Genomic DNA, 42,161 nt, shown 5'->3' with positions numbered 1-42,161 from the left:
TAACAATTATAAAAATTCGGAGCATTATAAGTGAGCGTAAATAAAATATCTGCAACTTTGATGTTTGGCAGCATTGCCATGAGTAGCCAGGTGTTTGCTGACTTCCTAAGTGATAGCAAAGCTACGTTAGGAATGAGGAACTTCTACTTCAATAACGACAACCGTGATGGCACCGCTGTCCCTTCGAAAACCGAAGAGTGGGCGCAGGGTTTCATGCTGGACGTTAAGTCGGGATATACCGATGGTACCGTTGGTTTTGGTGTCGATGCCTTGGGGTTGCTGGGTGTTACCCTGGACACAGGCAAGGGACGCCACGTCGGCAGCTCTATGATTCCCTCTGACAGTGATAACCGCGCCGTCGATGAGTGGAGTCGGTTGGGGTTGACCGGAAAAGTCAAAATATCGAAGACCGACCTGCGCTACGGCACCTTGATTCCGAAACTTCCGATTCTGGTCGCCAACGATGGACGGGTGCTTCCACAAACCTTCGACGGCAGCCAAATCACCTCGAGCGAGTTCAAGGATCTGACTCTGACCGGTGGGCGAATTGAACATGCAACAGGTCGCGGTTCAACTGATCAGACGGGGCTGGCCGCTCTGGGAGGTACGCGTGAAAGCAACCAGTTCGACTTCGCCGGGGGCGACTGGAAAGTCACCAAGGATCTAACGGCTCAGTACTACTATGCCCATCTCGAAAACTACTACACTCAGCAGTTTTTCGGGCTGATTCACACGCTTGCGTTCTCGGACAACCAATCCCTGAAAACCGACCTGCGCTATTTCAACACTGACTCGTCAGGTGAAAACAACTCCGGTACATCAGGTTACAGAATCAGTGGCTACACCAAAAACGGTGATGGCGTGATCGACAACCGTACCTGGAGTGCTGCATTGATTTACAGCCTTGGCGGCCATGCGATAACTGCGGGCTACCAAAGCGTTTCGGACGGTAGCAGCTTCACCCAGCTCAACCAGGGTGGTTTGGTAGATAAAGGCGCCGGAGGCAGCAGCGTGTACCTGTATACAGACCGTCTGATCCAGAGTTTCACCCGCGCAGGGGAGCGTACGTCATTCGGTCAGTACGCCTATGACTTTGCTGCCCTGGGTGTCCCTGGACTGAAAGCCTCGGTCATATACCTCTCCGGGGACAATATCAAGACGAGATCCGGTGACAATCAGAAAGAATGGGAAAGGGATATTTTTCTCGACTACGTCCTTCAGTCAGGGGCGCTCAAAGGTGTTGGATTCGGTTGGCGTAACGGTAAATCCAATAGTGAAGCCGCCCGTGATCAAGATCAGAATCGGGTTTTTGTAAGCTACAGCATTCCGCTTCTCTAAGGGCGCAGCATATGCGCTTGCTGAATCGCACCACTCGCACCACTCGCACCACTCGCACCACTCGCACCACTCGCGGCGTCGCGCCCACCGAAGCAGGGCAACTGCTCTTGTAGACCCTCGCACTTGCGCTCGACGAACAGGATGCAAGCAGCCGCCCTGAGTGAGCTGGGCGGTAAGCCCGCTGGAACAATACGAATAACCTCAGTGGAACACGCAGCCAAAACCATCCTGTGGCCGGTGCTGCGGGAGTTGATGATCACTTACCCCGCCTCCCAGGCCGATATCACTTTGGACTATGGGTTGACGGACATCGTTGCCGAACGCATTGATGCCCGCGTCCGCCTTCGTGAGTACGTCGATAAAGACAATGATTGCGCTGCGCATTTCGCCAGATATTCCGATGATAATCATCGGTGCATCGTCCTACTTCGATAGGAGGATGTGCAAAGCGTCGGTAGCGAGTGACCGCTTTTGGCCGATTTAGGCCTGTTGCTAGAGGCACAAATCGATCCTAAGCGGTCGGTAAGCCGAGCCAAGGTAAGCGAGCAAGGGACTGCGTATAACGGCGCTTATGGTACGGGTCAAGATCATACCGCGCGCCAGTGCGGGGCTCGCGCTGGCACGCGTCCGGCCGTTAATGTCGGACTAGACACACAAACATCAGCCAAAGTAGTCCGTAAGATTTGCCTACCAAGTCGGGGCTATTCAGCGCTTAGAGCGCTAACGCGGAAGCGACCACTCAAACGGCTCAAACGATCGGCTAACTGGCTGAGTTGCTGGCCATCGTTATTAAGCTTGTTCGCATCGCCGAACGTTTGCTCAGCCACTTTTTGCACAATGTGCAGATGCTGACTGACTTCTGCACTGGTGGCAGCTTGCTCGTGGGTGGCAGCGGCAATCAGCTCGTTCATTTGAGTAATGGCGCTGATGTCTTGCGCTACGGCGCCGAGCAGTTCGGCAGTTGCCTGACTGTCTCGTAGGCAGCTGCGCGCACTGTCTCGGCTTTCCTGCATGGCAGTCGCTGCTTGACGGCTGCCTTGTTGCAGGCCGCTGATGATTTCTTGGATCTCAGCGGTGGACAACGCTGTTTTCTGCGCAAGATTACGCACCTCGTCAGCCACGACGGCAAAACCACGACCATGCTCGCCAGCACGTGCGGCTTCAATCGCAGCGTTTAGGGCCAGCAGGTTGGTTTGATCCGCAATCGAACGGATCACTTCCAGAACCTTGCCGATTTTCTCGGACTGTTCTGCCAGCGCCTGAACCTCGGTTTCAGTAACATCGATTTGCGTGGCTAGTTTGCCAATCTCGCTACGCACATGGTTGACCGAGCGGCTACCCTCGGCAGCCTGTTGATTGGCGGTTTGAGCTGCCGTTGCGGCGCCATCTGCATGTCCAGCTACTTCGTCAATAGCGGTGCTCATCTGCAGCATGGCTGAGCTCATGTAGATGATTTCGCCTTGCTGCTGCTCCGCGCCGGAGCTTACGTGGCCGGTGGTTTGCAGCAGACCGTCACCCATTTTTTTCAGGCTTTGGGTGTCTTTAATCACTTCACCGACCAACTCATCTAAGGTGCCGAGAAAGTGATTAAAGCCTAGGCTAACTTTGCCCTGGGCACTGCTGCGGTAAACGAGGTTTATTTCGTCATCTTTCTCAGTGATCTTTTCGGCCGCTTGCATCAGCGCCGCGCTTTCAACGGCTTCCGCGTGGGTCTGTATCGCCAAGTAAATCAGGATTGCGCTTTCTGCTACGACGTACATTGCATGCAGGAAAATTATCGGCCAACTGCCGCTCGGCAGTACAACCACGTCAACACCTTGTCCTTGCAATGCAAAGAAACTCAGGTGGTGCACCGCAATCACCAATGCTGCGACCGCGATCGGCAGCCAGTCGCGGTAATATACTAAGAAGGCCAGTAACACAAAGATGCTGAAGTGCATTTCCATCATGCCGCCGGCCTGGTTGATGTGCAGGGCCGCCATCACCATATACGCCGCGCCCATCACGCAACGCAACAGGCGTTGGCTGCTGATGAGCTGGTTAAGTACGCTCATTACTACAGCCGTACCACCACCGACCAGGAGCGCTTGACCCCAAGTGCCATTCCAGAATGCGAGGCCGAGCGAGTACACAAACATCAGCCACAGCACCCCCAGCATGATTCGGTCTGCTTTTTGGTAGTGCTGTTGAAGGGTGGGGGAGAGGTTGGCTGACATGGTGAGAGGCTCGAGAGGTTGTGCTGCAGTCGTGGTGAGTGCGGCAATCAATATACTTCTAAATAGCGTTAGCTTGATTTAGGCGAGCGGCAACTGCTCACAATTGCTGTATCGGCAAGTTGAGTCTAGGGATGAGCGTGAGTTTGCGCATAATGCCGTAGCGCGCTGCCGGTTTGTGATCGTCAATTGCTCGGCCAGTCGCAGAAGCAGCCTACGGCCATTGTGTTGTTTACGTTTACGGGTCTGCCAGCAATCAGGGCGTCTAAAATGGGCTCGATAATGCTGTTACTAGAAGAGGTGCAGGTTGCGCCTTCGCTGTAGGGGCCGAAGTATGCCAGTTGGCCTGTCCGGTCCCAGATTGCCACAGCCGGGCTGGCGGGAATTTTGTAGCTGCCGCTCAAGGCCGGTAAGGTTTTCAGGGCGTTCAGGACATCAGGTAATTGGCCGTGGCTACCTGGTGTTTGTACTGCGTAGAAACTTACACCTTGTGGGCCGAAGCGCTTGATCAGCTCGGTCAGGTGTTGCTGGTTGCCGATATTGCACGGGCAGGACGGATCCCAGAAATGTATCAGGCGGATCGGGCCTGGACCAGCAAGCTCATCAGGCAGGCGCAGCTGTTTACCGTAGAATAACGCGGTCTGCTCACCGAAGCTGCGCAGGTAGCGCGCTTCGTACCACCAGTAGGCGACTAGCATGGAGAGGCCCCAGAGCATAATCAGCAGGCTTGCTATAAGGGTTTTGCGATTCGGGCGGGTCATGGGCAGTCTTTAATTTTCAGATGCGCAACTTACCATAGCTAGGGCATACCAAGCAGGCCGCCATCAAATCACGCCTCACAGCTCACTCCTTGGGCTATCAGCACTCCATTGCCAGGATGGGTGGCAATTTACAACTATGGTGCTGTCATCGGAACTACGACCATGGCTACTCAGCCCAAGCCACAGCCGTCGCTTTACTCCTAAGTTATGCGACGACTCACTCAGGCTTGGCGGTAAGGGCATTGCGGTGTCGCGTGAGCCTGTCGCAGGTGCGCAATGATCATGCAACATGAAATGCGAAAGATGCGGCATTGAGAAGAGGGATGTTAATTCGTTGCGCTCGGCCCCCCACTAAGGGCAAAGATCTGGAGCCACAGCGAGGCGCTCGGGCGATTTTTTACCTGTTACGACTGACCGGAATGGCCGAGGCTGTGTAAAAACGTTTTAGCGCAGGGGTTGAGGTACAGAACCAGAACAAAAATCGCGTGCCTACACAAATTTCAGGTCTGCTGATTAACCAAAGACTGGCCGATTTTACGTAGCAACGCAGACTTTAAAACGGTGCCTACGTGTTTACACAGCCTGGGCCGGTAGCAGTCATTTGGGGCATGAGGACGTTCGAGTCGCTTTAGGGGGGGCAATATGAAAGAGATGTTAGCGATTGACAGGGCGCCAGAGAAAGGGGGGCATGTACCCATTTTTGTACCAATGACCATGTAAAGAAGGAAAACACCGGGTACTTCTGAGTTGGTAAGTGCCCGGATTCATTGGCTATTAGTACTTTGCCTTACCCCTTACGAATCGCGGTGTAATTCTGCGCGGAATTACGCCAGCACTGCTTATCGTGAAGGGCAGAAATCGACCCAAAGCTGCCCTTCGTGAAGGATGGCTTCTGGTCAATAGGAACTCTCCAGAATCGTCAGCTATCGACGGAGGAATCCGAGCTCATTCAGTTTCCGTTTAAGCCGCTGTCGCGGGTTAGAAGGGGGCGTTTCCAATGGATTACCTTCTGCATCATTTCGTCCTTCCCTGTGTCTTTGTCCGCGATTCCGAGGATGCTGAACGCGAAATTTTGTCCGAAGTCTTTGTGATAATCGGTGTGCAGAGCTCGTATACGGAAGCTCCCAAGGAGATGGTTCATAAATATATGTTCCTCCAAAAAGTCTCAGATATCTCTCAGGCTACGCCAATATAGCAAATTATTATTTCAAGCTTGTGGTAGTAGCTTCGCTGGTTGTTAACTTATAACGCTGGGTAATCCGTATATCCTTCGGCCCCACCACAATAAAATGTAGAACTGTCTGGTTCATTCAATGGAGCATTCAGTCGAAAGCGCTCGGGGAGATCTGGATTCGCGAGGAAAAGCCTTCCAAAAGCAACAGCGTCTGCAATATCTTCACACAACAGTTTATCTGCCCTTTCGGCAGTGTAGTGGCTGCAAAAAAACAGGCTTCCTGTGAAGTTTTTCCTGATGTCCTGTCGGAATGTATCAGTCAGCGGTTCTCCTCCTGCCCAATCTGGTTCAGCAATATGCAGATAGGCCAACCCGCGCTGGCTAAACGCACGGGCCAAATATTCAGTCATTTCTTCAGCATCAGTATCTTGAATTTCATTGAAGATGCCGTTAGGGGTTAAGCGCACGCCTATACGTCCAGCACCATATATGGAAGTCGCTGCATCAATGACGTCGAGCAAGATTCGCGCCCTATTCTCCAGACTGCCTCCGTAGATGTCATCACGATGGTTAGTATTGGTTGATAAAAATTGGTTTAGTAAATAGCCGTTGCCCGAGTGAATTTCAATAGCATCAAACCCCGCGCGCTTGGCTCGAATTGCAGCATTGGTGTAATCATTCACAATGCCCGGAATTTCGTCGAGCGTTAAAGCTCTTGGGCCATCGCACAATACCCGTTCAAATCCTCCATCTTTCGGTATTCTCGAAGTTGACTCTGTGACTGGAATGGCGGAGGGCGCAACGGGTAGTGTTTCTCCCGGCTGCAGCTTGCTGTGAGAAATGCGACCGACATGCCAGAGTTGCAGCGCAATCTTACCGTCGTTGGCATGTACGCCATCAACTACTCGTTTCCAGGCGGCTTCATGTTGATCGGTATAAATGCCAGGCGTATTCAAATAGCCTTGCCCTTGCTGTGAGATTTGCGTTGCCTCGGTAATAATAAGGCCCGCCGTAGCACGTTGTGCGTAATATTCAGCATTTAGCTCAGTCGGAGAAAAATCTTCTCCTGCCCGCATTCGAGTTAGCGGCGCCATAATAATGCGATTTTTAAGGGTAAGATCACCACTTTGTAACGGGCTGAACAGTTTTTTATATTTCATGGGAATTCTCATTTTCTTGAAGGTGAAAAAAGTTTATTGAAGTTGATTGTGCGTATCAGAGAAAAAGGTGCGTTATCTCAGCGCGCTATAAAGTACAGCTCGCACTAATCTTTAATTTTGATTCTATCAAGAACTTCTTCATATGTGAGGTCCAGGCACAGACGCGCCTTCGCTATCAGCTCGTCGATTTCGGATTTGCTGATCACGAGCGGTGGTGCGATGACCATGGTCTCCCCGACTGCGCGCATGATCAGGCCATTGTTGAAACAATGGTTGCGGCAAATCATGCCCACCCCATTGGACTCGAAGCGTTCGCGTGTGTGCTTGTTCTTCACCAACTCGATCGCGCCGAGCATTCCCAACCCTCGTATTTCACCCACGAGTGGATGGTCCTCCAGTTCGCGCAAACGCTTTTGCAGATAGGGAGCCGTTTCTTCCCGAACGCGCTCAAGAATCTTTTCTTCGCGGATGATCCGTATGTTTTCCAGTGCCACTGCCGCCGATACAGGGTGCCCGGAGTAGGTGAAACCATGATAGAAATCACCTCCCTCGTTAAGCACCTCGGCCACTTTGTCGCTGACGATCAAGCCGCCCATGGGGATGTAACCAGAGGTCAGCCCCTTTGCAATTGTCATAAAATCAGGGCTGATGCCGTAATAGTCGCTACCGAACCATTCGCCGGTACGACCAAATCCACAGACCACCTCATCGGCGGTGAACAGGATGTCGTATTTGGCGAGAATCTCGCGAATCCTTGGCCAGTAAGTGTCAGGCGCAATGATCACGCCACCCGCCCCCTGGATAGGCTCGGCAACAAAGGCCGCGACGTTATCAATACCAATCTTGAGTATTTTTTTTTCCAACTGGTCCGCGGCCCAAGTGCCGAATTCGTCGGGGCTCATATCGCCACCTTCGCCGAACCAGTACGGCTGTGCGATGTGCACGATGTCCGGAATCATCCCGCCTTGGTCATGCATGGCTTTCATGCCACCCAAGCTCGCGCCGGCCACGGTGGAGCCGTGGTAGCCATTCAAACGACCGATGATGACCTTCTTCTCTGGTTGGCCTTTGACCGCCCAGTAGTGACGAACCATGCGCACCATGGTGTCGTTCGCTTCCGAGCCGGAGCCAGTAAAGAACACATGGTTCATATGCGCAGGAGCCAACTCTGCGATGACCTTGGCCAATTCCAGCACCGGCGGGTGTGCCGTCATGAAGAAGGTGTTGTAGTAAGGGAGTACGTTCATCTGATGACTGGCAGCTTTGGCAAGCTCATCTCGACCATAACCGATGGCTACGCACCAAAGCCCGGCCATGGCATCAAGGATCTTGTTGCCCTCGCTGTCCCATAGATACACGCCGTCGGCCCTGGTGATTATCCGCGGGCCGGTTTGCTTCAACTGTTTATAGTCGCTGAACGGTGCCAAGTGATGCTTGTCGCTTAGCACCTGCCATTCCAGAGTTTTGGGGTTATGCACGGTTTTGTTCATGGCTGTCTCCTTGAAAGTGTTCTATTGGTCCGGGTTGCTGAAGCAAAGCAGTAACCACTCGAAATCAGAGAAACCAGCGGTATTCACGGGCGTTGATTTCCTCCTGGAGCGCTAAATGATCCTGGCGTTTGTTTTCGCAATACACGTCGACAAACTCGGCCCCTAACCCTTCGCGAACTTGACGTTGTTGCTGCATGGCGCGAACGCCATGGAGAACGTCAAGAGGAAAATCAATGCCACTGCTTCGGTCTTCATTTAGCGGTGCTATAGGGTCGAGACGATTCTCCAATCCCTGCTCCATACCGACCAGAATCGCGGCCAGCACAAGGTACGGATTGGCGTCGGCACCGGCGATTCGGTGTTCGATGCGCAAGTTCTTCGCGTCCGATTCGGGAATACGCACGCAGGCATCACGATCCTCGTAACCCCAACTGGCACGCGCTGCGGAATTTACTGAGCCACCCAGGCGGCGGTAGGCATTTTGATTAGGAGCAAAAATCGGCATGCAAAACGGCAGCAGCTCCAGGCATCCAGCTACCGAGTGGCGCAATGCTTGTTGCTCGGTGGCCGCCAACAAGTTGTTGCCATCAGCGTCGTACAGGCTGACGTGTACGTGCATGCCGCTGCCTGGATGTTCCAGATAGGGCTTGGCCATAAAGCTGGCACGGTAACCATGTTTCAGCGCTACTCCACGGGTGCTACGGCAAAACAAGGCAGCCCAGTCCGCGGCGCGCAGACCGTCGTCTAGATGACCGAAATTGATTTCGAACTGTCCAGGGCCGAGCTCAGCGGTAATCACGGTAGTGTCGATACCTTGTGCGCGTGCGGTTTCGACCATGTCATCGAGTACCGGTGCAAAGCGCGATAGGCGTTCGATGTGCATGTTGGGCTGATCGTCGCCATCGTCCGAGCATTCATCACGGGGAAATTGAGGCAGCCCATCGCGCAATTTTTTATCGAACAGATAGAACTCCAGTTCGAACGCCACCACCGGATGAATGCCTTTGGTGCGCAGGCGTTGCAGCACCTGAACGAGTACTTCCCGCGGCTCGAACTCGATAGGCGTCGCCGTGCCATCAGACGTAATCAGCATCTGACCTACCGGCTGCGCTTCCCAACTTACGAGCTTCAGCGTACCCGGTACCAGACGGCGCATAGCATCCGGGTCACCGTCATTGAAGCAGTAGTCGCCGATTTTGAACAAACCACCCTGTACACCTAGCAGCACACAGTTTTGGGGCAGCTTCAGAGCGCTGCCGGCGGCAACCTTTTCCAACATGTCTACCGGGTAACGTTTCCCGTAAAAGTGCCCCGGAATATCCAAGGCAATCAGGTCGACGTAGCGGACTTGCGGGTAGCGCAGGCGGAAGGCACGCACTTCAACCAGCAGGTCTGCACTGTCAGCATTCATAGTTGTTTTTCCTTCGTTTTTTATAGGTGACATCAGTTGTAAACCCAAAGGACCCGGGTCGTTTGTTCAGTGAGGTTGCCGTAGCGACAAAGGGTGTGGCGAGCCAACTGAAAGCTGTCTCCAGGGAACAAGGTGATTGGCTCGTCGTCATCGCCGAGCCATAACTTCAACTCTCCCTCCAGGATGTAACCGCCTTGCTCGGAGCCGTCATTCATATAACGCTCACCACTGTTGGCTCCAGGCACCAGCTGGCTTTCAAGCATGGAGAAGGGCGCTGACAGCTTCGGCGATACTAAAATGTCAGTAATACCATTGGCGAAATACAGCGCCCGTCGCTCATCCGGTCGAGTGACCCAAGGCAATTTCTTGGGTTTTGGCAAACTGTAGAAATACGTGGTTGCCACCCCGAGGGCTTCACTGATCGCCGTCAAATCCGCCACAGTTGGACGTGATAGGCCGCTTTCGATCAGGGAAAGAAAATCGACCGTACAGCCAACCTTCTCCGCCAGTTCCATCAGCGTGCACTTCCTGTGCTCGCGCAGGTCGTGAATAAGGATCGCCAACGCCGCTATTTCTTCTTGCTTGTTCATGCCTAGAGCTCCAGAGGTTGGCTCATCGTGCAGATTTAACTGACGGGTAATTTGTGCCGCGCGGCATATAGGCAAACCATCTCCATAGCGATGGTCGCCCCGGCCAGCGCCGTCACTTCCGCATGGTCGTAAGGCGGCGAGACTTCCACCACATCCATTCCGACCAGGTTGATACCGCGCAACGCACGCAGGATTTCCAGCGCCTGATGCGTACTCAATCCACCGCAGACCGGAGTACCCGTACCGGGTGCGAAGGCCGGGTCGAGACAGTCGATATCGAAGGTCAGGTACACAGGGTTATCCCCGACCCGCGCAAGAATCAGCTCGGCGATAGCCTTCGGTGAGGTGCTGAGAACTTGGCGGGCATCGAGTACCTGGAAGCCCATCGTGTCGTCATTGGTAGTGCGAAGACCGATCTGCACTGAACGGCCCGGATCGACCAGGCCTTGTCGGGCGGCGTGATAGAACATAGTGCCGTGATGAATGCCTTGCTCGCTGTCGTCGGCATCCGGCCAGGTATCACTGTGAGCGTCAAAGTGCACGAGCGACAAAGCGCCGTGCCTCTTCGCATGGGCCTTGAGCAATGGGTAGCTAATGAAGTGATCACCCCCCAGCGTAAGCATCCCGCAGCCCGCACCCAGAATGTAATCGGCATGCGCTTCTATGGCGGCGGGCGTCCTCTGCGGCTGTCCATGGTCGAAGTTGCAATCGCCGTAGTCGATCACAGCCAAATGATCGAATGGATCAAACTCCCATGGGAAAGGGCGCTCCCACGCCGACTGGATTGAGGCAGCACGGATTGCCCTTGGTCCGAAGCGAGTACCCGGGCGATTGCTGGTAGCGGTGTCGAACGGTATGCCACTGACGACCAGATCGACCCCGTTCAAGTCACGCGTATAGCGCCGGCGCATGAAACTGGTGATGCCGCCGTAGGTCGGTTCAGATTGCGTCCCGTACAGACTTTCACGGGTGATGGCCAGGTCGTTACCTTGAAATACTTCCATGGTGGAATCCTTAAATTTTGGTGCGGAACGTGGTCCACAGACGAGTGCGATCGCGCTGGGCGCGTAGCGGCAGTAGCTGCTCGCTGAACAGGCGGTCGCGAACTTCTTGTGACGGATAGATATCTGGGTCAGTCGTTACGGCCTTATCGATCAACGGCGTGGCCGCCTTGTTGGCGTTGGCAAAGAACAAGGAATTGGTCAGCGCGGCAATGGACTCCGGGCGCAGCATGAAGTCGATGAAGGCACGAGCGGCTTGTGGGTGCGGCGCATCTACAGGAATGGCCATGGAATCGAACCAGAGCAGGGTGCCTTCGCGCGGAATCCGATAGATCACCTCGAACGGCTGCTTGGACTCACTGGCTCGGGCAGCGGCTATCGCAGCGTCGCCGTTGTAGACCAGGGTCAGACAAACGTCCCCCTTGGCCAGGTCGTCAATCTGCCGACTGCTGTTGATATATCGCAGATTCGGCTGAAGTTGGGTCAGCAGTTGCTGTGCCTGCTTCAGCTCGTTCGCATCCGTGCTGTAGGGGGGATGGCCGAGATAGTTGAGGACGATACTGATCACTTCCTGTGGTGAATCCAGCACGGCGATACCGCAGTCCTTGAGCTTGCTTGCGTATTCAGGCTTGAACAATAGATCGAGGCTGTTCAAGGGGGCATCTGGAATCCGCTTGGCCACTGCCTGCTTGTTGATGCCCAAGCCAACCGTACCCCAAGCGTAAGGCACCCCATATTGATTGCCAGGGTCGCTGGAAGTCAGCTTGAGTAGCAGATCCGGGTCAAGGTTGGCGTAATGCGTAAGCTGGGCGTGCTCGATCGGTTGCACCGCCCCGGCTTTGATCGCCACCGCCAACGAGTTAGTGGAGGGGAACACCACATCGTAACCACTGTGTCCAGTGAGCAACTTGCTGTCTTGCTCCTCGGCGCTGGAGAACACGTCGAGTTTGACTTCGATTCCAGTCTCATTTTTGAAGCGCTGAAGCACCTCATCGGGGATGTACTCGGTCCAGGTATAAATACTCAACTGCGTATCGGTGGCCTGAGCCCCAAAACATAAGCACAAGCAGAACAAACCTATCAAGGCGCGCATGACATAACTCCTCGGTTAGCATCGATGCGCGAATCCTATGCCCTGCCATATCTTGAATAAATATGAAGTGTGCTACCTTGGCATTCACCGCCATCAATGTTTGGAGCGACATGTTCAATCAAGTGCACGATGTTGATCTGCAACTACTGCGCTTGTTCGTCTGCGTGGTGGAATGCGGCGGTTTCAGCGCCGCCCAGGGTGAGTTGAGGATCGGCCAGTCGACCATCAGTACGCAGATGGCCAAACTCGAAACCCGCCTCGGCTATCGTCTCTGCGAACGCGGCAAGGCGGGCTTTCGCCTGACACCAAAGGGCGAGCTGGTCCTGCAAGCCACGCGCAACCTGTTCTCTTCCATCGAAGTATTCAAGAGCGAGGCCCAGGGCATGGCCGACAAACTGCTCGGCGAACTGTCTATCGGCCTGTCCGAAGCCCTCGACTCGCAGGTGATCGAGCGTATCTCGCACGCCATCGGGTGTTTTCGCAAGCGTAACCAGGATGTGCAGATCAAGTTACTCAGTGCCATGCCGGCAGAGTTGGAACGGCGCCTGTTGCAGAACCAGTTGCACCTCGCCATCAGCTACTTCTCCGGCCAGCAAAGTGCTCTGAATTACCATCCTCTGTTCGAAGAACAGCAACGACTCTACTGCGGTAAGGGTCACCCGTTATTCGGTGTTCCACACCCCGGCCAGATGCAGTTGAGTGCCTGTGACGGAGTGCTCCACCCCTACCGCTTCACAAGCTCAGTCGAAGCATTCAAGCCCAACTACAGTAGTGTGAGCACCGAGCAGGTCGAAGGCAGTCTGGCCTTTATCCTGTCTGGCGCGCACATCGGCTACCTGCCCCGCCACGTCGCTGCGCCTTGGCAAGCCCGAGGCCTGTTGCAGGTACTAGGCCCCGCGACTTTTGAATTCAGTGTGCAATTCCATTTGGCCAACCATAGTGCCCGCCAACCAAGTGAGGCACAGCAAGCTTTGGTTGAAGATTTGCTGATGGCGTTCGCCGAACCGGAGGACGTTTGACTGGGAACCAGCGACGCGCCTACCTCAATCGTTATCCGACCCATAGCATCCGGTCATGCAGGGGGACTATCCACTGATGGCCGGCATAAAATCCTTCTCAGAGAGCGCGGTTGTTCAGTACCTCGCTACCCCTTTAATGCAGCGCCTCTTCTTCCAGGTAGTTACCAAGACATTCAATAAAAGCCAGGAGTTTGCGTGTGTGGCGTCTGTGTGCCGGATAGATTACATGGACTGTAGAACCGAATTGCTCCGGGTCAGGGTCTGTATCGGGGAGCAGCTGCACAAGTTCGCCACGCCGCAAATAGGGAGCAGCACTCCACTGTGGACAAAATTGCAATCCCTGCCCATCCAGCAGCGCATTAAACAGAAGATCATAGTTATCGCTAGACAGGCGAGGCACAGGCTGCAAAATGCGCCGGCGCTCGCCTTCATGGGTCAACCACCAGTAATGCGGGTTCAGTGCAGGGTGTCGATAGATCAACCAGTCATGTTGATCGAACGTTTGCGGTAGGACTTCTAGAGGATTGCGCTGTAGATAGCGTGGGCTAGCGCAAAGTCGGATACGGTTGACGGTCAGTGGTCGGGCAATCAGATCCGGCCCCACAGGTCCGTCACGCACAGCAAGATCGTAGCTGCCCTCAAGCAGGTCCACGAACTCTTCGGTGAGAATTACCTCAAGACGCATCTGGGGGTATCTATCGAGAAAGCGGCAGCACACCGCATTCAGAAACGCTGGACCGTAGGACGGTGGCGCCGCTACTCGCAACGAGCCACACATCTCCTGCTGGAGTTGGTCAAGATCTTCCCGAGCTTGCTGCAGCTGAATCAGCACCTGTCGAGCGCTTGCCAAATAGATCTGCCCGGCCTCGGTCAGGGCAATTCGGCGGGTAGAACGCTCAAAAAGACGTGTGCCCAATTCCGTCTCAAGGTGGGTTACCGCCCGGGTCAGAGCCGACGTGGTTTTGCCCAGATGGGAAGCTGCGCGCGTAAAACTGCCTTGATCTGCCGTGGCGACGAACATAGTGATAGCGCCGAGCTGGTCCATTCGCTTTTACCTTTCTGGAAAGTATGTCTTTCGGGGTTTAGGTATTCTTAACATCGCCTCCTTTGGATAGTCTCCCGAACACTCTAATAAAAAAAGGTTTTCAGGCGATGAAGAAGGTTCTCGGGACGACGTTGGCAATTGCTGTCGCTTTTGCATCAATGGAAAGCATGGCGGCTGTCGATTTGCTCTTGTACAACGCAAAGGTGTTCACGGCCGAGCCGGGTCAGCCGCTGCAACAAGCCGTCGCGGTAGCCGATGGCCGTATCCTCAAGGTCGGGAGTGATGTCGAGATTCTTTCGCTCAAAGATGCCATGACCCAAGTGGTGGATTTGAAGGGTAAGGTCGTCATGCCAGGCTTCATTGACAGCCACAGCCACGCGATCTTTGGCGGCGTGAAGCTAAAGGCGGCAGATCTCGAGGGCCAGATGTTGGCCTTCGACGAACTGGAGCAGCGTTTGCGCGCGTGGCGAGACGACGGCAAGGCGCGGCACGGAGACAGTCTGGCGGTCGGTGGTTTCCCCTCCACTTACTGGAGTGAAGTGGCTGAATTTGAAAAGCGCTTCAATCATGGCGAATGGGCCGATACACCGATTGCTTTCATCGGCTGGGATTATCACACCGGCTGGGCCAACGCGGCGATGCTCAAGCGAGCAGGCATCGATGCCGAGCGCGTCAAGTCGCTTAAAGGCGAAGCGGTGGCGACCATCGGCCATCATGAGGACAGTACCCCCAATGGCTTCGTGGCTGACGCGGGTCTGTCTGCGGTGATGTCGCAATTGCCTGCGCCGACCTTTGATCAACTTATGGCCGCTGGCCGCGCGGCGCGTGACCTGAACCACAGCCTGGGCATCACCGCCCTTATGGACCCGGCGGCCAATGCCATGCCAGCCGATGGGCTGTTCGACTTCAAGCCCACAGCGCACACGCTTGGGGTGTTGCCCGTCTATAAAGCGCTATCGGAAAAAGGTGAGCTTCAGTTGCGGGTAGCCGCGCTGATGGTTGCCAATCCGAAAAGCGCGCCGGCGGATCTGGATGTGCTGGATCAGGTAAGGAAGCAGTTCCTTGGCGTCGAAAATCTCAGCCTGCCGGGCATCAAGATCTTTGCCGATGGCGTCGCCGAATTTCCGGCACAAACCGCGTCGTTGCTCACCCCCTACAAGAATTCAAAGAAAGGCGGGGAGTTGTTGATCGATCCCGCTCACTTCGGTGAACTGGTCAGCGCCGCGGACGCCCGTGGCTGGCTGGTGCATGTGCATGCCATCGGCGACCGGGCGGTACGCGAAGCGCTCAATGGGATCGAGCAGGCCAGGCATGACAGACAGAGTGGCGTGACGCATTCGATCACCCATTTGCAGATGGTCAATCCCAAGGAATTCGCTCGTTTCAAGCCCCTGAATGTGATCGCTTCCATGCAGCTGTACTGGGCGTCAGCGGATGAGTTGAGCGTTGATTTGCTGAAGCCTTACATCAGTGCAATGCAGTTTCAATTCATGTACCCGGCGCGTTCATTATTGAAAAATGGCGCGACCATCGCAGGTGCCAGCGACTGGCCGGTCAGTACGCCCAACCCGTGGAAAGCTATTGGGCAGGCCATCAGTCGCAAAGGCCCCAAGGGCGTGCTCAACAAGGATGAGGATATCGATCGGGAAACGATGTTCTATGCCTATACCCGCAACGCCGCCCGCGCGATCGGTTTAGATAAAGAGATTGGCTCTGTCACCGCGGGTAAACAGGCTGACCTGATTGTTCTTGATCGCGATGTATTCAACGTGCCTGAAGAGCAACTCGCCGACACCCAAGTACTCAAGACCTATTTTTCCGGGCGCGAAGTTTACAGCCACCCGTAATCCTCCAACGTCAGCCTGACCGTTGCTCTTCGGGGCATGGGAGGGCGAAGCCTAGCCTGCCAATAATAATAAACAGGATTCAACCTATGCATCGTCTTGCTATCACGACCCTTGTCGGCTGCGCGCTTTTCCCCTTTGGCGCGGGTGCCGTGACACTTACTGACAACCTGCAACTGGAGCTCAAACCACAGGTGGTCAGCGATTACCGCAGTCGCGGATTGTCCATGACACTCGGCGATCCCGCTGCGCAATTGGAGGCCACATTGATACACAGTAGCGGTGCCTATGCGGGCGTCTGGACATCAAATGTCGACTTTGGGATGAACCTGAAAACGCGCCTGGAACAAGATTTCTACGCAGGCTTTTTCATTCCATTCAATGACGATGTCAGCCTTGATGTGGGGTATCTCAAGTACACCTATGCCAAGGAAGCACAATTCAACATGAGTGAGGTCTACGCCATTCTCAAAGCCTATGGCTTCAAGTTCGGTAGTTATTACTCCAACGACTTGAAGAACTTCGTCGGGAAAGACCAAGACACGCTCTACACCTACTTGGGGTACAGCCATGAAATTGTGGATCAGGTCGGGTTGGAGGTCCGCTATGGTCGTTTCGACTTCAAGGATGATGTGTTTTTGTCAAACAGTGGCAAGGCTCGTGGTGATTATCGCGAATGGGAAGCCAAGCTGACCCGCAGCGCACTTGGAATCAACTGGGGCCTTAGTTACGTCGACACGGACCTTTCCAAGAGCGAGTGCGCGAGTTACTACGGTTACACCGATGTGTGCACCTCGACTGTAGTGGTCAGTGCCAGCAAGACGTTCTGATCAAATCTTCAGTTAAGAAACCTGTAACTCTTTAAAAAACAAGGCAGGAGATTTAGATGTACTTGACCCAAGGGTTGCATCGCCATATGCAACAGCGTCCCGACACGCCGGCCATTCGTTACCAAGGTCGTAGTCTGAGCTTTGCCCAGTTGGGCGAACGAGTCGCCCGTCTGGCCGGCGCCTTAAAAGGCCTGGGTGTGACCAGCGGCGAGCGGGTGGCGATGCTTTCGCTAAACTCGCAGCGGTACATCGAATACTGTCTGGCGGTCCCTTGGGCCGATGCCGTGCTCAACCCGGTCAACATTCGTTGGAGCGCTGCGGAGATTGTCTATTCATTGGACGATTCTGAAACCTGTGTACTGATCGTCGACGATAATTTCCTGGATCTGGCAGGAAAAATCAGCGTTGCTGCGAAAACCCTGCGCCTGATGATTTATGCCGGGGAGGGCGAAACTCCACCTGGCATGCTCAACTACGAAATGCTGATCACCCAGTATGAGCCAGTCGAAGATGCCCTTCGTGGTGGCGATTCTCTGCTGGGCATCTTTTATACCGGTGGAACCACGGGCTTCCCCAAAGGGGTAATGCTCAGTCATAACAACCTCGTTTTATCAGCCCTGGCTACTTTCAACCAGACCGGGATCGGACCTCAGACTATCTTCCTGCATGCCATGCCGATGTTCCATATAGCTGATCTGTCGGCAATGATCTCACTGTTCATTAGCGGCGGTACGCATGTGGTGCTATCGACCTTCAAACCGCAGGAAGTACTCGAATGCATCGGCTTGGAACGAATCAGCAATACAAGGCTGGCGCCGACCATGCTGCAGATGCTCCTCGATTGGCGCGAAGGCAATCCTGCAGCGGCCCAACTTGATCTGAGCGCGCTGAGAAAAATCACTTATGGCGCTTCGGCAATCTCCCCGGCACTGCTCGACCAAGCCCGCCAGTCCTTTTCGCAAGCCGATTTCATTCAAGGCTACGGCATGACCGAACTGTCTCCCTTCGCGTGCATCCTCGATGCCGAGTATCACTGCGAGGCGCATCAGCGCAGCGGCAAAATGTACTCGGCGGGGGTTGCGGTCAACTGCGTTGAAATCCGTATCGTGGATGACGAAGACAGGGAGGTGCCGCGAGGCATCGTGGGGGAGATCGTCGCACGCGGACCGAATGTCATGCTTGGTTACTGGAACAACGTGCAAGCCACTGCCGAAGCGCTGCGTAACGGCTGGATGCACACCGGCGATGGTGGCTACATGGACGAAGATGGCTTCGTCTATATCTGTGACCGGCTGAAGGACATGATTGTGAGCGGCGGGGAGAACATCTATACCGCCGAGGTCGAAAACGCCATCGTCAGACTTGCGGCCGTTACCCAAGTTGCAGTGATAGGCATTCCCAGCGATAGATGGGGCGAGACGGTTCACGCAGTGATCGTTTGCAACCCTGGCGCACGTATCTCCGAGCAAGAAGTTATCGCCCACTGCCGCGAATCCATTGCCGGTTACAAAGTTCCGCGTAGTGTCGAGTTCCGGGACTCGTTGCCATTATCCAGTGTCGGGAAAGTGTTGAAGACCGAACTGCGCAAGCCGTTCTGGGAGAACCGAGCTCGTCAAATTGCCTAGACCGCCGATGCGCAATGCAGCAATTGGCTACTTGAACCGCGATAAATCGCATTGGCAGTAATACTGACAAACCGTCACGAGAGGCAGAAAACGACCCAAAGCGCACCTTCAGGAAAAGTTGCAACAGGCGAACTCGATCCGATGGTTACAAAGGAGGCTGCCGCAGGTAAGTCGCGGATCATCTCGTGCGAGTTGACCCGCGTGCTTTTGCCTAGTCTTTGCTGCCAACCTTGTTCTGAACTGCCTCCTTGCCCTCGACATTCAACTGCGTTGGTTCAAGCTTGACGGAAAGTTTGTGCAGTGAACCGGTGAATGCAAACGGTACCTGGTAATCCTTGTCATCGACGGGGGTGCCGGTGTCGGAACCGATATCGAAACTTTCATCCACGCCGAAGACGAATGGAACGCTGTGTGGGATTGTTTGACTAGCCAGTTGCTTTCCATCCATCGACAGCACGCCGGTGCCGCCCTTACCAAATCCCGGCCCGGCATATTTGAAATCAAAGCTGATGCTGTGTTTTCCGGAAGTGAGCGCCTCGGTTCCTTCCCAGCGGAATCGCGCAACGCCTTCAAGGTTATAGTTGAAAACCGGCTTACCCTTCAGGAGGTAGAGCGCGTAACCCCCGAAGCGGCCGCCGTCGGTCACCAATACACCGTCGCCGCCGTTTTCAGGAACAGTGATGTCCGCCGTAATGACGTAGGACTTGTTCAACACGTTGGGTTCGTTGCCTGGAAGTATGCCGGTAATCGGAGACAGATATTCGAACTCGGTGCGTCCGGCCACGATGCTCGGCCTCTGTGCAACGACGCGCGTAAATGCGGAAGCGTCGAGCGGCAACACTTGATATTTGTTCGCTTCCACCCAGAACAAATCCTGTAGTTCCTTGAGTTTCGCAGGGTTGGCGGCGGCGATATCGTCATTCTGCGTCCAGTCCTTTGTGAGGTCATAGAGCTCCCATTTGACGCCATTGACGATGTCCTTGGGTGGCTGAGAAGTAATGTCCCAAGGTGCGCGGTAGGGCGTCGTCGATGCCATCCAGCCCTCATGATAAAGCGCGCGCATTCCAAACATCTCGAAATACTGCGTGGTGCGTGTAGAGGGCTTTTCGGCATTCTGCTTGTCGAAGAGGTAAGCCATGCTCGAACCTTCGATGGGCTTTTGCGCAATGCCGTCTACCTGAAGCGGTGCGTCAATGCCGGTGGCTTCAAGAATCGTCGGCTCTATGTCAATGACATGGTGGAACTGGTTACGGATGCCGCCAGCATCCTTGATCCGGTTCGGCCAGGAGATGGCCATGCCTTGGCGGGTGCCACCAAAATGCGATGCGATTTGCTTGGTCCACTTGAAGGGAGTGTCCATGGCCCAGGTCCAGCCCACGGCCATGTGCGGATAGGTTTGGTCCGATCCCCAAGCATCCAGATACTTCATTTGCTCGGCGACCGGCACATCGATTCCGTTGAACGTGGTCATCTCGTTTGGTGTGCCGTTCGGGGTGCCTTCGGCGCTGCCGCCGTTGTCACCGCTGATATAGAAAATCAGCGTGTTGTCGAGTTTGCCCATGTCATCAATCGCTTGGATCACACGACCGATTTCATGATCGGTGTACGCCAGATAGGCCGCATAGACTTCCATCTGGTGGGCATACAGTTTTTTCTCGTCCGCCGAAAGTTCATCCCATTTTTTCAGTGAATCCGGCCAAGGTGTGAGCTTGGCTTCCGGCGGGATGACGCCGAGACGCTTCTGATTGGCGAAGATCTGGTCGCGCGCGGCGTTCCAGCCCATGTCGAACTTGCCCTTGAACTTGTCGACCCATTCGGGCGTCGGGTGATGTGGCGCGTGGGTGCCGCCGGGCGCGTAGTAAAGAAAGAACGGCTTCTTAGGATCGAGGGCATTCAATTCAGAGACATAGCCAACGGCGTCATCCGCCATCGCGGTGATCAGGTTCCATCCCGGCTTGCCAACGTAGGGATGAATTGGCGTGGTATTGCGCATCAGATTACCCGGTTGCCACTGGCTGGTTTCGCCGCCCATGAACCCGAAGAAATAATCAAAGCCCATACCGATGGGCCATTGATCAAACGGGCCGGCCTGGCTGATCTGGAAGGATGGGGTGTTGTGGTTTTTGCCGAACCACGAGGTGGCATAGCCGTTGTCCTTGAGGATTTTGCCAATGGTCACCTTGTCCTTGGTGATGACACTGTTGTAACCGGGATACCCCGTCGAAATTTCCGTGATGACGCCGAAACCGACGGAATGGTGGTTGCGCCCGGTAATCAAGGCGGCACGTGTGGGAGAGCACAGTGCCGTCGAATTGAATTGTGTGAAGCGCAATCCGGCTGCCGCAACGCGATCCATGCTCGGCGTCGGGATGAGACCGCCGAACGTACTGGGCGCACCGAAGCCGACGTCGTCAGTGATGATCAGCAAGACATTCGGCGCGTCTTTTGGAGGTACGATGGTCGGGGACCAGTAGGGCGTCGAGGTCGTAGCGTCGAGGTTGATGACGCCACCAAACGCCGGAGGAGGGTTGGGTAGATATCTGCCGTCGATGGTCGTGGTCGCACTGGGTGAACCGGGCGTGCCGTTGACTTCCTGTGGCGCTGCATAGGCACAAGAGAGCGTAAGCATGGCAAAGGCCAGTCCAGCACCAAGCCTGTTATGCAGCCGATTTGATTGAGTCCAGTATGCAATGGCCATGGCCAGCTCCTGTAACCCCCCGAAACCCCAAGTTCCGAGTGTAGAACCGTTTTCGTCGCTTGCCAGTCCATCTCATCAGCAGCGAAGGTGGCCGTTGACTTTGGAGGTGTGGTGTCTATACCTGATCTTGATACTCAGCAGGTTCAGTAGGGGCTGCAGACTGGTATGAGGAGGAGCGCACATGCTTATCAGGAAACGGCGTGTTGGTATCGCCATCGTCTGCGCCGGGATCGTGTTGGCTTGCGTGGCGTTTGTGCCGTATCAGCACATTCGTGGCCCCGTGCCGTTAGCGCTGGGTGATGGAAAGAATGGCCCCCTGGATATGGTCTGGCTTCCTGGTGGCGAGTTTTTGATGGGGAGCGATCACAAGCAGGCACGTCCAAACGAGCGCCCGGCGCACAAGGTGCGACTGGACGGGTATTGGATTGACCGCAATGACGTCACCAATGCCGATTTCGCCCGTTTCATTGCTGAAACACATTACGTCACCACCGCCGAACGCAAACCCAGATGGGAAGATTTGGAGGTACAACTACCGCCAGGTACTCCCGAGCCAGATGACAGCGACCTGGTGCCTGGCGCAATGGTTTTTGTCGGCTCAGACAGACCCATCCCGCTCAATGATTTCAGCCAGTGGTGGGCATTCGTACCGGGGGCTGACTGGCGTCACCCGTTGGGACCAGACAGTACAATCGAGGGCAAGGAAACCCATCCTGTTGTTCAGGTATCAAGTGAAGATGTACAGGCGTACGCAGCATGGGCGCACAAGCGCCTACTCACCGAGGCTGAATGGGAATACGCCGCGAGAGGCGGGCTGGAACAAGCGAATTATGCGTGGGGGAATGACTTCTCGCCCGGAGGAGAAAAGATGGCGAATACCTGGGATGAGATACAGCCGTTTCCAGTGACCGGGGCCAGTAACAAATTCAAAATTGGCACCAAGCCGGTGGGCAGTTACCGACCTAACGCCTACGGGCTCTACGATATGTCCGGGAATGTTTGGCAATGGGTCGCCGATTGGTATCGAGCCGACGCGTTTGGAGTTGGTCTCAAACATCAACCGGCGAGCGAAGCAGCGGTAAACCCGGCGGGTCCTCCCGACAGCTATGACCCCGAACTCGGGGTGACGGCCCATGCGCCGCAGCGTGTCATTCGAGGCGGATCTTTTCTTTGTAGCGACAGCTATTGCACGAGTTTTCGAACCAGTGCCAGGCAGGGCGCCGATCCTATGAACTCCATGTCGCATCTCGGCTTTCGCTTGGCGATGAGTAATGACCAATGGGAAAAGAGCCGTTGAATACAAAGCTCACGCTGGCCATGCGTGAAAACACGAATGACCGCTATTGGCCGATTGTGTTGAAAAAGTCGATTTTTCAAGAAGCGTGACGCTGAGCTCGGCCTCATCAAAGAACCTATTCACCACTGTTAAGTGACTTTTCGATGCTTCGTTGCGCCCTTGACCAGACCGGCGTCCATACAGCGACGCAGCACTTCATTAAACAACCAGCGAAACAGATCGCTATCCCGAAAACGGCCATGTCGATTTTTGGAAAACGTTTAGTGACTGGGTACTTCATCTTCAAGGCTCAACCGGCAGAACCAGCGATACGCCAGGTTCAGATGGGCCTCTTCGCACAGCCGTCGCTCAGAGCGAATGCCGTAGCAATAACCCAGGATCAGCATGCGGATCATCAGTTCAGGATCAATCGACGGACGCCCAATCGGGCTGTAGAAATCGGCGAGATAATGGCGCAGGTCGCTCAGATCGAGACATTGATCAATGCTGCGCAGAAGGTGATTGGCTGGAATGTGATCTTCAAGGTTGAACGAGTAAAACAGCCGCTCCTGCCCACTCGATAACTGTCCCATCATGCTGCGTATTCTCCCGCTGGCCGACGGGTATATTTTGCCGCAAGCCAGACAGGAGAGATACGAGCTAATCAAGAATGACCCGAATGGACTCTAATTTTCGCAGGTGGCGTTTCGTAGATCGTGCCACATATGCACTTTCGAAATGAATTGGTCCCCTACTGCTACCGCCAAAGGTTCTATTCCAAATGGCTTGAATCCCATTCGCTCATAGAGCCCTTGAGCACCTCGATTGCCCTCGGTGACGGTCAGTTGAACAAGCAAAAGCTGAGGCCGGGATTTCGCATAGGCCAGGATGCTGTGCAGCAGATTATATCCGATGCCTTTCTCTCGATGAGCGAGTGGAACGTACATTCCGAAGAGCGTGGATTTGTGGCTGGCCTTCTTTCTTCTTTCAACAGAAAGTCCAGCGACACCAAGCAAATCCTCACCCTCAAACGCAGCGAACACCGCATCGGCAGCATCAGATCCACTATTAAGCCTTTTCTCCCACCAGTCGATGGGTAAGGCTTCGCGCTCGCCGACATCGGAAGTAAAAGCATCGGGATGAAGGCGATAAGCCTCAAGCATTAGAGCTCGATACGACGAGGTATGATCCGGGGTCAGTCGTTTAATTATCGTGGGCATCGAAATCACATTTCATGGTCGTGCACTGATTATGTCCTTTCTAGGCTCAAGGCGACACAGTCGGAGATGCTTGCGTTTTTCAACAGAATCAGCCGAATTCCGCCCGTCGCGAGAGGCAGAAAACGACCCAGGCTGTGTGAAACCGTTTTGAAGCAGGCTTTTCAGTCAGGACTGGAACGAACATCGCGCTCTTGCGCAAATTTTCGGGCTGCTGATTAACAAAACACCCGCAGATTTTACGTAGCAACGAGACTTCAATACGGCACATGCGTTTTCACACAGCCTGGACCCTAAGCGGATACTCACCTGAAGTTCCCTTTCGGTTTTGCTCCAAATGTGGCTCCCATTAGGCCAACTCCCTCGACTATTACCTCAACACCGAAGACATCAAAACCCGCAGCCGGGCCCCGAGCACGATGTAAGCGATTAACCCGGATTTCGACACGGAAGACTTGCTGGTTCACGCCTGTGAATGCTTGGCGTCGTCCAATGTAATGGCCTGCGACTTGGCGGAGACGTTTCAGTGGCAGAGTCGTAATGCGTTGTTGGGGCTTGAACAGATCATCATGCTCGGTGAGCTGGCGGTGAATCGGGCGCTGGATTGGTTGGACCGCCGGCGTAATCCTGACACCTGGCGGCGAGGGCGTTGGTACCATTGCCACTCGGCTCATGAGATATCGATTTGGTACCTGAACCCCTCGGCCGCCGCGCGGGAAATTCGGTATTCGAGCGGGGAGCGGTCGTAGCCGAGGGCGGTGCGCTCGATGGTGACGACCGGGGCGCCTTCTTTGATCGAAAGGATTTTGGCGATGGCCCGGTCGGCTTGCTCCACGGTGAGGATCTCGGTCGCCGAGCCGATACATTGGCCGCACTGGGTTTCATAAAACGGGTAGAGCAGTTTGCCGAAGCTTTCGGAATTAATGTCCAGCAATACGCCGAACCGTGTGACGGAAAGCCAGATATCCTCGTGAAAAAGTGTGCGGCTTTCAATCATCCGCAGCCGCTCCAGGTGCACGACGTCTTCGTCGTCCTGCAACTTCAGTGCTGTTGCCACCCGCTGTGAGGGTTTTTGCCGGTTTTTTGCCAGGATGCGGCTGGTCGGTGTTTCGCGCCCACCTGCGGTATTCACTTGCCTGAAGAATCGCGCCAGTGAGGCATCGAAGTTGGGGCGGCGCACGTAGGTGCCACGACCCTGGCTGCGCAGGAGCAGGCCTTCATTGACCAGCGTATCCACGGCCTTCCGCACTGTACCGATCGCCACACCATAGTGTTTGGTGAGCTCGGCCTCCGTGGGGATGGGCGAGCCTGGCATCCATTCGCCGGTGCCGATCTTGGCGAGCATTTCTTCTCGCAGGCGCTGATAGAGCGGCAAGCGCTCGTCGTATCCGAGGGTAGTAGGGGCGTTCATTTTTCTTTGATTCCTTTTCGGCATGCGGAGCCACTTTATCACCTGCGTGAGGTTTGACAGATATCTATCCCTGAATATATGGTGATCTAGTCATCTATATGAATTTGTGACATCTATACACATGCTGACGATGGAAGATTGGGCCAAAGGGCCTGGTTTTTCATGGGCGGCAGGTGATTTGCCATAACAACAAACGATCGGGGTTATCTGTTTATGACCAGCCTTCACCCGCCTGCCTTCACCGGTGTGGACACGCACGCCCATGTCTTCCGCCAAGATCTGCCGATGGTTGCCAACCGTCGCTACAGCCCGCGTTACAACGCTTTGGTGGAGCAATACCTGGATCACCTGGATCACCACGGTTTTTCACACGGCGTGTTGATTCAGCCGAGCTTTCTAGGCACCGACAATCACTTCATGCTCGACGCTTTGCGCCGTTATCCGCAGCGTTTGCGTGGGGTGGCGGTGGTGGATGTCGGCGTAAGCGAAACCCAGTTGGACGAATTGGCCGAAGCCGGTGTGGTCGGCATCCGTTTGAATCTCATTGGTAAGGCGCTGGCGGATTACAGCAGCCCAGCCTGGACCGCTCTGTTCCGGCGGTTGGCGCTGCGGGGATGGCAAGTGGAAATTCAGCGCGGCATCGATGACCTGGCGCTGATCGTATCGGCCATCAGGGCCTGCGGTGTGACCGTGGTCGTTGATCATTTCGGCCTGCCGACGGGGGGCATCGATGCCGGGAACCCCAACCATCAGGCGTTTCTTGAGTTGCTGAACGATGACGGGGTGTGGCTCAAGCTGTCCGCCGCGTACCGCAGTCAATCCGATCTTGCCCAGGCATCGCATGGGCTGTCGCTGTTGCGCGACGCGAGTGGCGGTCTCCAGCGACTCGTCTGGGGCAGCGATTGGCCCAACACTCAGTATGAACAGCAGACAAACTATACCCGGCAAGTGGCTTTCCTCGAAGGCTTGCTGCCGGACGCGGCCGAGCGGGCACATGTGCTCAAGGACAACCCAGCGAAGCTGTTTGGCTTCGACATGTGCTGCTAAACGATCAATAACAACAATAGGACTTCCATCATGATGAGCCTGCTCGTCGTCGCGGCAATCGTTGTCGCCGTCGCCCTGGGTTACAAGACCAAGATCAACATAGGTCTGTTCGCCATCGCTTTTGCTTACCTGATCGGCTGTTACGGCATGGGGTTGAGCCCGTCCGAAGTCATCAGCCTGTGGCCGCTGAAGATTTTCTTCATCATCTTCTCGGTTTGTCTGTTCTATAGTTTTGCCACCGTCAATGGAACGCTTGAAAAGCTGGCGGAGCATCTGATTTATCGATGCCGGTCGATGCCTCAACTGTTGCCGTTCGCGGTCTTCTTCACGGCAACCGCCATCTCGGCGATGGGGGCGGGCTACTACACAGTGCTGGCGTTCATGGCGCCCATCACGCTGCTGCTGTGTGAGCGCACCGGGATGAGCCTGATCACGGGTGGCATGGCGGTCAACTATGGCGCCTTGAGCGGAGCCAACTTCGTCTCCAGCCAGAGTGGTATCATTTTTCGTGGCTTGATGGCCAATGCCGGCATCCCGGAAAACGAGGCCTTCATCAACGCCGCAGCGATTTTCGCCAGTACCCTGGTGATACCGCTGGCGGTGATTTCGGTATTGGTGTTTCTCACCGGCCATGGCAAGGCGATGAAGGCGTCCGCTTATGCGGTCGTGGTGCCGACGCCGCTGAACCGCGAGCAGACAATCACCCTGTGGCTGACGTTGGCGATGATGGTGATCGTGCTGGCGGCGCCCATCGCGCAAATTGTCTTCCCTGACAACTCCACGGTGAGCTTCATCAATTCGAAGATGGACATCGGTTTGATTGCCAGCCTGTTCTCGGTGATCGCGCTCTTGTTGAAACTGGGCGACGAACGCAAGGCCATGGCGTCCGTGCCCTGGGGCACGTTGATCATGATTTGCGGTGTGGGCATGCTGATTTCGGTCGCGATCAAGGCCGGGACCATCGGTTTGCTGGCATCGTGGATGGGCAATAGCATTGCGCCGATCATGGTGCCGATTGTCTTCGGTGTGGTGGCGGCGTTCATGTCACTGTTCTCCAGCACACTGGGGGTGGTGACGCCGGCGCTGTTCCCGTTGGTGCCACCGCTTGCCACGGCACTGGGGCTCGATCCGATGATCCTGTTCGTGGCCATCGTCGTGGGCGCTCAAGCCACCTCGATCTCGCCGTTCTCCTCTGGAGGCAGCTTGATATTAGGCTCATGTACCACGGAGCAGAGCCGCAGCTCACTGTTCCAGCAGCTCCTGTTTCGCGCAGCGCCTCTTGGCTTTGTCGCGGCACTGGTGTTCAACGCTGTCCTGACATTCGTCTAAGCACGGCTCTTCACGGCCCGGCGCCTTTGCCGAGCCGTTGCGTTTGGCACGTCGATCAACCAATAGGGAAAAATGACCCTCATTGATGATCTGGAAAGTGTGCAGGCCATCCGGCATCGGTTAATTCGAATGGGATTGCTTGCCGTTGCCCATCACGTTAAGGCTTTGATCGCGCTAGCTGAACCGGACACTGAAGCCCAGCCGTCGCTCAGAGCGAATGCCGTAGCAATAGCCCACGATCAGCATGCGAATCATCAGTTCAGGATCAATCGACGGACGCCCAATCGGGCTGTAGAAATCGGCGAGGTAATGGCGCGGGTCGCTCAGATCGAGACATTGATCAATGCTGCGCAGAAGGTCATTGGCTGGAATGTGATCTTCAAGGTTGAACGAGTAAAACAGCCTCTCCTGCCCACTCGATAACTGTCCCATCATGCTGCGTGCTTCCCTGCTGGCCAATGCAGAGATTTTGCCGCAGGCCAGACAGGAGAGCTACTTTTTCAACAGAGTCGACCCATAGCGGTCATCCAGAACAAGTGACTATCCTTGTGATTTCTTCAGCCCTTTCAAGCGCACATTCGCCCTTTGCACTGCGGCCATTTTTTCAGGCCGCTTCATGCGTTTCCACTTTCTGATGTCTTCCTTGCTTCGCCCGCAGCTCACACACAGATCACCACTGAGCTGGCAAACTGAGATGCAGGGATTCTCGATTTCTTTAGCCATTGTCAGCCACCTTTGGGCACACGTGATTGATCGCATGCTTCGGTAGGCGTGGTTATCAACCGACGTTCGATTCGTGCCAGTTCACGTTTCCCTAGAGGCATTGCGGGTTCCTTTGGAGACAATGGTGGGGAGGCGCTTAATAGACAGGTCGAAACTCGACCGTCAGATGGCTGACTTCGTGAACCGGCTTGAGACGTTCACGAATGCTATCGGCGTTCGCAGTGGCCTCACCAAGGACGCTGACGATGGCCGCATGGGCTTGCGGTCCAACCCGCCAGACGTGCAAATCCGTGATAGTGGCATCCCCCGGTTTCTCAACCAGTTCGCGGATTTCCTCGGCAACGTGTGCATCTGTCTGATCCAGCAGTACTCCTGCGGTGGCTCCCATCAAGGTCCATGCCCAGCGCGCAATAACAACTGCGCCGACAATGCCCATGACCGGGTCCAGCCACACCCAGCCGAGATACCGGCCGGCGAGCAATGCAGCAATGGCCAGAACGGAAGTCAGCGCGTCTGCAATGACGTGGACGTAGGCCGATTTCAGGTTGTTGTCGTTCCCGTGATGGGCGTGGGCATGGCCGTGATCGTTATCGTGATCGTGCCCATGACTGTGCCCGTGGCCCAGCAGCAGGGCACTGACAATGTTGACGATCAAACCGGCAATCGCGATGAGCGTAGCGGTGCCGAACTGAACTTCCGTTGGCTGCAAGAGGCGCATGACAGACTCAACGCCAATTCCCAGGGAGACCATACCGAGAATCAGCGCCGAGGCGAATCCGCCCAAGTCTCCAACCTTACCGGTACCGAAACTGTAGAGCTGGCTGGAAGCGTGGCGTTTTGCGTATCCATAAGCGGCCGCCGCGATGCCCAATGCGCCGGCATGAGTTGCCATGTGAAAGCCATCAGCCAGTAACGCCATCGAGCCCGAGATATAGCCAGCGGTGATCTCGCCAACCATCATCACAACGGTCAGCGCCACAACCCAAAGCGTACGCTTGGCATTTTCGTCGTGTGCTGAGCCAAGGAACACATGGTCGTGTGTGTAGTTGATGTTCGTGCTGTTCATGAGCGTGTTCCTGGATGCGTTCACTTGGAGTAACGGCGAATGGCTTCAAGAAGCTCTTCGACGCCTTTGTTACGCTCTTCTTCGCTGAGAGCAGGGTTTGCGACATGCTCCCGCGCGTGTTCCTCGATGATTTCCTCCATCAAGCCATTGATGGCTCCGCGAGTAGCGGCAACAAGGTGCAGTGTTTTGGCGCAATCGAGGTCCGACTCCAATGCCCGCTCAACGGCTTGGATTTGTCCGGCGATGCGTTTTACGCGTTTGAGAAGATCGTCTTTGTTTACCGCAATATGACCCATGGGATACCCCCCCTACCTATGCATTGTGCATGATAGGCATACCCCCTATACCTATGCAAGGTTCGGCGGACGGAGGGGTTATCTGCGCGCCCTTGCGGGAAGGAGAGACTTCAATTTCGAGGGGAGAACGAGGGGTTTGGAGGGTGCGCTTCTGGCCGATAACTGCCTGTGATCGAGGCATGTAATCGACTCATGGCTTACGGTTAAAACAGACAGAAATCGGCCAATAGACGAGGGTGGCGACAGGCAAAACTGGCCTGTATTCCCGGGCTTTAGCAATAAATGGCTCAAGCGGATGTTTCGGCGCTGCTCGCCCATCAGCGTCTTGATGATATTTTTCAGTAGCGGCTTTGGGACGCTCAGTCTGTACATCTGCGCTTGACGATTTTCCGTTTGCCGACTGTCATCCGGTTTTCAGTCGAGCGTTACGGTTCCTGACTGCCATGCTCATAGCGCATTAGCAGGCTCTTCCAGCCTGCGCACATCGCCCAAAGAATCACGCTGCATCGACTGCAGGTTTTTCTCGATGGTTTCGCAGAGGTCTTCCATCTGTATCTGGTGTTCGCTGTGGCGGAACGGGCTTTGCAAGTCGGTGCCAATGCGTTCGATGGCCAATAGCATGAAGCCCACGACGGTCGAAGCCAGTGGCGTGAACCAGCCGAGGGATTCCACCAGCCCCACCGGCACGATCAGGCAAAACAGCGAAATAAACAGCCGCGGAAAATACACGTAAGGGTAGGGCAGCGGGGTATTGGCGATCCGCTCCATGCCTCCCTGGCTGTTGGACAGGTCCACCAGGGTTGACTCAAGCCTGGCCAGGCGAATGCTGTCCAGCCGCCCGGCCTTGTACTCCCGGGCCAGCAACGCCGCTGAGCCGGTGAGGATGTCGTTGGCAAAGTTGTTGGTGGTGCCACTGCGAGCAAATTCCTCAGCGGGAATAAACGCGCGGACTTCCTCCGGACAAGCATGGCCCTGTAAATGCGCCGCCAGGCAATTCACATACGCCACGTGGCGGCGCAGCAGGGTCGACTTGACCGGATTGAACTCAGGGCCAGCGTCATCCAGCAACGTCAGCACCTGACGGGCGAAGCTGCGAGAGTTATTTATCATCGACCCCCACAACGTCCGCGCTTCCCACCAACGGTTATAGGCACTGCTGTTGCGAAAGCTGATCAGCACCACCAATGCCGAACCGAGCAATGTCAGGGGCATCAGCGGCAGGTTGATCTTGGCGTTGAGAAACAGCATGAAGTCCACGGTGACCGCGATGTCCCAGAGCAACAGCCAGAACAACGCCCAGCCCACGTAACCCATGGTCTTGATGATCAGTCGGTATTTTTTGATGACGGCAGCTTTCAAACGGAAACCTCGTGGTGAGCGGTAAGCATTAACGCCTTACCTCGGACGGTGTTTTCGGGGGAAAGGTTCGGTCTGCGACGCCGATTCATGTTGAGCCTTACCAAGGCTGGGGTGGCGTTGCTTCTTCATCAAATCGAACGCTGATTGACACGCGCCATCAGTTGCTCGGCACTTTCCTTGCGCTCCGAGTAGCGATCGACGAGAAAATCCTGGCGGTCGCGCAGTAGGAGGGTGAATTTCACCAGCTCCTCCATGACATCGACAACCCGATCATAGAACGGCGATGGTTTCATTCGCCCGGCGTCGTCGAATTCCATGTAAGCCTTCGGCACTGACGACTGATTGGGGATGGTGAACATGCGCATCCACCGTCCCAGCACACGCAGTTGATTGACCACGTTAAACGACTGGGAGCCGCCGCATACCTGCATCACTGCCAGGGTCTTGCCCTGGGTCGGACGAACTGCACCGAGCTCGAGCGGGATCCAGTCGATCTGTGCCTTGAATACCGCCGACATCGCGCCATGGCGCTCCGGCGAACACCACACCTGACCTTCCGACCACACCACCAGATCGCGCAGTTCCTGCACCTTGGGGTGTTCGACCGGAGCATCGTCAGGCAACGGCAAGCCGGACGGGTTGAAGATGCGCACCTCTGCGCCGAAGTGCTCAAGCAGGCGGGCGGCTTCTTCTACCAGCAGCCGGCTGAAAGAGCGTTCGCGGGTCGATCCGTACAGCAGCAGGATGCGCGGTTTGGGGGCGCCCAGGGTCGATGTTTGCAGACCTTCGAACAGGGTGGCGTCGAGGTTGGGCAGGTGTTCTGACATGAACAGTTCTCCTCAGAGAGTGCCGATGCGATCGAGCTCGTGTTTGAGTTCATCGCGGCTTAGACGGTTGAAGGGCAGTTCGAGGAAGGCCTGGCAGCGTTGTTCGATGCGCGCGAGCGTGGCACGGAAAGCGGCGTCGATCAGCGCTTCGTCACCGCTGACATCGGATGGATCTTCCAGCCCCCAGTGGGCTTTCAGCGCAGGGCCGAAGTAAACGGGGCAAGCTTCACCTGCGGCCTTGTCGCAGACGCTGATGACGATGTCCGGCGGGTTGCCTGCGAAGGCATCGTTGCCTTTACTGTACAAACCATCGGTGGAGATACCGGCCTGCTGCAAGGTAGACAGGCTGCGCGGCAACACCTGGCCCTTGGGAAAGCTGCCAGAACTCACCGCTGCGAACCCGGCGGGCGCCAGATGATTGAACATGGCTTCAGACAGAATGCTGCGGCAGCTGTTGGCCGTGCACATGAAGAGGACTTGCATGGAGTACTCCAGCCGCTATGGGCGAACATCAAAGGACGGATCGAAGGGGTTTGAGCAGCAGGCGCTTTCGCGCACAGGCCGTGCATTCATGTTCTGCAGGCGTGAGGAGTTGTCCATGAGCCAATCGGCATTAGCCTTTGCCGTCACTCGCAGGATTTCGTGAACCCACTCCGGCAGCTGCGGGTTAAGACGGTAATACACCCACTGGCCCTGACGCCGATCCAGCAGCAGGCCGTTGCTACGCAATTGTGCGAGGTGACGGCTGATTTTCGGTTGACTATCGTCGAGCGCGCACATCAGTTCGCAGACGCATAACTCGCCCTGCTCGGCAATCAGCAGGGTGGCGCGCAGGCGGGTCTCGTCAGCCAGGCTCTTGAAGATTTCAAGGGGGGTGATCATCGCAAGCGCTCTTTACATATGGATGATCGAATATACGGATAACCATATGTATTAAGCAAGTCAGAAATTCTAGCGGCTTACCCGAGGTGCCGTGGCGGGTCTGCTCGTAGCGCGTGCTCCAGGAAATCGATGAACGCGCGCACCTTGGAGTTCAGCGCCGACCGTTCGGTGACGCACGCAAAGATATCCATAGGCTCAGGTTGCGCAGTGGCTGCGTCTGGATGATGCGGTTCGAACAACGGCACCAATCGTCCGAGTTCGATCAGCGGCTGAGCCACGAAGTCTGCGAGTCGCGCGATACCGCCGCCATTCACCGCAATTTGCGCAAGCATGTCGATGTCATCGCAGACAAACTCAGGGTTGGTTTTCACCTCGAACGAGTGGCCGTGCCGAATGAAATTCCACGGCAGGTAACGTCCATCAGTGGGATAGCGAAACACCAGGCATGCATGTTTGTGCAAGTCTTCGGGTGTCGCGGGTACGCCGGCACGCTGCAGATAGGCAGGGGAGGCGCAGAATATGAAAGGGCGCGAGGCAATCTGGCGGGCAACCAGGCTTTCGCTCAACTGCGCCTTGATCCGGATGCTGACGTCGATGCCCTCCAGGCGGTGATCGACGCGCCGGTCAGTGCTGATCAACTCGATGTCGATGCGCGGGTAGGCTGCCTTGAAAGCAGGCATCAAGGGGGCGAGCACATGACGACCGAATGCCGCCGTGGTCGCCGCGCGCAGTGCGCCCTGCGGCTCGCTGGTCATGGTCGCCGACTGCGCGGCCAGATCGATATCCCGTGGAATGTGCCGGACTTTCTCGAAGTAGCGCGCACCGCTTTCAGTCAGCACCATGCTGCGAGTGGTCCGCGACAGCAGGCGCACACCGAGGTGTGCCTCCAGCCGCGAGAGGCTCTGGCTGACGGCTGCCGCACTCTGGCCCTGGGCGCGGGCCGCAGCGGCAATGCTGCCGGTTTCCACCACCCGGATGTAGGTGTTGATCAAACCCAGAGTATCCATGAACTGACTGTCTGCTCGATTCGTTGATAATTTTTAGTATTGATTCAATGGAGAGGCGGGTACTGGTTGACCAAGGGGATTGTTAACGTTGTCGCTCACTGACTACCCGAGAGCCACCGATGACCGCCGACTCCACGACCTATTCTTCCAGGCTGCGCTTGCCGAGCCGCGCTACGCCCTACGTATTCGCGCTCTACATGGCAACAATAATGGCGTTCCTGATGTGCCTGGTGATCACCATAGCCGAATTCGGTCTGGATGAGCATTACCTGGAGAATGTGATGAATGCTTATCGGGTAGCAATGCCATCTGCTTTTGTGTGCGTACTGGTTGTAAGGCCAATGGTTGCCAGGCTTGTGGCCTGGACTGTGCACGCGCGGTAGGCATGGGATGAAGTGTCTGCACTTCTCAGCTTTCAGCAGCAGTGCTTGGCTCCTGACCCGCCTCAGCTGCCATTTTCAATCGGTCAGCCTTGCTGATGTATTTCGCCTTGGCCGGTGCCAATTTGGCACTGGCCTTTTTCGCGTGAGCCTTCAACAACTGCTTTATTTTTTTCTGCCGGTTCATTTTTCTCTGTCCAACTTGTAAGTTCATCAATGATATCAGCTTACAAATTGAGCCAGATCCACATATGGACAAAACCTCCAGCGATCTTCCACGTTGCTCATCCGCCTGCCCATCCCCTCCGACGCTCGCGCTATCACCTTCAGCTCAACGCTGGGTTGTGATCAATGGCTGCGCCAGGAACTCATCGATCAGCCCTATGACCTGCTGCTGGATTGCCACTCGAGAGCGTCCGCCTTCGCCATCCTGGCAGATGATCCCGTCGCCTGGCACGTCCTCTTCAAGCATCGCCACCGCACCCGGTTTGCACAACGACAGGAAGCTGAAGTGGCTGGCATCGCTGATCTCGACGTAACGACTGGATGCCGGGGGCAGGCGTCTGGCCAGGTTGGCAGATTCCAGCTCAGCGGGAAGGTCGGCAGATGGAGCGCCTGCAGCGATTACCAGCGTCGGCACCGGCAGCGCCGCAAGGCTGGCGTCGGTCATTCCACGTGACTGGCCCAGGTCCAGGCTGACGATGGAGGTGACACGTTTATCGCGCAAATCCGCAGCCAGTCGGGTTCTCGCGTCCGGGGTGCTGGCGGGGTTGATCTGTTGGTACACGGAGCAACTGGCCAACGTCGTGTGGACTTTGCAGTCCAGGTCGAAGCGCTCGGGATCGAAACGTGCGCCGCCGATTTCCAACGCGGTCCAGCCGCCGAGTGAATGGCCCACTACGGCCACCCGTCCTGTCGCGATCTCGCCAAATCGTTGCGGCTGAGCCAGCACCGCATCGATGGCCCGGCTCAAGTCGGCAGGGCGTTGCCATAACTGTGCTGCGGCCTGGGGGCTACGGTCATGAGTGGTGGTGCCGGGGTGGTTAACAGCGGCGACGATATAGCCCTTATGGGCCAAGGCAGTGGCGAGCCACGCCTGATTGCTCCAGTTACCGCGATAACCATGAGAGATCACCACCAGAGGATGCGCGCCGGCTGCCGCGGGCGCATTGCGCACTGCAAGTACTCCGACGAATGCCGGGTTGTCAGCGATCAACTCGGGGGCTGCGGTAGATGCTGTGGGGTACCAGACGGCCAGCTCCAGCGGGCGGTGGTCTTGGGTGTCAGGTAATGTGGAGCTCTGAAAGCCGACATGGTTGGTGTCAGCGACTGCACGGGTGGCCAGGCAGATGAGCAGAAGAGTGCCTATAGCGCTTTTCATTGTTTTTATCTTCCTTGAATGGATTCAGCACGCGCATTAAAGCGTAAATCATGCCGTCGTCAAGGCGGCTGGCCTTGATGGTGGGGTGATTCGATTGATTTGATCTAAGATTAAAGGAACCCTGCGGGAGGAAAACGCCATGCCACTCGCTTTAGCAAATGCACTCACCCTGGCCTTGGGTGTCCTGATCTGCGCAGCAGCATCCGCTCAAGGCGAAGCAGACCCCCATCACCCGCCGGCAATACTTCCACTGGAATCCGAGACGGTTCCGGCCCTGATCGCCTATCCGCCGCTCGTCGAGCCACTCGCCCGTGGGGTTGTGATCATCCAGTATCGAGCGGAGCACGCCAGGATCATGCCGGTATTTGGCAAAGCGGCCGTTGAGGTATCACCTCGTCTCGCTCACCTTCACGTGACCGTCGACGACTGGCAGGGCACGTGGGCGCACACCAGCGAAGACCCGATCATCCTGGTTGGCCTGATCCCGGGTGCCCACAAGGTGCTGCTTGAGGTGGCGGACCCGACCCACAAGATACTCACCCGTACGACCGTGAACTTTGTGGTTCCGGAAACCAAGCCGATCGCCGCCGCTCACTAAAAGCATCCGGCATTCGCGGACGATGGTCTGAAGGCGATACTGCAAAAGCTAACCCTGGTGCCCGGACAGGCGCCGACGCCAATCCCCGCCATGCTGGACTTGGCATTCCTCTTCGGAGTCGAATCGCACGCAACGCTCCAGTTGTACTGAATCGACAGCCGCTTCGCCCAGCGCAATGGCCGTGAGTGCTCGCATGCGTGTGTCCTGCCCACAGGAAAGCGCTTGCTCCTTGCTCGCACGGGTCTCAAACACCCAGATCACCCTGAGGCTTTGTGGAAAAGCATCGTAGTCGACCGTGTGAGTCAGCCAGTCAAACCCGGTGATTTCAGCTTTCGCCATTTCGCAGGCTTCGGTGAGCGTAGCGACCAGGCGGCGTTCGATACGGGCGCTGTCGCGCTTATTGGCAGGCATGTTGACTCCTAAAAAGATAGTTGACGGATAGCGTGTGCGATCGCGGCATTCAGCGCGGCAACCGGTGGATCCGCTCGTTGATCCACTCCCGACTGTACGCCAGCACCCTGTCTGCCAGCGCCGTCGGAAAATGGATGAACCCATGGGCACACTCCGGCAGCTGGTGCACTTCAACCTGCGCAACTTCGCCCCAGCGCTCAGCGATATCCCGGGTGTCGTCCCGAAGAGGGTCCAGTTCGCCCACGAACATCAGCGCTGGTGGAAGACCGCTAAAGTCGCCGTAGAGTGGAGACAGGGGCGGCTGGCGGCGTTGTGCATCGCTCAAGCCCGGGGTGAGCCTGCGCAGCGCTTCGACCATGCCCGGACCGTCCAGCAACAGGGTTTCCGGGCCCGCCGTGCGCACGCTTGGCGTTCCCGTCAGGTCGTAGACTCCGTAATAAAGCACCGCGCCGCTCACTCGCCGGAGCATTGTCGGCCAGGCCTTGAGCGCCAACAAGGTCGCCGCAGCGAGATGCGCGCCTGCGGATTCGCCGACCACGATCACGGGCAGCCCGGCAAATTCCTCGCACTCGTTGCCAAGCAACCAGCGAGCGGCGCCCAGGCAATCATTCATCAGCGCTGCAATCGGTGTTGACACTGCCAGGCGGTAATCGACCGAGACGGTGGCGACATTGCACGCCTTGACCATCGCCAGGTTAAAGGCGTCATCCATCTGCGCATTGCCGATGACCCAACCGCCGCCATGGAAGTCCAGCACGATGCCCTGAATCTTTCCCTGGGGTCGAATGATCCGGAGGGGCACAGCTACGCCATCCACCTTGATCACGCGTGTTTCGGCCGTAAGCCCATGCCTGGCCAATTGCTTGTCGCCGCCGAGCTGGCTCATGCGCAACAGTGCTTGAATCACTCGCGGCGTGACGCGATTGCGTATTTTGAAGCGTGGCATCCAGGCGAGCTTCTTGTTGAACTGGCGCATCTGCACCACTTCAGCGGGGGCAATTTTGGCAAAAGGCATGTTTCACTCCGCACGATGTGATGGAGTAGCCGCTGCAGCTCCCAGCGCGCTGCCCACCGAGTAAAAACACATGTAGGCGCCGACCATGCGGCTTTGTGCGTCGGGTCGTGCGGCGAAGGCAATAGCGATAGATCAACCAGAAGCGGCGCTTTGATATCCCGCCGACATCGGCGGGATTCCCTCAGGCAATCAGCCGCTCAACCCAGATCTTCAGCCTGATGCCGTTCGGCAACCTGGCTCGCCTCATCGCCCCAGGTCCGGTTGACCCGCTGGCCACGGATGACCGCAGGCCGGTTGGCGATTTCCTCTGCCCAGCGCTGCAGATGGGTGTACTGGTCGGCCGACAGGAATTCGGCGGCCGAGTACACGTTGTTTCGCACCAGTTGGCCATACCAGGGCCACACCGCGATATCCGCGATGGAGTAGCGGTCGCCAGCAAGGTACGGGCTTTCGGCGAGGCGGCGATCCAGCACATCCAGCTGACGCTTGGCTTCCATGGTAAAGCGATTGATCGGGTACTCGAGCTTCTCCGGCGCATACGCATAAAAGTGTCCGAAGCCGCCGCCCAGGTAGGGCGCTGCGCCCATCTGCCAGAACAGCCAGTTCAGGGTTTCGGTACGTCCGGCTAAATCGGTCGGCAGAAACTCGTCGAACTTCTCGGCCAGGTACAGCAGGATCGCGCCGGACTCGAATACACGAACCGGTGGTTGCACACTGCGATCCAGCAGCGCGGGAATCTTCGAGTTTGGATTGATCTCGACAAAACCACTGGAGAACTGGTCACCCTCACCGATACGGATCAACCAGGCATCGTACTCGGCATCCTCGTGTCCCAGCGCCAGCAATTCCTCGAGCAGGATCGTGACTTTCACGCCATTGGGCGTTGCCAGCGAATAGAGCTGCAGCGGGTGCTTGCCCACCGGCAAGGTTTTCTCGTGAGTCGGGCCAGCGATGGGACGGTTGATGCTGGCGAACTGGCCGCCGGACGGGGCGTTGTTCACCCAGACTTGCGGCGGGACGTAGGGGGCTTTACTCATCGGATAAACCTCAAGATTTGTCGATAACTGAGAGGAGTGCGCCGGTCGTGGCTGCGAGGCGATCATTTGATCAAAGGCATCGACCGCATAACGTCGATCAGCCGTGAGATTACAGGTATCTGCCGGGAGCGAACACTGTGCATGTTGAGGGCAAAGAGGCGCTGAAATTCACCGTTGGATGCACTTTTATAAAGCGGGTTGCAGGGTGGCGCGCACCAGTTGTAAGCGAAAAACGAGTGCTCCTGTTTGTTCGCTGGCGGTGCGGCAGATGCCCTCGTCATTTAGCAAATGCCGCATCGCTCAAGCCCCCTGGGCCCGCAGCAGGTCTCTTCGCACGTCTACCTGGCAGCCCAACGATCCTTGCTCCAGATGAAATTGCGGCACTCAAGGAGTGTATGGCACAAAGACTGCAAGTCCCCCATTAGCTCTACCGGGAACCATCCGGGTAGGCTGCCCCCTCGATCAACGACGATCGATCGGCCAGACAGGTCATGGGCAACAGCGGAGGATCAGGCGAAGTCGCCCGGTTGATTCCGCATAAGAACAGGCAAAGACGCCTGGAACCGTAAGGTTTCAGGCGTTTTTTTTTGCTTTTTTAAACCGTGATGAGCTTTGTCGGGTGCTTGATATGAATGCCAATGTTGCCGCGTTGAACAAGTTGAAAACACTGATCGTGGTCGGTAATGGCATGGTCGGACATCATTGTGTCGAGCAACTGATCGAACGCGGTGCCCTGGAGCACTATCGGCTGCATGTGTTCAGCGAGGAGCCGATGCGTGCCTACGATCGTGTGCACCTCTCCGAATACTTCACCGGCCGCGATGCTGAATCCCTGGCGCTGTCCGATGCTTCGCTGTACCAGACGCCAGGTGTCACGCTGCACCTCGGGGTGCCGGTATTGGAAATCGACCGCGCCCGTCGTGAGGTGGTCACCGCGCAAGGTTGCATCGCCTACGACAATTTGGTGTTGGCCACCGGGTCTTACCCGTTTGTGCCGCCTATCGAGGGCGCTGAAGGCGACTCGCGTCTGGTGTATCGCACCCTTGAAGACCTCGACGCCATCCGGGCTGCTGCCGTCAACGCCCGCCGGGGCGTGGTGGTGGGCGGGGGCCTGCTGGGGCTTGAAGCCGCCAACGCGCTGAAGAGCCTGGGCCTTGAAGCTCACGTGGTGGAATTTGCCCCGCGTTTGATGCCGGTGCAACTGGACGACCTGGGTGGCCTGGCGCTCAAGACGCAAATCGAACGGCTGGGGGTTGGCGTGCACTTGTCCCGTGCCACTCAATCGATCAGCGCCGGCGAGGACTACCGTTATCGGATGAATTTTGCCAATGACGAATTCCTCGAGACCGACCTGATCGTGTTCTCCGCCGGTATCCGCGCCCAGGACGCATTGGCCCGCCAGTCCGGCCTGGAGATTGGCCCACGTGGGGGCGTGGTGATCAACGACGAGTGCCTGAGCATCGACCCGAACATCTACGCGATCGGCGAGTGCGCGTCCTGGAACGGCAGCCTGTTCGGCCTGGTTGCGCCGGGTTACCAAATGGCCCGTAGCGTTGCCGCCCTGTTGTGCGAGCAGGCCGCCGAGCCGTTCATGGGGGCTGACATGTCGACCAAGCTGAAACTGCTCGGCGTGGACGTTGGTTCTATCGGCGACGTCCATGCCCACACGCCGGGTTCGCGCAGCTATCAGTTCATCGACGAGGCGACGGCCCGCTACCGGCGCCTGGTGGTGGACGCGACCGGCAAGCACGTGTTGGGCGCCGTGCTGGTGGGCGACAACAGCTACTACGACACCCTGCTGCAATACATGCAGAACAGCATCGTGCTGCCGAAGGAACCTGCCAGCCTGATCTTGCCGTCGTCTGCAGGCGCTCCGGTGCTCGGCCCCGTCGCGTTGCCTGCGGCTGCCACTGTTTGCTCGTGCCACAACGTCACCAAGGGCTCCATCTGCTCGGCGATCGAAGGCGGCTGCACCGACCTCGGGCTGCTGAAATCGCAGACCAAGGCGGGCACGGGTTGCGGTGGCTGTGCAGGTTTGCTCAAGCAGGTATTCGAGCACGAGTTGATCGCCCGTGGCGTCAGCGTCGACACCCGCCTGTGCGAACACTTCGCCTACACCCGCCAGGAACTGTATGCCCTGGTGCGGGTGGAAGGCGTGACTACTTTTGAAGAGCTGCTGGCCAAACATGGCCGTGGGCACACGGGGTGCGGTATCTGCAAACCGACCGTGGGATCGATCCTCGCGTCGTGCTGGAACCAGCCGATCATGGACGCCTCCCTGGTGCCGTTGCAGGACACCAATGACACGTTCATGGCCAACATGCAGAAGAACGGTACCTACTCGGTGGTGCCGCGCATTCCGGGCGGCGAAATCACCGCCGACAAACTGATCGCGATCGGCGTGGTGGCGAAGAAATACGATCTCTACACCAAGATCACTGGCGGTCAGCGCATCGACCTGTTCGGCGCACAGTTGCACGAATTGCCGGACATCTGGGCCGAGTTGATCGAGGCCGGTTTTGAAACCGGGCATGCCTACGGCAAATCGACGCGCACCGTGAAGTCGTGCGTAGGCAGCACCTGGTGCCGTTATGGCGTGCAGGACAGCGTGAAAATGGCCCTGGCGATCGAGGACCGCTACAAGGGCCTGCGTTCGCCGCACAAGCTCAAGTTCGCTGTGTCCGGATGCACCCGGGAGTGTGCCGAGGCGCAAAGCAAAGACGTGGGCGTGATCGCTACCGAGAACGGCTGGAACCTGTTCATCGCCGGTAACGGCGGTATGCGGCCGCGCCACGCTGAACTCTTCGCCACGGACCTGGACGATGAAACCCTGATCCGCTACATAGACCGCTTCCTGATGTTCTACATCCGCACCGCCGACAAGTTGCAGCGCACCTCGGTCTGGCGCGAAAGCCTGGAGGGCGGGCTGGATTACCTCAAGGATGTGATCATCCACGACAGCCTGGGCCTGGGCGCCGAACTCGAATCGCAGATGCAGCTGGTGGTCGATCGCTACGAGTGCGAGTGGGCCAACGTCCTCAAGGACCCGGAAAAGCTCAAGCGCTTCCGCACCTTCGTCAACGACAAGCGCCCGGATCCGGATATCCATTTCGTCCAGGAGCGCGGTCAGCGCCGTCCGATCATCGTCACCGAACTCAACCTCATTCCTGTCATCGAGGAGATTGCCTGATGAGCCAGTCCAACACTCAGCGAAACCTTGCAGCCTGGAAAGCGGTTTGCAGTGAACAAGACCTGGTCAGCAACTCCGGGGTCGTCGTCTGGTTCGAGGGCGCGCAAGTGGCGTTGTTCTACCTGCCTGAGGCCCAGGGCCGGTCGCTTTACGCGATCGACAATCACGACCCGCAATCCGGGGCGAACGTGATCGGTCGCGGTTTGATCGGCAACATCAAGGGGGACATGGTGGTTGCGTCGCCTATCTACAAGCAGCATTTTCGCCTGGAAGATGGCCACTGCCTGGAGTCGGCGCAGCAGCGGTTGCGGGTTTGGCCTGTGCGCTTGAACAGTGGCATGGTTGAACTGGGTGTGGACTGACTGACGCCGGGGCCGTCCCCCGGACCTTTGACTTCATTCGCAAAACGGTTAATAT

Annotated in this window: 38 protein-coding genes and 3 pseudogenes; 13 read left to right on the top strand and 28 right to left on the bottom strand. The window is 56.4% G+C overall.

What is annotated here, in order from left to right; translation table 11 throughout:
* Window positions 1-60 precede the first annotated feature (60 nt).
* Window positions 61-1,338 (top strand): OprD family porin, encoded by a 1,278-nt coding sequence (locus tag UB23_RS11620; RefSeq protein ID WP_442963624.1) that lies wholly within the window; start codon window positions 61-63, stop codon window positions 1,336-1,338.
* Window positions 1,339-1,539: 201 nt separating this feature from the next.
* On the opposite strand, the gene UB23_RS11615 is transcribed toward UB23_RS11620, so the two are convergent.
* The 9 genes from UB23_RS11615 to UB23_RS11570 all read right to left on the bottom strand — a co-directional run bounded on the left by UB23_RS11615 (window position 1,540) and on the right by UB23_RS11570 (window position 12,231).
* Window positions 1,540-1,749, bottom strand: a complete 210-nt coding sequence (locus UB23_RS11615; RefSeq protein WP_045059457.1) for a hypothetical protein — start codon at window positions 1,747-1,749, stop codon at window positions 1,540-1,542.
* Between the two features lie 290 nt (window positions 1,750-2,039).
* Window positions 2,040-3,554, bottom strand: a complete 1,515-nt coding sequence (locus UB23_RS11610) for a methyl-accepting chemotaxis protein (protein ID WP_045059456.1) — start codon at window positions 3,552-3,554, stop codon at window positions 2,040-2,042.
* A 182-nt stretch (window positions 3,555-3,736) separates the two neighbouring features.
* The gene (locus UB23_RS11605; protein WP_045059455.1) at window positions 3,737-4,312 is read right to left on the bottom strand and encodes a DUF6436 domain-containing protein; all 576 of its coding nucleotides are present in this window, start codon (window positions 4,310-4,312) and stop codon (window positions 3,737-3,739) included.
* 1,242 nt (window positions 4,313-5,554) lie between these two features.
* Window positions 5,555-6,646: an alkene reductase gene (locus tag UB23_RS11595; RefSeq protein ID WP_045059453.1), complete on the bottom strand. Its 1,092-nt coding sequence runs from the start codon at window positions 6,644-6,646 to the stop codon at window positions 5,555-5,557.
* A gap of 104 nt (window positions 6,647-6,750) precedes the next feature.
* Window positions 6,751-8,136: an aspartate aminotransferase family protein gene (locus tag UB23_RS11590; protein ID WP_045059452.1), complete on the bottom strand. Its 1,386-nt coding sequence runs from the start codon at window positions 8,134-8,136 to the stop codon at window positions 6,751-6,753.
* 64 nt (window positions 8,137-8,200) lie between these two features.
* Window positions 8,201-9,547, bottom strand: coding sequence for a glutamine synthetase family protein (locus tag UB23_RS11585; RefSeq protein ID WP_045059451.1), 1,347 nt, complete (start codon window positions 9,545-9,547; stop codon window positions 8,201-8,203).
* Between the two features lie 32 nt (window positions 9,548-9,579).
* A complete protein-coding gene (locus UB23_RS11580; protein ID WP_045059450.1) occupies window positions 9,580-10,137 on the bottom strand; it encodes a helix-turn-helix domain-containing protein in 558 nt (185 codons plus the stop codon).
* 35 nt (window positions 10,138-10,172) lie between these two features.
* Window positions 10,173-11,141: an agmatinase gene (speB, locus tag UB23_RS11575; protein WP_045059449.1), complete on the bottom strand. Its 969-nt coding sequence runs from the start codon at window positions 11,139-11,141 to the stop codon at window positions 10,173-10,175.
* Between the two features lie 10 nt (window positions 11,142-11,151).
* On the bottom strand, window positions 11,152-12,231 hold the full coding sequence (locus UB23_RS11570; protein ID WP_045059448.1) for an extracellular solute-binding protein: 1,080 nt from the start codon (window positions 12,229-12,231) through the stop codon (window positions 11,152-11,154).
* 110 nt (window positions 12,232-12,341) lie between these two features.
* Here UB23_RS11570 and UB23_RS11565 point away from each other — a divergent pair, with 110 nt between their 5' ends.
* Complete coding sequence (locus tag UB23_RS11565) at window positions 12,342-13,250, top strand: LysR family transcriptional regulator (protein WP_045059460.1); 909 nt, start codon at window positions 12,342-12,344, stop codon at window positions 13,248-13,250.
* A 133-nt stretch (window positions 13,251-13,383) separates the two neighbouring features.
* Here UB23_RS11565 and UB23_RS11560 read toward each other — a convergent pair whose 3' ends face one another.
* The gene (locus UB23_RS11560; protein WP_045059447.1) at window positions 13,384-14,295 is read right to left on the bottom strand and encodes a LysR family transcriptional regulator; all 912 of its coding nucleotides are present in this window, start codon (window positions 14,293-14,295) and stop codon (window positions 13,384-13,386) included.
* Window positions 14,296-14,402: 107 nt separating this feature from the next.
* Here UB23_RS11560 and UB23_RS11555 point away from each other — a divergent pair, with 107 nt between their 5' ends.
* From UB23_RS11555 to UB23_RS11545, 3 genes are all read left to right on the top strand, one after another.
* The gene (locus UB23_RS11555) at window positions 14,403-16,142 is read left to right on the top strand and encodes an amidohydrolase (protein WP_045059446.1); all 1,740 of its coding nucleotides are present in this window, start codon (window positions 14,403-14,405) and stop codon (window positions 16,140-16,142) included.
* 86 nt (window positions 16,143-16,228) lie between these two features.
* Complete coding sequence (locus UB23_RS11550; protein WP_045059445.1) at window positions 16,229-16,969, top strand: TorF family putative porin; 741 nt, start codon at window positions 16,229-16,231, stop codon at window positions 16,967-16,969.
* Between the two features lie 56 nt (window positions 16,970-17,025).
* Window positions 17,026-18,594 carry a long-chain-fatty-acid--CoA ligase gene (locus tag UB23_RS11545; protein ID WP_045059444.1) on the top strand — a complete coding sequence of 523 codons (1,569 nt, stop codon included), beginning with the start codon at window positions 17,026-17,028 and terminating at the stop codon, window positions 18,592-18,594.
* Between the two features lie 211 nt (window positions 18,595-18,805).
* Here the strand turns inward: UB23_RS11545 and UB23_RS11540 are convergent, their stop codons facing one another.
* Complete coding sequence (locus UB23_RS11540; RefSeq protein WP_082069166.1) at window positions 18,806-21,292, bottom strand: arylsulfatase; 2,487 nt, start codon at window positions 21,290-21,292, stop codon at window positions 18,806-18,808.
* 181 nt (window positions 21,293-21,473) lie between these two features.
* Here UB23_RS11540 and UB23_RS11535 point away from each other — a divergent pair, with 181 nt between their 5' ends.
* Window positions 21,474-22,589 carry a formylglycine-generating enzyme family protein gene (locus tag UB23_RS11535; RefSeq protein WP_045059443.1) on the top strand — a complete coding sequence of 372 codons (1,116 nt, stop codon included), beginning with the start codon at window positions 21,474-21,476 and terminating at the stop codon, window positions 22,587-22,589.
* A gap of 155 nt (window positions 22,590-22,744) precedes the next feature.
* Here the strand turns inward: UB23_RS11535 and UB23_RS11530 are convergent.
* Together UB23_RS11530 and UB23_RS11525 are read right to left on the bottom strand one after the other, a co-directional pair.
* Window positions 22,745-23,164, bottom strand: a pseudogene (locus tag UB23_RS11530) (transposase); the annotation flags it as partial.
* A 90-nt stretch (window positions 23,165-23,254) separates the two neighbouring features.
* Window positions 23,255-23,788: a GNAT family N-acetyltransferase gene (locus UB23_RS11525; RefSeq protein ID WP_045059441.1), complete on the bottom strand. Its 534-nt coding sequence runs from the start codon at window positions 23,786-23,788 to the stop codon at window positions 23,255-23,257.
* 386 nt (window positions 23,789-24,174) lie between these two features.
* Here UB23_RS11525 and UB23_RS30245 point away from each other — a divergent pair.
* Window positions 24,175-24,399 (top strand): annotated as a pseudogene (locus UB23_RS30245) (DUF6124 family protein); the annotation flags it as partial.
* 56 nt (window positions 24,400-24,455) lie between these two features.
* On the opposite strand, the gene UB23_RS11520 reads toward UB23_RS30245, so the two are convergent.
* The gene (locus UB23_RS11520) at window positions 24,456-25,196 is read right to left on the bottom strand and encodes a GntR family transcriptional regulator (RefSeq protein ID WP_045059440.1); all 741 of its coding nucleotides are present in this window, start codon (window positions 25,194-25,196) and stop codon (window positions 24,456-24,458) included.
* Between the two features lie 213 nt (window positions 25,197-25,409).
* Between UB23_RS11520 and UB23_RS11515 the strand changes: the two genes are divergently transcribed.
* Window positions 25,410-26,243 carry an amidohydrolase family protein gene (locus UB23_RS11515; RefSeq protein WP_045059439.1) on the top strand — a complete coding sequence of 278 codons (834 nt, stop codon included), beginning with the start codon at window positions 25,410-25,412 and terminating at the stop codon, window positions 26,241-26,243.
* A gap of 30 nt (window positions 26,244-26,273) precedes the next feature.
* On the top strand, window positions 26,274-27,572 hold the full coding sequence (locus UB23_RS11510) for an SLC13 family permease (protein WP_045059438.1): 1,299 nt from the start codon (window positions 26,274-26,276) through the stop codon (window positions 27,570-27,572).
* 198 nt (window positions 27,573-27,770) lie between these two features.
* On the opposite strand, the pseudogene UB23_RS11505 reads toward UB23_RS11510, so the two are convergent.
* From UB23_RS11505 to UB23_RS11470, 9 genes and pseudogenes are all read right to left on the bottom strand, one after another.
* A pseudogene (locus UB23_RS11505) lies at window positions 27,771-28,007 on the bottom strand (transposase); the annotation flags it as partial.
* A gap of 105 nt (window positions 28,008-28,112) precedes the next feature.
* A complete protein-coding gene (locus UB23_RS28465; protein ID WP_082069165.1) occupies window positions 28,113-28,295 on the bottom strand; it encodes a DUF1289 domain-containing protein in 183 nt (60 codons plus the stop codon).
* 136 nt (window positions 28,296-28,431) lie between these two features.
* A complete protein-coding gene (gene dmeF / locus UB23_RS11500) occupies window positions 28,432-29,361 on the bottom strand; it encodes a CDF family Co(II)/Ni(II) efflux transporter DmeF (protein WP_045059436.1) in 930 nt (309 codons plus the stop codon).
* A gap of 20 nt (window positions 29,362-29,381) precedes the next feature.
* On the bottom strand, window positions 29,382-29,657 hold the full coding sequence (locus UB23_RS28460) for a metal/formaldehyde-sensitive transcriptional repressor (protein ID WP_082069164.1): 276 nt from the start codon (window positions 29,655-29,657) through the stop codon (window positions 29,382-29,384).
* Window positions 29,658-30,104: 447 nt separating this feature from the next.
* On the bottom strand, window positions 30,105-31,016 hold the full coding sequence (locus UB23_RS11490; RefSeq protein ID WP_045059434.1) for a bestrophin family protein: 912 nt from the start codon (window positions 31,014-31,016) through the stop codon (window positions 30,105-30,107).
* A gap of 128 nt (window positions 31,017-31,144) precedes the next feature.
* Window positions 31,145-31,843, bottom strand: a complete 699-nt coding sequence (gene arsH / locus UB23_RS11485; RefSeq protein WP_045059433.1) for an arsenical resistance protein ArsH — start codon at window positions 31,841-31,843, stop codon at window positions 31,145-31,147.
* 12 nt (window positions 31,844-31,855) lie between these two features.
* Window positions 31,856-32,326: an arsenate reductase ArsC gene (locus UB23_RS11480; RefSeq protein WP_045059432.1), complete on the bottom strand. Its 471-nt coding sequence runs from the start codon at window positions 32,324-32,326 to the stop codon at window positions 31,856-31,858.
* Window positions 32,327-32,341: 15 nt separating this feature from the next.
* Window positions 32,342-32,725 carry a metalloregulator ArsR/SmtB family transcription factor gene (locus UB23_RS11475; RefSeq protein ID WP_045059431.1) on the bottom strand — a complete coding sequence of 128 codons (384 nt, stop codon included), beginning with the start codon at window positions 32,723-32,725 and terminating at the stop codon, window positions 32,342-32,344.
* A gap of 77 nt (window positions 32,726-32,802) precedes the next feature.
* A complete protein-coding gene (locus tag UB23_RS11470) occupies window positions 32,803-33,732 on the bottom strand; it encodes a LysR family transcriptional regulator (RefSeq protein ID WP_045059430.1) in 930 nt (309 codons plus the stop codon).
* Between the two features lie 119 nt (window positions 33,733-33,851).
* Between UB23_RS11470 and UB23_RS11465 the strand changes: the two genes are divergently transcribed.
* Complete coding sequence (locus UB23_RS11465; RefSeq protein WP_045059429.1) at window positions 33,852-34,115, top strand: DUF2798 domain-containing protein; 264 nt, start codon at window positions 33,852-33,854, stop codon at window positions 34,113-34,115.
* Window positions 34,116-34,140: 25 nt separating this feature from the next.
* On the opposite strand, the gene UB23_RS28455 is transcribed toward UB23_RS11465, so the two are convergent.
* Together UB23_RS28455 and UB23_RS11460 are read right to left on the bottom strand one after the other, a co-directional pair.
* A complete protein-coding gene (locus UB23_RS28455) occupies window positions 34,141-34,299 on the bottom strand; it encodes a DUF2986 domain-containing protein (RefSeq protein WP_082069163.1) in 159 nt (52 codons plus the stop codon).
* A 144-nt stretch (window positions 34,300-34,443) separates the two neighbouring features.
* Window positions 34,444-35,493 (bottom strand): alpha/beta hydrolase family protein, encoded by a 1,050-nt coding sequence (locus UB23_RS11460; RefSeq protein ID WP_045059428.1) that lies wholly within the window; start codon window positions 35,491-35,493, stop codon window positions 34,444-34,446.
* A gap of 139 nt (window positions 35,494-35,632) precedes the next feature.
* On the opposite strand from UB23_RS11460, the gene UB23_RS11455 reads away from it, so the two are divergent.
* On the top strand, window positions 35,633-36,091 hold the full coding sequence (locus UB23_RS11455; RefSeq protein ID WP_045059427.1) for a DUF6130 family protein: 459 nt from the start codon (window positions 35,633-35,635) through the stop codon (window positions 36,089-36,091).
* 48 nt (window positions 36,092-36,139) lie between these two features.
* Here UB23_RS11455 and UB23_RS11450 read toward each other — a convergent pair whose 3' ends face one another.
* The 3 genes from UB23_RS11450 to yghU form a co-directional block, all read right to left on the bottom strand.
* Entirely contained in the window at window positions 36,140-36,502 is a 363-nt protein-coding gene (locus tag UB23_RS11450) for a hypothetical protein (RefSeq protein ID WP_045059426.1), read from the bottom strand.
* Window positions 36,503-36,551: 49 nt separating this feature from the next.
* Window positions 36,552-37,517 carry an alpha/beta hydrolase fold domain-containing protein gene (locus UB23_RS11445; RefSeq protein ID WP_045059425.1) on the bottom strand — a complete coding sequence of 322 codons (966 nt, stop codon included), beginning with the start codon at window positions 37,515-37,517 and terminating at the stop codon, window positions 36,552-36,554.
* Window positions 37,518-37,714: 197 nt separating this feature from the next.
* The gene (yghU, locus tag UB23_RS11440) at window positions 37,715-38,554 is read right to left on the bottom strand and encodes a glutathione-dependent disulfide-bond oxidoreductase (RefSeq protein ID WP_045059424.1); all 840 of its coding nucleotides are present in this window, start codon (window positions 38,552-38,554) and stop codon (window positions 37,715-37,717) included.
* A gap of 628 nt (window positions 38,555-39,182) precedes the next feature.
* On the opposite strand from yghU, the gene nirB reads away from it, so the two are divergent.
* Window positions 39,183-41,744: a nitrite reductase large subunit NirB gene (gene nirB, locus UB23_RS11435; protein ID WP_045059423.1), complete on the top strand. Its 2,562-nt coding sequence runs from the start codon at window positions 39,183-39,185 to the stop codon at window positions 41,742-41,744.
* Window positions 41,744-42,106, top strand: a complete 363-nt coding sequence (gene nirD, locus UB23_RS11430; protein ID WP_045059422.1) for a nitrite reductase small subunit NirD — start codon at window positions 41,744-41,746, stop codon at window positions 42,104-42,106. The genes nirB and nirD overlap by 1 nt, the downstream gene beginning before the upstream one ends.
* The last annotated feature ends 55 nt before the right edge of the window (window positions 42,107-42,161 follow it).

Origin of the sequence: Pseudomonas sp. ES3-33 (genome assembly GCF_000952175.1) — a bacterium.
In the GTDB taxonomy this organism is placed as follows: domain Bacteria; phylum Pseudomonadota; class Gammaproteobacteria; order Pseudomonadales; family Pseudomonadaceae; genus Aquipseudomonas; species Aquipseudomonas gregormendelii.
This window is presented reverse-complemented; position numbering and strand designations above follow the sequence as displayed.

Excerpts from the sequence above, each read along its gene's own strand:
- UB23_RS11620 (WP_442963624.1), top strand. The coding sequence starts at position 61 with ATGTTTGGCAGCATTGCCATGAGTAGCCAGGTGTTTGCTGACTTCCTA.
- UB23_RS11615 (WP_045059457.1), bottom strand. The coding sequence starts at position 1,749 with ATGATTATCATCGGAATATCTGGCGAAATGCGCAGCGCAATCATTGTC.
- UB23_RS11610 (WP_045059456.1), bottom strand. The coding sequence starts at position 3,554 with ATGTCAGCCAACCTCTCCCCCACCCTTCAACAGCACTACCAAAAAGCA.
- UB23_RS11605 (WP_045059455.1), bottom strand. The coding sequence starts at position 4,312 with ATGACCCGCCCGAATCGCAAAACCCTTATAGCAAGCCTGCTGATTATG.
- UB23_RS11595 (WP_045059453.1), bottom strand. The coding sequence starts at position 6,646 with ATGAAATATAAAAAACTGTTCAGCCCGTTACAAAGTGGTGATCTTACC.
- UB23_RS11590 (WP_045059452.1), bottom strand. The coding sequence starts at position 8,136 with ATGAACAAAACCGTGCATAACCCCAAAACTCTGGAATGGCAGGTGCTA.
- UB23_RS11585 (WP_045059451.1), bottom strand. The coding sequence starts at position 9,547 with ATGAATGCTGACAGTGCAGACCTGCTGGTTGAAGTGCGTGCCTTCCGC.
- UB23_RS11580 (WP_045059450.1), bottom strand. The coding sequence starts at position 10,137 with ATGAACAAGCAAGAAGAAATAGCGGCGTTGGCGATCCTTATTCACGAC.
- speB (WP_045059449.1), bottom strand. The coding sequence starts at position 11,141 with ATGGAAGTATTTCAAGGTAACGACCTGGCCATCACCCGTGAAAGTCTG.
- UB23_RS11570 (WP_045059448.1), bottom strand. The coding sequence starts at position 12,231 with ATGCGCGCCTTGATAGGTTTGTTCTGCTTGTGCTTATGTTTTGGGGCT.
- UB23_RS11565 (WP_045059460.1), top strand. The coding sequence starts at position 12,342 with ATGTTCAATCAAGTGCACGATGTTGATCTGCAACTACTGCGCTTGTTC.
- UB23_RS11560 (WP_045059447.1), bottom strand. The coding sequence starts at position 14,295 with ATGGACCAGCTCGGCGCTATCACTATGTTCGTCGCCACGGCAGATCAA.
- UB23_RS11555 (WP_045059446.1), top strand. The coding sequence starts at position 14,403 with ATGAAGAAGGTTCTCGGGACGACGTTGGCAATTGCTGTCGCTTTTGCA.
- UB23_RS11550 (WP_045059445.1), top strand. The coding sequence starts at position 16,229 with ATGCATCGTCTTGCTATCACGACCCTTGTCGGCTGCGCGCTTTTCCCC.
- UB23_RS11545 (WP_045059444.1), top strand. The coding sequence starts at position 17,026 with ATGTACTTGACCCAAGGGTTGCATCGCCATATGCAACAGCGTCCCGAC.
- UB23_RS11540 (WP_082069166.1), bottom strand. The coding sequence starts at position 21,292 with ATGGCCATTGCATACTGGACTCAATCAAATCGGCTGCATAACAGGCTT.
- UB23_RS11535 (WP_045059443.1), top strand. The coding sequence starts at position 21,474 with ATGCTTATCAGGAAACGGCGTGTTGGTATCGCCATCGTCTGCGCCGGG.
- UB23_RS11525 (WP_045059441.1), bottom strand. The coding sequence starts at position 23,788 with ATGCCCACGATAATTAAACGACTGACCCCGGATCATACCTCGTCGTAT.
- UB23_RS11520 (WP_045059440.1), bottom strand. The coding sequence starts at position 25,196 with ATGAACGCCCCTACTACCCTCGGATACGACGAGCGCTTGCCGCTCTAT.
- UB23_RS11515 (WP_045059439.1), top strand. The coding sequence starts at position 25,410 with ATGACCAGCCTTCACCCGCCTGCCTTCACCGGTGTGGACACGCACGCC.
- UB23_RS11510 (WP_045059438.1), top strand. The coding sequence starts at position 26,274 with ATGATGAGCCTGCTCGTCGTCGCGGCAATCGTTGTCGCCGTCGCCCTG.
- UB23_RS28465 (WP_082069165.1), bottom strand. The coding sequence starts at position 28,295 with ATGGCTAAAGAAATCGAGAATCCCTGCATCTCAGTTTGCCAGCTCAGT.
- dmeF (WP_045059436.1), bottom strand. The coding sequence starts at position 29,361 with ATGAACAGCACGAACATCAACTACACACACGACCATGTGTTCCTTGGC.
- UB23_RS28460 (WP_082069164.1), bottom strand. The coding sequence starts at position 29,657 with ATGGGTCATATTGCGGTAAACAAAGACGATCTTCTCAAACGCGTAAAA.
- arsH (WP_045059433.1), bottom strand. The coding sequence starts at position 31,843 with ATGTCAGAACACCTGCCCAACCTCGACGCCACCCTGTTCGAAGGTCTG.
- UB23_RS11480 (WP_045059432.1), bottom strand. The coding sequence starts at position 32,326 with ATGCAAGTCCTCTTCATGTGCACGGCCAACAGCTGCCGCAGCATTCTG.
- UB23_RS11475 (WP_045059431.1), bottom strand. The coding sequence starts at position 32,725 with ATGATCACCCCCCTTGAAATCTTCAAGAGCCTGGCTGACGAGACCCGC.
- UB23_RS11470 (WP_045059430.1), bottom strand. The coding sequence starts at position 33,732 with ATGGATACTCTGGGTTTGATCAACACCTACATCCGGGTGGTGGAAACC.
- UB23_RS11465 (WP_045059429.1), top strand. The coding sequence starts at position 33,852 with ATGACCGCCGACTCCACGACCTATTCTTCCAGGCTGCGCTTGCCGAGC.
- UB23_RS28455 (WP_082069163.1), bottom strand. The coding sequence starts at position 34,299 with ATGAACCGGCAGAAAAAAATAAAGCAGTTGTTGAAGGCTCACGCGAAA.
- UB23_RS11460 (WP_045059428.1), bottom strand. The coding sequence starts at position 35,493 with ATGAAAAGCGCTATAGGCACTCTTCTGCTCATCTGCCTGGCCACCCGT.
- UB23_RS11455 (WP_045059427.1), top strand. The coding sequence starts at position 35,633 with ATGCCACTCGCTTTAGCAAATGCACTCACCCTGGCCTTGGGTGTCCTG.
- UB23_RS11450 (WP_045059426.1), bottom strand. The coding sequence starts at position 36,502 with ATGCCTGCCAATAAGCGCGACAGCGCCCGTATCGAACGCCGCCTGGTC.
- UB23_RS11445 (WP_045059425.1), bottom strand. The coding sequence starts at position 37,517 with ATGCCTTTTGCCAAAATTGCCCCCGCTGAAGTGGTGCAGATGCGCCAG.
- yghU (WP_045059424.1), bottom strand. The coding sequence starts at position 38,554 with ATGAGTAAAGCCCCCTACGTCCCGCCGCAAGTCTGGGTGAACAACGCC.
- nirB (WP_045059423.1), top strand. The coding sequence starts at position 39,183 with ATGAATGCCAATGTTGCCGCGTTGAACAAGTTGAAAACACTGATCGTG.
- nirD (WP_045059422.1), top strand. The coding sequence starts at position 41,744 with ATGAGCCAGTCCAACACTCAGCGAAACCTTGCAGCCTGGAAAGCGGTT.